We start from the raw sequence: 55749 nt of genomic DNA, 5'->3' as shown, positions 1-55749 counted from the left end.
GGGGCCGGGCGAACTGATCGAGAGCTGGGACGGCGGCGCCGCCAAGAAGAAGGACGGCAGCTTCGCCTATTGCGTGGCGGAGGGGGAATTCACCTCCGGCCATGTGCTGATGTTCGCCCGCAGCCCGAAGGGGGAGACCAACATCGGCATCGGCATTCCCGGTGCCGACCTGCCCAAGGGCGGCGAATGGCCGGTGACCATCGAGGTCGACAAGAAGCTGAAGCGGGAACGGGTCGCCATCGCTTCCCAGCCGGACATGCTGGTGGTCTCCAACGGCAAGGACGAGGAGCTGGTCAACGCCCTGATGGGCGGGAACGAACTGGTGGTTTCGTCGGCCTCGGACCGCATCGCCTTCAAGCTGGACGGCACGAAGAAGGTGCTGGGCGACCTGAAGACCTGCGTCGACAAGGGCGGCAACGTCCCGCCGATCAAGGTCGCCGCCGGCCGCCCGGCGGAGAAGAAGAACCGCCTGCCGGAAGGGCTGGACAGCCTGCTGACGGCGGCCGGGGTGCATGACGCCGAACTGGTGCCGATGGACAAGGTCCCGCAGGAGCGCCGCCCGGCCGATGTCGCCTGGCGCTTCGGGCCCATCGTCGGCGGCATCCGCGAGCGCGCGGTGGGCGAGGGGGCGAAGATCGACGAACTGTCGGACAGCTTCGCCGACGCCATGAAGCAGCGCTGCGAAGGCACGCCGACGGTCAGCCTGAACCCGTCCGAACAGGCCGGTGCCGTCTGGCTGCGCACGGGATCGGTCGATTGCGCGATGCCGCAGGGCAAGCTGCACGTCACGCTGAATTTCCTGCTGTCGCAGCGCCGGCTGTTCACCGTGATCTTCCACGAGGCCGGCGAACCCGACGTCGCGCTGGCCGACAAGGTGCGCGACAACCTCGCCCAGGTGCTGCGCCGCGCCGGAACCGCGCCGTCGCCCACCACCACCGACGCGGCTCCGGTTCAGCCTTCGCCCGTTCAGCTGGCACCTGCGGCGCAGGCCCCGGCAGCATCGCCCTCAGCATCCCCCGCACCGGCCCCATCCGCTCCGTCGGCGCCCGCGCCGGCGACAGTGAAGCCGCAATCAAAACCGCAGCAAGCCAAGCCCTGACGGATTCCCTGCTTGCTGATCATGCTGACGGTGCTTCGGCAGCTACACTTCGACATTTCTTTGGAATGGGCTTCCGAAACTCCGTCATAACCTGCGCATGGCTTCAAGACGAGTTATGTTCGAGTCTTGGGCGCATCGGCCGTGTGGAGCACTTTGCGGATTTCATTGATCACAGGCAGCGAAACTGTCCTTCTCGAAGGTTGGAGATTCCATGCGATTGTAACTTTTGATATGGATTGGTCCCGCCTTTTGCCGGTAGCCTTTATCAAGTCCTGCGGCATATGCGGCTAGTGGCGAATTCTTTGGCAGGGATGTTGACTCTCATTCTTATCGATCCTAAAAATGCGTCATTGGAATGGATGCTCATGGGGCTACTGGGTATGTCCTTTTTGGACCTCGTTGGATCGGACGACGCATTGGGGGAAATTGCATCCAACGTCGCGCATCGTGCCCTGAACATCGAATTTGCGCCGGTGACCAATAGTGGAGTCACTCCGGATCGATTGCTTCAGCGCATTCGCTCGTCGACGATTCCGCGCGTTGCTGAAGAGGCCGATATATCCGGGGATCTCACACACAGCTTGGTACAAGCAGTGGATGACCTGGGGCTTTAGCAGTCCAACTCAGAAATTTTGCGGATCATAACCGGGGAGTTTCCGCTCTCTCGGTGGAGATTTCATTGTGTCTGCTGAAAAAGATTTGCCGAGTTTCCTGACTGAGGAAATGCTCAAGGAACTCACGAAGCAATTTTATAAGACGGTGAAGCTCGTCGTCCGCCAGATACAGGCGTTTTCGGCCAAATCCGGTCGGACGACGGACCTCCATTTCGATCGCATATGGATATCGGAACCCGAATTGGAATCTGCCTTTCGGGAGGCTGAGAACGATCTCCGGTTTTTGATGCTGCGCCGCGGCTTCCGGGCGGAGGACGTTCGGACCAAAGGTATTGCCGAGGGCAAGATTGCCGGCATGATCGCCTTCCGCCTGCTGCGTCACCGGATTATACACATCGGACATACCGGCCCACGGATTACCGACAGATATTTCGGCCGTGTCCAGGAACTGGTGGTTCTGAGATTGGTGTCGGAGGCTATTCTGGATATCGATCTGGAAAAGGCGCCATTCGTTCAGCCGGGTCCAGGCGGTGCGACCAAGCCTTGGCTTCTGCATGAACTGCTTTTTCTGATCGCGCGCCGCCATTTCAATCAGGAAACGCTGGCATTAATCTTCGATACAGCCGTCCATCTGCATCGGGCGACAAGCTACGCCCGGTAGGAACACACCGTTTTCTCCAAGCTGTTTTGGGCGGCGGTCGTGTAGGATGCACCTCCCCGCCGTTTTGCGTCAGCGATCCGGCATCAAGCGCGCGGCTTCGTTCGGAGCGAGTGCTTACCACCAACAGCTTCCCCGCGTTCGAAGCGATGGGAACCTGACGACGTTGGCGGACGTATTCCAGTTGGATCGATTTCAATGTTCGCGTGATCATGCCTGACAACTCGGCCTCCCTCGACGGCGTGGGCGAAAACGCCCGCGCCGGCAACGATCCCTATGCGACGCTCGATGCGTCCGCGGCCACAACCGTGTCCGACCGCTGGAGCGTACGCAACAGCGCGCTGGCGGTGGTGGTGCTTGCCGCGCTGGTCGGCGGGGTGGTCGGGCTGGCGGTCGGGCTTCTGCACGAAGCGGTGTTGCTGGCGCAGGCGCTGGCCTTCGACCTGCCGGAAGGCGAACGGCTGGGGCAGGGCGTGCCCGACCTGCTGCGGACGCTGGGTGTGCCGGTGGCGGGCGGGCTGTTGCTGGGCATCCTGTCGACGCTGGTGCGGCGTTGGCGCCCCAACGCCATCGTCGATGCGGTGGAGGCGAACGCGCTCTACGGCGGCAAGATGTCGCTGATCGACAGCCTGCGTCTGACGGTGACGACCGCCCTGTCCAACATCTCCGGCGCGTCGGTCGGCATGGAGGCGGCCTATACCCAGGCCGGCGCCGGGATGGCCTCCTCGCTGGGCCAGCGGTTGCGGCTGCGCCGGGCCGATCTGCGCACCATGGTCGGCTGCGGGGCGGCGGCGGCCATCGCCGCGGCCTACCATGCGCCGCTGGCCGGCGCCTTCTATGCCTTCGAACTGGTGCTCGGCGGCTATACGCTGGCAGTGCTGGCCCCGGTCGGGGCGGCTGCGGCGATGGCGGTGGCGGTGTCGGCCCTGCTGACCGGCGGCGAGGCATCGCTGGCGCTCGGCCGGCCGGTCGAGATCGCCGGCTGGGATTACGCCGCCTGCGGCGTCGTCGGCTTCCTGGCCGGCTGGCTCAGCATCCTCGCCATGCAGGCGGTGACGGTGGCGGAGCGCGGATTCAACCGCCTGCCGGTCCCCCGCTGGACGCGGCCGGCCATCGGCGGGCTGACGGTGGGCGCGTTGGCGCTCGCCGTGCCGGCGGTGATGGGCAGTGGCCCCGGCGCCGTTCCGCCCGAACTGGCGGGCGGCGTGCTGGCGCTGGGGGTGACGTTGGTGGTGAAGATTTTGGCATCGGCATTGTCGCTGGGTTCGGGGTTCCGTGGTGGCCTGTTCAGCGCCTCGCTGTTCATCGGTGGGCTGTTCGGCGGCCTGCTGGGGCAGACGACCGCCGCCTTCCTGCCGGGGCTGGGGATCGACAGCGGCCTGCTGCTGCTGGTCGGCATGGGATCGGTCGCCGCCGGCATCGTCGGCGCTCCGGTTACCATGGTGCTGCTGGTGCTGGAGACGACGCAGGATCTGTGGGCGGCCTCGGGCGTGCTGATCGGGGTGGTGCTGTCGACCACGGTGGTGCGTCAGGCCTTCGGCTATTCCTTCGCCACCTGGCGCTTCCACCTGCGCGGCGTGCCGATCCGCGGCGCCTACGACATCGGCTGGCTGTCGGAACTGACGGCCTTCCGGCTGATGCGCCGCGATGCCAAGACGGTGCCCGCCACCCTGACGGTGGAGGCGCTACGCCGCCTCTACCCGCTGGGGTCGACCAAGGCGGTCTTCGCGGTGGACGAAATGGGGCGCTATGCCGGAATTGTCGACATGTCGATGATCCACGACCCGGACCAGGACGCGGCTGCGACCGAGACGCGGGTCGGATCGCTGGCCTGCAAGGCCGACGCGGTCCTGATGCCGGGGGACGACGCCCGCACCGTGCTGAACCGCTTCGGCAGCGAGGAGGTGGAGGCCTTGCCGGTGCTGTCCTCTCCCACCGACCGGCGGATCATCGGCTATGTGACGGAGTCCTTCGCGCTCCGCCGCTATTCCCAGGCGCTGGAACGGCAGCGCGGCGAGGATCTGGGCGAGCGGGGGCTTTGGGGGCGCGACTGACGGACCCTCAAGGCTCGCTGTAGCCGGTGGGGGCGATGCGAAGCTCGTATTGGGCCGGGTCGTGCTGGAAGATCAGGCCGCCGAAGCGTTCGGAATAGGGCGGCAGATAGTCGAACTGCGCCTCCGCCGTCTCCACCACCCGGTCGCCGGACCGCAGTTCACCGCGCACGATCAGCGTTGCGGCGGTCGCGGCGGTCCGGTTGCGGATCTGGAACCGCACGGTGTGGCCCAAGCCGCCGGTCCGCGTTTCCATCACGGTCACCTCCATCTCGCCGGGGACCGAACTGTGCTCCTTGAGAGCGTATTGCACCATGTAGACGATCATCGCGGCGATCAGCAGCGCGCCGAGCCCCGCCACCACCCATTCGAGGGGGGAGGTCGGCGGTGCATGCTCCGCTCCGTCGCCCGCCCGTGACCCGTCGTTCACCCGTGAATCGTCGTCGGTCGTCGCCATCGGGCTTTCTCCCCCTTCGCAGGATCAGGGTCACAGGATGAGTCGGGCCGCCGCCGCGCCGATGGCGCAGGGAAAGCCCAGGACCACGGTGGCGCTGATGATCTCGGCCAGCCCGGTGCCGTCGGTTCGGCCGAAGGTCCACAGCAGGTAGAGGCAGATCGCCAGCACGATCACATAGCCGACGACGGTGAAGCGCAGGAACAGGCTCCAGAACCCGACGCCGCCCGGCGGCTTCGACCCGCCGGGGAACTCCACGGCGTAGACGAAGGCGTGCATCAGCACCAGCGACAGCAGCAGCAACGCGATCTCCCGCCACGGATCCATCATGTAGGACAGCAGCACCATCTCCTCCGTCGGGGCGACGTTGAGGCCGAGGAACAGCGCCCCCACCCCCATCAGGAACAGCTCCTGCGGATAGGTCATCGCGGTCTGGCGCTGCATGCTCTCACTGCTCTTCTCGCCCAGCTGATCGCGGGCCAGCATGGCGCCGATGGCGGCGGGGAAGCTCTGCAGCGCGATCTTGCCGATCACCTCGCGCGCCGGCATGTCGACGGACAGCACCTTGAAGACGCCGAGGATGACGACCGACATCATCACCGCCACGGCGATGGCGACGAAGGCGTCGGCAATGTCGTCGCGCAGGCTGGCGGTGGATTTGAAGCCGCTGACGACCGACAGCCCGACCAGCAGTGGGATCAGCAGCACCAGCAGCAGGACCAGCCGCCAGGAGTCCATGGTGAAGCCGATCCACCACATCTCCATCGTCATCAGCATCGGCAGCGAGAAGATCAGCGCCCCGGCAAAGGCCCGCGCCAGTCCGATGAGGAAGGAGCGGTTGTCTTCATAAGCGGGCCTCCCCGGCAACGCCGCCTCCGTCCGGCCTGTGTCGGCGGTCATGCATCGTCTCCCCAAGCACCTTTTCCAACCCCGCCGCGATTGTCGGAGCCGTACTTCCACCTTCAACGCATACGGCCACGCACAGGTTTCGCGATTTCGCATGGGAACTTCGGATTGCCCACGAAACCGTCGAGCCTCGGCTGTGTTGACCCCGAGGGGGAAGATGGGCGTGGCCCGGCGAAGGGGAGGCGATCGACATGAACAGGGTGAGCCGGCGGTCTGCGCGAGCCTCTCTGCGGCCCGGCTTGCCCATTGCGGTGCTCGCCCTTTCAGGATGCGCCCTTCCCGGTGGTGGGGGGCGGCAGTCGGCGCTGGATGCCGCCGGGGTCAGTGCACAGGAAATCCTGGCCACCAGCTGGATCCTGTTCATCGGCGCCGGGGTGATCTTCCTGGCGGTGATGGCGCTGGCGCTCTACGCCGCGCTGGTCCGGCCGGAGCGGTTTCCCGGCCGCCGCGCCTGGGTGATCGGCGGCGGCATCCTGTTCCCGCTCGTCACCCTGACCGCACTCCAGCTCCATGAATTCGCCCTTGCCCGCCGGCTGGCGACCCTGACGCCTGAACCGGAGCTGGTGGTCGAGGTCACCGGCTACATGTGGTGGTGGGACGTCCGCTATCATGTGGAGGGACAGGAGCCGCTTCGCGGCGCCAACGAACTGGTGCTGCCGGCCGGGCGCCAGGTGGAGCTGCGGGTCGCCAGCGCCGACGTCATCCACAGCTTCTGGGCGCCGAGCCTCGCCGGCAAGATCGACATGATTCCCGGCCATGTGAACCGGCTGCCGATCGTGGCGCAGCGGCCTGGGCTCTATCGTGGCCAGTGCGCCGAATATTGCGGCGCGCAGCATGCCCTGATGGCCTTCGACATCCGGGTCCTGCCGGCGGACGAGTTCGACGCCTGGATGACGGCGCAGCGGCGCCCGCCCGCCGAACCGGAGACGCCGCAGCTCGTGCGCGGCCGGGACGCCTTCTTCGCCTTCGGCTGCCAGTCCTGCCACGCCGTGCGCGGGACGGAGGCGGCGGGGCTGGTCGGCCCCGATCTCAGCCGTGTCGGCGCCCGGCCGTCGCTCGCCGCCGGGACGATGCCGACGCGGGTGGAGACCATCGCCGCCTGGATCCAGGGCGCCCAGCACATCAAGCCCGAGAACCGCATGCCGTCCTTCGACGTGATGGACGGCGAGACCCTGGACGCCATGGCCGCCTGGCTGGAGAGCCTGAAATGACGCTGCGCACCGACGAGTCCCGCGACGAGTTCTCCGGCGGCAGGCCAACTCCCAGCCCCGTCCCCCGCCCGGAGGGGGAGGAGGAGAGGCTGCGCCGCCTCTGGCGGCTGCCGCGGGGGATCGCGCTGCTGACCGCGGTGAACAACACCAAGGTCGGCGTCTGGTACATCGGCACGGCGCTGCTGTTCTTCCTGATCGCCGGGCTGCTGGCGCTGGTGATGCGCCTGCAGCTGGCGGTGCCGGACAACGACCTGCTCGACCACAACACCTACAACCAGTTCTTCACCGTCCACGGCACCGGGATGATGTTCCTGTTCGCCGTGCCGATCGTGGAGGCCATCGGCGTCTATCTGCTGCCGTCCTTCCTGGCGGCGCGCGACCTGCCCTTTCCCCGGCTGTCGGCCTTTGCCTTCTGGGCCTATTTCTTCGGCGGCATCGCCTTTTTCTGCTCGCTGATCTTCGGTGCGGCGCCCGACGGCGGCTGGTTCATGTATCCGCCGCTGACCAGCTACGAGCATTCGCCGGGCATCAACGCCGATTTCTGGCTGCTCGGCATCGGCTTCATCGAGATCTCGGCCATCGCCGGCGCCATCGAGATCGTCGTCGGCATCCTGCGCACCCGCCCGCCCGGCATGACGCTGGACAAGCTGCCGGTCTATGCCTGGTCGATGCTGGTGATGGCGGGGATGATCATCTTCGCCTTTCCCGCCGTGATCGTCGCCACCGCCTTGCTGGAGATCGAGCGCGCCTTCCATTGGCCCTTCTTCATTGCGGACAAGGGCGGCGACCCGCTGCTGTGGCAGCACCTGTTCTGGTTCTTCGGCCATCCGGAGGTCTACATCATCTTCCTGCCGGCCGCCGGGCTGGTTTCGATGATGGTGCCGACCCTGGCCCGCCGTCCGCTGATCGGCCACGATTTCGTGGTGCTCGCGCTGGTCGGAACGGGATTCTTCAGTTTCGGGCTGTGGGTCCACCACATGTTCGCCACCGGCATTCCATCGCTGTCGCTCAGCTTCTTCTCCGCCGCCAGCATGGCGGTCGCGGTGCCGAGCGGCATCCAGGTCTTCGCCTGGATCGCCACGCTGGGGGCAGGGCGGGTGCAATGGACGGTGGCGACGCGCTTCCTGTTCGGCTTCCTGTTCATCTTCGTCCTGGGCGGGCTGACCGGCGTGATGGTGGCGGTGGTGCCCTTCGACTGGCAGGCCCATGACAGCTACTTCATCGTCGCGCACCTGCATTACGTGCTGATCGGCGGCATGGTGTTCCCGGTCTTCGCCGGGCTTTACCACTGGTGGCCGACGCTGAACGGCCGGCTGCTGTCGGAGCGCTTGGGAAACTGGGCCTTCTGGCTGATGTTCATCGGTTTCAACGTCGCCTTCTTCCCCATGCACATCAGCGGTCTGCTGGGCATGCCGCGGCGGGTCTACACCTATCCCGGCGATCTCGGCTGGAACCTGCTGAACATGGTGTCGACGGTGGGCGCCTTCGTGCTGGCGCTGGGCGTGCTGCTGGTTCTGGTCGACATGGCGCGCAGCGCGCTGGGATGGGGGGAGAAGGCGTCCGACAACCCGTGGAATGCCGGGACTCTGGAATGGCTGCCGAACGAGCTGTACGCCGTCCGCAGCATCCCGCATGTCACCAGCCTTTATCCCCTGTGGGACAATCCCGATTTGCCGCGCGAGGTGCGCGAGGGTGCCCATTTCCTGCCCGGCGCGCCGACCGACAGGCGGGAGACCATCGTCACCAGCCCGATCGAGGCGAAGCCGCAATATCTCATGCCGCTGCCCGGGCCGCATTGGGCGCCCTTCCTGGCCGGGCTGTTCACCGCCGCCCATTTCATCTGCCTGACGCTGAAGTTCTATTATTTCTCCATGGTCCCCGCGGTGCTGGCGGTCGGGCTGGTGATCTGGTGGCTGTGGGGTCTCGACAAGGGGGCGGACCACCCGCCGCAGGATGTCGGCGGCGGATGGCGCGTGCCGGTCTATCTGCAGGGGCCGAAGAACCATAGCTGGTGGGGCATGGTGGTGCTTCTGCTGGTGGACGGCACCGCCTTCGCCTGTCTGGTCTTCACCTATCTGTTCCTGTGGACGGTCAGCCCGGATGTCTGGCCGACGGATGGAGACGGGCTGCCGGGCCTGCCCTGGCTGGCCGGCGGGCTGGCGCTGTGGGGGCTGGCGGCGCTGGCCATCGGCTGGGCGCGCTCCGCCGTGGACCGCAACCGGCACGGCCGGGTCCGTCTCGGGCTGATCGTGGCCTGGGTGGCGATGGTCGGCGGCATCCTGCTGGACGCCACTGCGCAGATGCAGACCGGCCTCGTCGGCGCGGACAGCGCCTATGGCGCCATCGCCTACATGTTGGTGGCGTGGCAGGGCTTCCACGTCGCGGTGATGACGCTGATGCTGGGTTACACGCTGGCGCGCTCTGCCGCCGGGCTGCTGCATTCGGAGCGGCGGGTGACCTTCGACAACACCATGCTGATGGGCTGGTACAGCGCGGCGCAGGGTGGAACCGCCCTGCTGCTTCTGCACCTGTTCCCGCGTCTTGCGATATGAGGACCGCCATGGCGAGCCGCAGCTTTCCCGCCACCTTCGTCGGAATGCTGGCGCCCTTCCTGATCTGGGCGGCGCATTTCGGCGTGGTTTACGGCATCAACGGGATGGTCTGCGCCCGAAAGCCGGAGGGGGAGATGCTGTTCGGCCTGCCGCTGTCGATGGCGCTGGTCGGCATTGCGACTCTTCTCGCCATCGGCTGGGTGGCGATCCTGCTGGTGAAGGCGCTGCGTGGCGCCGGGCCGGCCGGGCATGTCGGCGCCGTCGATCCGCGCCGCTTCGCCCGCTGGTTCGTCGTCGCCGGATCGGGCAGCGCCCTGGTCGCGATCCTGTGGGTGGGCATGCCCGCCCTGATCGTCCCCGCCTGCGGCTGAGCGGTCGCCCCAAAAGAACTTCGCCGGTTCCCGGACGCCGCGACGGCCTGAGGTGCCGTCGCGATGCCCCGGAACCGGCGTAGAGGACCGGCATTCGGTTGGCTGTTAAGCCGGGGTTATTTGGTGCCGTTCTGGCCCATCGAGCCCTGCGGGGTGGTCTGGTTCTGCGGGGTGTCGCTGGGCATCGCGTTGCCCCGCGGGGTGCCGGTATTGCCCATGTTGTTGGTGTTGCTGGTCCCGCTGGTGCTGCCGGACGTGCCCGTGGTGTTGCCGCTCAGGTTCAGCGCGGCCATCGTCTGCTGGTCGGCGCGGCCGGTGGCGCGCAGACCGTTGTCGCGCTGGAACTTCATCAGGGCGCTGCGGGTGTTGGCACCCCAGACGCCGTCGACGGTGATGTCGCGGCCGTCGTTGCGATCGTTCAGCGCCTGCTGGATCTCGCGCACCTGCTCATGGCTCATGCTGGTGGTGGAGGCCATGCCGTGGCGGGAGGACGAGCGCTTGGAGGACGAATCGTCCGACACCTCCTCGCGGACTTCGCGGGTGGCGCGGTCGGTCGCGCGGTCGGTCTTCTTGCTCAGGCTTTCGTCCATGCTGTTGCCGGCCACGGCACCGCCGACGCCACCCACAACCGCGCCGACCGGACCGCCGACGACGGCGCCGGCCACGGCACCCGTGCCGGCGCCGGTCGCGGTCCGCGAGGTTTCCGTGCTGCCGCAGGCACTCAGCGCGAACAGGGCGCCGGCCGCGGTGGCGGTCATGACGATCTTCGAAATCCCACGCATGGTTGCCATCCTTCTCGATTACGATTCGATGTTGGCGACCCGCCGCCCGGTGCGGCCTGTACTGTCCTGCCGCACGGCAAGCGACAGCTGGGTCATGTAATGAACAATCAGCAGCGGGCCTTCTTGTTCCCTGACGTCCCTTCAGGATTTTCCATCATCGCCCTTCGCCGTGGCGCGTTCGGGGGCGCGGCGGGAGTAATACTCGGCCACGGCGTCGATCTGTTCGTCGGTCATGCGGCGGACGGCGGCCTCCATGATGCGGGACAGCGCCGTGTTGCCGCGCGCCCCGTCACGCCACAGCCGCAACTGGGCGGCGATGTAGGACGCATGTTGGCCGTCCAGGGTCGGGTACCGGGGATCGCGCGCATGCCGGGTGTCGGCCCCGGTTCCTCCATGACAGCCGGAACAGGCGGCGACGCCATCGTCCGGGGCACCGGACTCCGCGATCCGCCGGCCCAGATCGAGCTGCTCCGGTGCCGGATCGGCGGTCTTAACCGTTGCCGTTGCAGGCTTTTGCGCCGCGTAATGCTCGGCCAATCCGCGGATCGTCTCTTCGTCCAACCCGGCCGCCACCGGCTGCATGATGCCGCTGAAGCGGTTGCCGTCGGCGTAGGCCTGCAGCGTCTCGCGCAGATAATCCGCCGACTGTCCGGCGATCCGCGGGAAGGCGCCGATGCCGTCGCCGTTCCCGTCAAAGCCATGGCAGCGGGCGCAATCCTGCAGGGTCTCTCCCAAACCTCTGCCCGTCGGACCGCTGGCGGGGCCGGTCAGCTCGGCCACCCGCGCATGGTCGTCGGCCCGCGCCCGCCCGAAAGCGAGGCCGTGATATTCTTCCGCGCTCATCCCTTTGAGTTGCAGGAGAAAGGCGGTAACCGCCCAAGGTTCGTCCTTGCGCTGCTGGGCCGGCCAAGCCGGCATGCCGGCGTACTTGATGCCGTGCAGGGTGATCCAATACAGCTCCCGCGGCTTCCAGTCGGCCACCTTGTCGGGCAGATAGGGCGGCTCCGGCATCATGTGGCGGGAGATCGGGTTGCGCGGCGTGTCGGGGGCGCCGTGGCAGGGAGCGCAGCCATCCTCGTAATGGCCGGCACCGCGGCGGATCAACGCCGGGTCGTCCAGATCAGGCGGCTCGCCGACGGAAGCGGCATGCGTCTCCACCGAACGGCGCATCGCCATTTCGAAGAACATCTCGACCGGCGTCCAATGCGCCTTGCTCGCCGCCACGCTGTACAGGCCCGACCACGCGAACAGGAGCCCACCGATCCCGGCTGCCACGCCTGCGATGGCGAGTGTCTTCAGGGTCCGCCACATGCGCTCAACCAGCCTTTCCGCCGGAGAGCTGACCGTCTTCTCCCTGACCAATGTCCCCTTGGCGCAGCCAGCGGGCGGTGCCGGCCAGAACCAGCACCACATAGGCCAGCGACCCGACGACCCCCATGATGAGGCCACCCAGCTGCTGGTCGGCCAGCGGCGACAGGCCCCACGGCGCGGTGGTTGTCAGATGGTAGGGAAACAGCGGTGTCCCGGCGAAGATCAGCAGCGCCGCCAGCATCGCCAGATGGACCGAGGTGCCGAAGGCCGCCAGAAGGCCGCGCAGCCGCATCGCATGGTCGGTTGGGGCCAGGACCGTCCGCCATGCCGCCACCGCCCCGGCGAACAGCGTGCCGTGCATCAGCCACAGCACGGCGTCGTTCGCCAGCGCCGCCATGTAGGGGCCGGGCAAATGCCAGATCCACAGCGTGATGCCGAACAGACCCCAGGCCAGTTCCGGCTTGCCGAGCGGCCTTGCCATCCTGCGCAGCGGGTTCGGCCACCGCACCGCACCGCTCGGCAAGCCGAGCACGAACAGCGGCGCTGCGACCTGGATGGTCAGCAGATGCTGGGCCACGCGGGCGGAAAACAGGGCGGAGGTCAGGCTGCACAGCGGGGAGATGAAGGCGACGCCCAACACCAGCCAGCCGGCGGCCAAGCACATGGACCGATGGCCGGCATGTCCGCCGCGGCCGGCCGGACGGCGCGCCACCACCGTCAAGCCGATCGCGGCCAGAGCGAAGGCGGCCAGCAGCACCGGATCGCCGTTCCATGCGGTTGACAGCTCACCCGGCACCGGCGGAACACCGCAGTAGGGAACGAAGGGAAAGCTGTCTGTCGCCATGGCGCGGCCTCGCGGGTTCCGGGGACTCTGCATGCTGTCCAATAACCGGCGTGGCGGGATGTTCCCTGACAAGGCGACGTTTCCGGCGGCAAATGACCCGATGGGCAGGGAGCAGATCGGTCGCCGGGATGTTGATGCGCGCAAGGCCAATCGGAAACGCAGCCGGAGACCGCCATGTTCGCCGCCTCGCCCCGCCGCACCCGCGCCCTTTCCGCCGTCCGCGCGGCCGTGCTGTCGGGGCTGCTCGCCGCCGCGCCGGCGCAGGCGCAGGCGCAAGACCAGAAGGCGCCTCCTCCGGCCGTGACCACCGTACCGGTGCAGAGCCGCGACGTCGCCCCCGCGTCGGAGTTCATCGGCAGGATCGAGGCCATCCGCTCCTTCGAGGCGCGTCCCCGGATCGAAGGCACCGTCGAGCAGGTCGCCTTCCAGGAGGGGCAGGACGTCCACGAGGGCGATCTGCTCTATGTGATCGAGCCGGCGCCCTATCAGGCCGCGCTCGACAGCGCCAAGGCCCAGCTCGCCAGCGCCGAAGCCAAGCTGCGGGAGGCGGAGCGTGCCTACAACCGCGCCGAGGAGCTGCGCCAGCGCGGCAACGTCTCACAGGCGCAGCTGGATCAGGCGCTGGCCGACCGCGACGCCGCCCAGGCGGCGGTGATGATGAACCAGGCCCAGGTCCGCACGGCAGAGATCAATCTCGGCTACACCCGCATCACCAGCCCGGTGGACGGTCGTATCGGCGCCACGGCGGTGACTCAGGGGAACCTCGTCAATCCGTCGACCGGCGTGCTGGCGACGGTGGTGCAACTCGACCCCATCCGCGCCGTCTTCTCGGTCGCCGACCGCGACCTGCTGGCCTTCCAGCGCAAGTTCGACGTCCGCCAGCCGTCGCAGGCGGCGGAGAAGTTCGTGCCGACCCTGGTCCTGCCCGACGGCAGCGACTATGCCGAGGAGGGCCGGATCGAGTTCGCAAACAACCGCGTCGATCCACAGACCGGCACGGTCAGCATCCGCGCCACCTTCGCCAACCCGCAGCGCCTGCTTCTGCCCGGCCAGTATGTGACCGTGCGGGTCCGGCGCGACCAGCCGGAACAACGCCCGGTGGTGCCCGTCGCCTCGGTCCAGCAGGACCAGCAGGGGCATTACGTGCTGGTGCTGGACGACCAGAACCGGGTGCAGCGCCGTCCGGTCGAGACCGGCGCGCAGGTCGACCAGTCGCTGGTGGTGGAAAAGGGGCTGACAGCCGGGGAGACGGTGGTGGTCGGCGGCGTGCAGAAGGTGCGGCCGGGCATGGTCGTGCAGCCCACCCCGGCCGACGAGGTGGCCGAAGGAACCGCAGCAGGGGCCGGCGCCGGTTCGTCCGGTGGTGCGTCTGCGTCCGGTGGCGCCTCCGGTACGGCGAAGGAGTGAGGCGATGTTCTCCGCACTCTTCATCCGCCGGCCGAACCTGGCGATCGTCATCGCCGTCGTCACGCTGATCGCCGGCTTTCTGGCGCTGAACGCCATCCCGGTTGCGCAATATCCGTCGATCACCCCGCCGACCGTCCAGGTTTCGGCAACCTATCCCGGCGCCAACGCCCAGGTGGTGGCCGACAGCGTCGCCGCCCCGATCGAAGCCCAGGTGAACGGCGTGGAAGGCATGCTCTACATGTCGTCCACCAGCACCGACACCGGCAGCTATTCGCTGACCATCACCTTCGCCCCGGGCACTGATCCCGACATTGCCGCGGTCAATGTGCAGAACCGCATGTCGCTCGCCACCGCCAGCCTGCCGTCGGAGGTGACGCGCCAGGGCGTCACGGTGCGCCGGCAATCGTCCAACATGCTGATGGCGGTGAACGTCTATGCCCCCGACGGCAAGTTCGACCCGATCTTCATCTCCAACTACGCCAGCCTGAACCTGCGCGATTCCATCGCCCGCGTCCCCGGCGTCGGCGATGCGCAGGTGCTGGGTGCGCTCGACTACAGCATGCGCATCTGGATGAACCCGGATCGCATGACGGCGCTGGGCATCACCGCTTCGGATGTGATCGGCGCCATTCAGAAGCAGAATGTCCAGGCCCCCGCCGGCCAGATCGGCGCCCCGCCCATCGGCGGCGACCAGCAGCAGCAGTTGACCATCATCGCCCGCGGCCGGCTGAACGATCCGCAGGAATTCGCCAACATCATCATCCGCAGCAACGAGAATGGCGGCATCGTCCGCCTCAGCGACGTGGCGCGGGTGGAGCTGGGGGCCCAGTCCTACACCTCCTCCTCCAAGCTGAACGGGGCGCCGGCGGCGACGCTGGTCGTCTACCAGTCGCCGGGCGCCAACGCGCTGGACGTCGCCAATTCCGTGCGCGGCGAGCTGGAGCGGCTGTCGCAGCGCTTTCCCGAGGGGCTGAAATACGCGGTCGTCTTCAACACCACCAATTTCGTCACCGCCACCATCGAAGAGATCGTGCTGACGCTGGGCATCACCTTCCTGCTGGTGGTGGCGGTCATCTACGTCTTCCTGCAGGACTGGCGGGCGACGCTGATTCCGACGCTGGCGATCCCGGTGTCGATCATCGGCGTCTTCGCCGTGCTGCTGGTTCTCGGCTACAGCGCCAACACCATCACGCTGTTCGCGCTGATCCTCGCCATCGGCCTCGTCGTCGACGACGCCATCGTCGTGGTGGAGAATGTCCGGCGCGTGATGGAGGAGCATCCCGACCTGTCCTCGACCGAGGCGGCGGCCCGGGCGATGGGGCAGGTCAGCGGCGCCATCGTCGCCTCCACCCTGGTGCTGGCGGCGGTGTTCGTGCCGGTGGCCTTCCTGCCGGGCATCACCGGGCAGCTCTACCGGCAGTTCGCGGTGACGATCGCGACTTCCTTCATCATCTCCGGCATCAATTCCCTGACGCTCAGCCCGGCGCTGTGCGGCTTGCTGCTGCGCAAGCCGGGGGAGCCGTGGCGCCCGCTGGCGGCCTTCAACCGCGGGCTCGACCGGGTGCGCGACGGCTACGGACGGCTGGTGCATGGGTTGGGACGGCGGCTGATCGTCGGGCTGCTGCTGTTCGTCGCGATCACCGCCGGCGCCTTCGCCCTGCTGCGCAGTCTTCCCACCGCCTTCCTGCCGGCCGAGGACCAGGGCTATTTCTTCGTCAACGTCCAGCTTCCCAGCGCCGCGTCGGTCACCCGAACCCAGGCCGTGATGGACCGGGTGAGCGAAACCATTAAGGAGGAGCCGGGCGTCGCCGACGTCATCGCCATTTCCGGCTTCAGCATCCTCAGCGGCCAGGGCTCCAACGTCGGGCTCGTCATCGCCGCGCTGAAGCCCTGGGCGGAGCGGGGGAGCGACCAGACGGTGGACGCCATCCTGGGCAGCCTGCGCCCACGCTTCGGCGCGATGCCGCAGGCGACGGTCACCGCCTTCAACCCGCCCTCCATCCCCGGTCTGGGCGCCACCGGCGGCTTCGACATGCGGGTGCTCGCCACTGGCGGCCAAAGCCCGCAGGAGTTGGGATCGGTGCTGCGCGGCCTGCTGGTCGCCGCCAACCAGGATGCGAACCTGCAGGCGGTGTTCAGCACCTACAGCGCCGACGTGCCGCACCTGTATCTGGATGTCGACCGCACCCGCGCCTCCCTGCTGGGGGTGTCGCCGGCCGACATCTTCACCACGCTGCAGGCGCATCTGGGCGCCAGCTACGTCAACGACTTCAACCTGTATGGCCGCGTCTTCCAGGTGAAGGTGCAGGACGCCGCCGGCTTCCGCGATCAGGTGAAGGAGATCGACCAACTCTATGTCCGCAGCCGGTCGGGCGACATGGTGCCGCTGCGCAGCCTCGTGTCGGTGCGCACCACGCTCGCCCCCGACAGCATCACCCGCTACAACCAGTTCATGTCGGCGTCCGTCAACGGGCAGGCGGCGGCCGGCGTCAGCTCCGGCCAGGCGCTGACCGCCATGCAGGACGTGGCGCGGAACACCCTTCCGCAGGGCTATGCCACCGAGTGGAGCGGCCTGTCCTATCAGGAAAGCCAAGTCGGCAATCAGGGGCTGATGGTGTTCGGCCTCGCCCTGCTGTTCGGCTATCTGTTCCTGGTGGCGCAGTATGAGGACTGGCTGGTGCCCCTGGCGGTGCTGCTGTCGGTGGCCGTCGCCGTGCTGGGGGCCGGCGTCGGGCTGTGGGTCGCCGGGATTCCCAACGACATCTATGCGCAGATCGGTCTGGTGCTGCTGGTGGGTCTGGCCGCGAAGAACGCCATTCTGATCGTCGAGTTCGCGCGGGAGCAGCGGGCCGACGGCCGGTCGATCGTCGATGCCGCGGTGGCGGGCGCCCGCCAGCGCTTCCGCGCCGTGCTGATGACCGCGCTGGCCTTCATCCTGGGCACGGTGCCGCTGCTGATCTCCACCGGAGCCGGCGCGGCGAGCCGCCGGTCGATCGGCACCACCGTGTTCAGCGGCATGGTCGCGGCGACGGTGATCGGCATCGTCTTCGTCCCGGTCCTATTCGTCGCCTTCCAGCGCCTGACCGAACGGCTGCGCGGCCGTCCGCGCGCCGTCCAGGCGGAGGGGAAGCGTGCTTGACGCAGGACCGTCCGGCTGCGGCGCCCGCCCTTGCGGACGCGCGATAACGGGCTGGTTGCCACAGCCCCTATGAGAAGGGCTTAACGCTTTTCCCCTCCGGCGCCGCGTTGGAAGGGTTCCCCCATCGCGTTGGACACCCGGCCGGCGAAAATGTCCATGGTGGGCTACATCCGCCGTGGCGGTGCCGAACCTTCGGTGGTCCGGCGCCACCGCGATTCGTCTGCTGACCCCCCTCAGGGCGGCATCCGCCCCCGCCGGGGAGCCCGCCACAGCAGGAGAGGCACGGCTGTATGCAGCAACGTCAGGCACGCGACGCACGTCTCGATCTCTTCAAGGGCGTGGCCCTTCTGATCATCTTCGTCAACCATGTCGGCGGGAACCCGCTGGCAAAGCTGATGCCCGCCCGTTTCGGCCCCTCCGATTCGGCCGAGATCTTCGTCTTCATCTCCGGCTACGCCATCGCGCTGGCCTATGGTCCGGTGCTGGCGGAGCACGGGTTCGCCGCCTGCCAGCGCAAGGCGCTCGGCCGCTGCCGGCAGCTGTGGACGGCCAACATCGTGACCATGCTGGTCAGCGCGCTGGTCGTCGCGCTCGCCGTCCATGTCGGCGATCTGCCCATGGAGGCGTCGAACCGGCTGGAGAGCTTCGAGCCGCTGTTCGAGACCCCGGTGACCGCCATCGCGTGGCATCTGGTGCTGATGTATCTGCCCTTCGCCTTCGACATCCTGGCGCTTTACATCCTGCTGGTGGCGGTGGCGCCGCTGTTCCTGTGGACCTATGCCCGCTTCGGCTATGCGGCGGTGGCGTTGTCGCTCGTGCTCTATCTGGTCGCCCAGGCGGCGCCCGGACTGATTCCGCCCAACCTGTGGGACGAGGACTGGAACTTCAGCCCGCTGGCCTGGCAATGCGTGTTCTTTCTCGGCACCAGTCTGGCGCTGGTGGTGCGCAGCGGCCGGGTCAGGATGCCGCGGTCCCGCTGGCTGCTGGCCGGGTCGCTGGCTCTGCTGGTCGGCATGGCGCTGTGGAAGTTCGCGGCCTCCGACATCGGCCATGCGCTGACGCCTGCGGCACTGCAGAGCTGGCTGCCGGAGCAGACCATCCCCTGGGCCGACAAGGACACGCTGGGGCCGATGCGGCTTCTGCATTTCCTGGCGCTGGCCTGTGCGGCGGCGCTGCTGGTGCCGCGCGATGCGGGGTGGCTGCGCTCCGCCCCCGCCCGGCTGCTGGTCGCCTGCGGCCGGCATTCGCTGCCGGTCTTCTGCGTCGGCGTCGTGCTGTCCATCGCCGGCACCGCCGTTCTGCTGGCCGGGCGGAACTCCGTGACGGTGCTGGCGGTCAATCTGGCGGGGATCGCCGTGCTGCTGGCGATGGCGATGGTGCTGGAGCGGCGGCGGACCCGCCGGCAGCCGGCCAAGTCGGCGGTGCCGCAGGCGGCCGTGCCGGAGACTCCGTGAAAGGGTGGCAAGCCAGGGCTGGGCTTCTTGAATCCTGCGCCGGGTAGGCGCATATTTTGAGAATGCAATTCAACCCGGCCATACCGTCCTACCAGACGCTGAAGCCAACGCCGCAGCTGACGCCCGCGGCGCAGATCGCCATGTCCCCGGCGGTCCAGGCGGCGCAGCAGGTGGCGCCGCCGGTGCGTACCCAGACGGTGGCCGCGCCCCCGGCCATCGGGAAGTCCGACCAGTCCCGCGATACCCGCAGCGGCACCGAGGGCAATCAGGCCGTCGACACCAATGCCGGCGCGCTTGCCGCCCGGGTGAATGCCCAGGGATACCGCCAGCGCGGGTCGCTGCTGGACGTGTCGGTCTAGGAAAACATCGCACCGCCCATGGAAAAGGCGGCGGAGGGCTTTCCCTCCGCCGCCTTTTTTCCGTACGCGGTCTTAGTGGGACAGCTCGCTCAGCGGACCCTTGCCCTTCACGGTCTCATAGCGGCCCTTCTGCCACTTCTCCAGGCCCTGGAGCTGCTGCTCGGTCATGTCGAGGGTGATCTTGTCGCCCTTCATGTGCAGCTTGTTCAGCGGCAGAACGACGTCCTTGTCGCTGACGTCGACGGTGTGGTCGACGTCGATCACGGCATAGAGCTTGTTGTTGTAGCGGACGACGTCTTCGATCTCCGCCATGTTCTCGCCCTTGGCGCCATAGATGTCCTTACCCTTCAGTTGGTCGACATGCATCTTCATCAGCGCCGGGTCGGCGCTGTCGTCGACCGCTGCGACGGTGGGATTGTTGGACTTGGTCACGCTGTTGTCCGAAGACGCGGCCATGGCCGGCGTGGCGGCGAGAAGCGCGGCAGTGCAGCCCAGGACAAGATAGCGTTTCATCGGTTGGCTCCATCTTATTGGGATGTTGTGGCGGATCAACACCCCTGCCGGCCGATGGGTTTCCTGTTTCCCAAAAGAAATTGGGCCTTCCTCCCATTTGGAGAAAGGCCCAATTTCTTTGGTCTACCGTGGAACCGTTACTTCAGCTCGTCCATCGTGTTGATGACGTGGCTGACGATGCCGTAGTCCTTCGCCTCTTCGGCGAGCATCCAGTAGTTGCGGTCGGTGTCCTTGGCGACCTTTTCGTACGGCTGCCCGGTCTCACGCGCGATGATCTGATTCAGACGCTCGCGCATGCGGATGATTTCCTTCGCCTCGATGGCGATGTCCGTCGCCCGGCCGCCCGTTCCGCCCAGCGGCTGGTGGATCAGGAAGCGGGTGTTGGGCAGGCAGAAACGGTCTTCCTTCTTCGCCGCCAGATAGATGTGGCAGCCGGCGCTGGCGACCCAGCCCGTGCCCAGCATCTTCACCCGCGGCTTGATGAAGCGGATCATGTCGTGGATGGTGTCGCCCGCCTCGACATGGCCGCCCGGCGAGTTGACCACGACGGTGATGTCGTCGTCGTTCTCATGCGCGAGCGCCAGCAGCTGGGCCGACACGACCTGCGCCAGCTTCATGTCGATCTGGCCGAAGATCAGGACCGTACGCGCCTTGAACAGGCTCTGCTGCACGGCGGCGAACTGCGGCTGGGCGCTTTCCTTCGACTTCTCGTCCGGTTCCTTTTCAGGTTCGTCGTCGAACCGGGTGTATCCGACCTGCGCCATTGATGTTCTTCTCCCTGGTATCGGAAGCGGGGTATCGGGACCGGGATGCGCCGCCGGAGAAATCCCCCGGCTGCCGTCCCGCTGCCGCATGCGCCTTGCCTGCTTCACCACATAGCCCGTCCGGCCTTCATGTTCAACGTCCGGCCGGCCAAAATCGATGGGTAGGGCCATGGGTGGGGGTGGGGCCGAATGGAACGTTTGGAACAGCGTGAAACAGTTTTCCGGGGATGTTCCACTGTTCCATTCACCGAACACGCGGGTGTCCTTCCAGTTGGCGCGGCCCGGTTGGCGCGGCACGATGGTCTTTCCTACCACGAGGCGGCGGCACGGGTAAGGGGCGGCGGAAAACCGGTGGCGCGGCATTGACGCCGTTCGCCCGACGCGGCCAAACTCCGCCCGCCAATTGAACTGGGATGCGACGGAATGGCCGGGACCGGAATGGGGCAGGGTGCCTGCGACGATAGGTCGGCGGGCGTATCGGTCATCATCGCAGCCCACCGCGCCCACGGCACCATCGTCCGGGCGGTGCAAAGCTTGTTGGACCAGGATTGGACGGATTGGGAAGCGGTGATCGTCAGCGACGACGGCACCGATTACCGCCCGACGCTGCAGGCCGCCGGAATCGACGACCCGCGGCTGGTCTTCGCCAGCACCGGCAGGGTGGGGGCCGGGGCACCCGCCGCGCGCAATGCCGGGCTGGATGCTGCGCGGCTGGCGCTGGTGGCGCCGCTGGACGCCGACGACCGCTTCCGCCCCGGCCGGCTGTCCGCGCTGGCTCCGCTGGCTCTGGCCCATGGTGCGGCCTTCGACAATGTCGCCGTGGTGCGCGACGAGGACGATTCGCCGCTGCTGCACCTGTATGAGGAGCGGCAGGCCCCGGCGCTGCTGGACGGCGAGGGATTCGTGGCGACCTCCGTGCCGATGTTTCCAGTGGTGCGGCGCGATCTGGTGCCGGGCTGGGACGAGGACGTGAATTTCTGCGACGACGTGGTCTTCAATGTCCGGGTGCTCGACGCCACCGGCCCGGTGCCGCTGGTGGCGACGCCCTTCTATGAATATCGCCAGCGCGCCGGCTCCATCACCTTCTCCGCCGACAGCGGCGAGCGGGCGGAGCGCTGTTACCGCCATGTGCTGGACCGGCTGGCCGGCGACGGGCTGGGCATCCGCGACGACGGACTTCGGCATCGGTTCGCGCAGGCCATCGCCGCCAAGCGCGCCCGCAACGCCGCCTATGAGGCCGCCTTCAAGGCCGGCCGCTGCGCCAATTTCCAGGAGTTCCTGGCGCTGGGGGAGGGGTAAACCCGTAAAGGCCAAGCTCCCGCTGGCTTTGCTTTACCATTTTGTGTCAGCTTTGGTGCGTCGCACATAGCCGGACCGGACACGGGTAAATTCCATGAACGCCCCGACCTGCTGCCTCGCCCGCATTCCCGCCAATGGGAAGTTCTGGCTGAAGAACGCGCGGGTCCATGACGGATTTCGTGACATCCGGATCGAGAATGGCCGCGTCCGCGCGCTGGTGGCGGCCGGCGAGTCGCCCTGCTGCGCGCCGGGGCTCGATCTGGAGGGCGGAGAAGTCCGCCGGATGGACGGCGACCAACCGGTAACGGCCGGCGATCCCGCCGATCTGTGGGTGACGCTGTGCGGCGGCCGGACGGTGCCGATGCGGGCCGGCCGGCTGGAGAGCGGTGGGCCTCAGGACGTGGCCGTCACAAACGGACCGGCGGACGGTTCTGATTGCTGAACCTTCTCGACTCCGGATGTGAACTGAACGATATAGTTCAGTTTGCCCGGCGCCCTTTTCGGTTGCGCTGCGGCAAGGTGAAACCCGTCCGGATTCCGGTTCCATGCGCCACACGCTTCGCATCGCTGCACTTCTCGTCCTGGCGGCTCTCGCCGGCGGGGCTTACTGGTATTTCGTGAAGCAGGGCGGGACCGTCGCCGGGCTGACCGCGATGGTGACGGGTGCCGTGTCCGGCGGTGCGCCCGCTCCCGGAGGCGCCTCGGGGGGAGCCTCGGGTGGCGCCAAGCCGCCGGGCGGCGCGCCGCCGATGCCGGTGGAGGCCGTTCCGGTCCGCGTCGGGGTGGTGGAGCGGACGGTGACCGCTGTCGGGTCGCTGCTGTCCAACGAATCGGTGGTGATCCGGCCGGAGATCGCCGGCCGCATCAGCGAGGTCGCCTTCAAGGAGGGGCAGCGCGTCGCCAAGGGCACCGTGCTGGTCCGGCTGGACGACGCCATCGCCCGCGCCACGCTGGCCCAGGCGCAGGCGAGCATCGCCTTTTCCCGCGCCGAGCTGTCGCGCGCCGACCAGCTGGTGCGCCAGAACTCCGGTCCCCTGCGCAACCGCGAACAGGCCTCCGCCAAGCTGCTGGCCGACGAGGCGGCGGTGCAGCTGGCTAAGGCGCAGCTCGACAAGCAGGTCATCACCGCGCCCTTCGACGGCGTGCTGGGCCTGCGCAAGGTGTCGGTCGGCGATTTCGTCCAGGCCGGCAAGGACATCGTCAACCTGGAGGACATCGACACGCTGAAGCTGGACTTTCGCGTGCCGGAGATGTTCCTGCCGGCGGTGAAGGTCGGGCAGACGGTGAAGGTGGCGGTGGATGCCTTCGGCGGACGCAGCTTCGACGGCACCGTCTATGCCATCGACCCGCTGGTGGACGTGAACGGCCGCGCGCTGGCGATCCGCGCCCGCGTGCCCAACCCGGACGGTTCGCTGCGCCCCGGCCTGTTCGCGCGCGTGTCGTTGACGCTGACTACGGTGCCCGACGCGGTGCTGGTGCCGGAACAGGCCATCGTCGCCTTCGGCAAGGACCAGTATGTCTTCAAGGTGGTGGACGGCAAGGTGGCGCAGACCCGCGTCACGCTGGGCGAACGCCGCAATGCGGAGGTGGAGATTTCCAAGGGTCTCGCCCCCGGCGACATGGTGGTCACCGCCGGCCAGCTGAAGATCCGCGACGGCGCGCCGGTGGCGGTGGTTCCGAACAAGCCGGCCGGGAGCTGAATCCATGGTCCTGTCCGAGATTTCGGTCCGCCGTCCCGTCCTGGCGACGGTGATGAGTCTCGCCCTGATGCTGATCGGCATCGTGTCGTACCAGCGTCTGTCGGTGCGCGAATATCCCAAGATCGACGAGCCGGTCGTCACGGTGGAGACGACCTATAAGGGCGCTTCCGCCCAGATCATCGAAAGCCAGGTGACCCAGACGCTGGAGGACAGCCTCGCCGGCATCGAGGGCATCGACGTGATGTCCTCGATCAGCAGGGCGGAGAAGTCGCAGATCACCCTGCGATTCCGTCTGGACCGCAACGTCGATGTCGCCGCCAGCGATGTGCGCGACCGGGTGGGCCGCGTCCGCGCCGCCCTGCCGTCGGAAATCGACGAGCCGGTCATCGCCAAGGTGGAGGCCGACGCCCAGCCGATCATCTATCTCGCCTTTTCCTCCGACAGGCATTCGCCGCTGGAGGTGACGGACTTCGCCGACCGCTACGTCAAGGACCGGCTGCAGAACCTGCCCGGCGTGGCGCAGGTGCGCATTTTCGGCGAGCGCCGCTTCGCCATGCGGCTTTGGCTCGACCCACAGCGGATGGCCGCCTACCGGGTGACGCCGCAGGATGTCGAGAACGCGCTGCGCCGGCAGAATGTCGAGATCCCGGCGGGGCGCGTCGAAAGCGTGGCGCGCGAGTTCACCGTGGTCTCGGAAACCGACCTGCGCAGTCCGGCCGAGTTCGAGAACATCATCCTGCGCGACGATGCGGGCTATCTGGTCCGGCTGCGCGACATCGGCCGGGCGGAGCTGGGCGCGCTGGACGAGCGGGTCAGCGCCCGCTTCAACGGCCGCGGCGCCGTCGCCATCGGCGTGGTGAAGCAATCCACCGCCAACCCGCTGGACGTGTCGAAGGCGGTCAACGAGGCGCTGCCGAAGATCACCGCCGCCCTGCCGGAGGGCATGGGGGTGGATGTCGCCTATGACAGCTCGGTCTTCATCGCCAAGTCGATCGATGCGGTGTTCCACACGATCTTCGAAGCGATCATCCTGGTCGTGCTGGTGATCTTCTTCTTCCTGCGCTCGCTGCGGGCGACGCTGGTGCCGCTGGTGACCATCCCGGTGTCGCTGATCGGCGGCTTCGCCCTGATGTACGCCTTCGGCTTCTCCATCAACACGCTGACCCTGCTGTCGATGGTGCTGGCCATCGGCCTCGTCGTCGACGACGCCATCGTCATGCTGGAGAACATCTTCCGCTATGTGGAAGAGGGGATGAACCCGTTCCAGGCGGCGCTGAAGGGATCGCGCGAGATCGGTTTTGCCGTCATCGCCATGACCATCACGCTGGCGGCGGTGTACGCGCCCATCGGTTTCATGACGGGGCGCACCGGGCGGCTGTTCACCGAATTCGCGCTGACGCTGGCCGGCGCGGTGATCGTGTCGGGCTTCGTGGCGCTGACGCTGTCGCCGATGATGTGCTCCAAGCTGCTGAAGCATGAGACGAAGCACGGTCTGCTCTACCGCGCCATCGAGCGGTTCCTGGAGGGGATGACCAACGGCTACCGAGGGCTGCTGCGCCTGTCCCTGCGGGCCCGGCCGCTGGTGCTGCTGATCGGGCTGGGCGTCGCGGCGGCCAGCTATGTGCTGTTCACCGGGCTGAAATCGGAACTGGCACCAGTCGAGGACCGCGGCACCATCGTCGGCATCGCCATCGCGCCGGAAGGCTCAACGCTCGACTACACCATGGGTTACGCCCAGCGGATGGAGGCGCTGTTCCGCCAGATCCCGGTGCTGGAGAAGTTCTTCGTCGTCGTCGGCTTCCCCGTGGTGAACCAGGGCATCGCCTTCGTCCGCCTGATCGACTGGGACCAGCGCGACGTGAAGCAGCAGGCGATCACCGCCCAGCTGTTCCCCAAGATGTTCGGCATCCCCGGCATCCTGGGCTTCGTCACCAACCCGCCGTCGCTGGGGCAGAGCCCGATCGACAAGCCGGTCAATTTCGTTATCCAGACTTCGCTGCCCTTCGAGGAACTGCAGACGATGGTCAACGCCATGATGGCGGAGGCGCGCAACTTCCCCGGCCTGACCAACATCGACACCGACCTGAAGCTGAACAAGCCGGAATTGCGGGTGTCGCTGGATCGCGACAAGTCGGCCGATCTGGGGGTGGATGTCGACACTGTCGGCCGCACCCTGGAAACGCTGTTGGGCGGACGGCAGGTCACGCGCTTCAAGAAGGACGGCAAGCAGTATGACGTGATCGTCCAGGTCGCCAATGTCGACCGCCGGAATCCGGACGACATCGCCGGCATCTATGTGCGCGGCGGCACCAGCGCGACGGGCGGTGCAGGGCAGATGATCTCGCTCGCCAATCTGGTGAAGGTCGAGGAGCGGGTGGCGCCGAAGGAGTTGAACCACTTCAACAAGCTGCGCTCCGCCACCATCACCGCGACGCTGGCGCCGGGAACCTCGCTGGGCGAAGCGCTGGCGGTGATGCAGGCGGCGGCGAACAAGGTGCTGCCGGCGACCGCCCAGACCGACTATGCCGGGCAGAGCCGCGAATTCCGCGAATCGGCGACCGGGCTCTATTTCGTCTTCGTGCTGGCGCTGGCCTTCATCTATCTGGTGCTGGCGGCGCAGTTCGAGAGCTTCATCGATCCCTTCGTCATCATGCTGACGGTGCCGCTGTCGATGACCGGCGCGCTGGCCGCCTTGCAGATGAGCGGCGGGACGATGAACGTCTACAGCCAGATCGGTCTCGTCACCCTGGTCGGCCTCATCACCAAGCACGGCATCCTGATCGTGGAGTTCGCCAACCAGCTCCAGCGCGCCGGGACCGACATCCGCAAGGCGGTGGAGGAGGCGGCCGTGCTGCGCCTGCGTCCGATCCTGATGACCACCGGCGCCATGGTGCTGGGCGCGGTGCCGCTGGCCTACGCCAAGGGGGCGGGTGCCGAAAGCCGGCAGGCCATCGGCGCCGTCATCGTCGGCGGCATGACGCTTGGCACGCTGCTGACGCTGTTCGTCGTGCCGACGGTCTACAGCTATCTCGCCCGCAAGAAGCCGATGCGGGACGAGGCTGCGGAGCAGGGCGCCGATGGGGGCGCCGCCCACGGCGTGCCCCATCCGGCAGAGTGAGGAGGGGACCGGCGCCATGGCCAGCGTGCTGATCGTCGACGACGACGACGTGGCCCGCGCGGTGCTGCTGCGCACGTTGACGATGGCCGGCCATGAGGCGGTCGGCGCCCGCGACGGGGTGGAGGGGATGTTGCGGTTCCGCGACCGCCCGGCCGGCCATCCCGTCGATCTGGTCATCACCGACATCTTCATGCCGAACCAGGAGGGGCTGGCGACGATCATGGAGCTGCGGCGCGGCGCGCCGGCGCTGAAGATCATCGCGATTTCCGGCGGCGGCGCCCGCGCCTCGCTGGACGTGCTGCCGGTGGCGGAGGCGCTGGGCGCGCACCGCACCCTGCGCAAGCCCTTCACCCCGGCCGAGGTGATGGCGGTCGTGGGCGAGGTTCTGGAGGGGTGAGGCACCTTTCCCCGAAGCGCTAAGCGCCGCCCTCCGGTGGGAGGCGGCGCTTCGTTTTGAGGTGTTCCAGCCGATTGCCTGACCGGGCCTTATTCAATGCCTATCCGGAGTCTATCCGGGAGCGTCTCAGACGCTCGGGTCAGGGTGCCCGCAGGTCAGGCGGCGAGCCGTTCTTCCTGTACTCGTCGGCTCCGGCGGAGGCGTTCGAAGAGCTGCTGGACGCTGTCGGGGCTGATCCCATCGCGCGCCATCACGGCGATCACGATCGGATCTTCGAGCAGTTCGGAAAGGGTCGGCGTCGTGCTGCGGTCCATGCGTCCCTCCCTTAGAGTCCGGCTTCCGGGGGCCGTTGCCGTCCCGGAAGGGGGATCGGCGGACGGTCGAAGCCGGCAATGGCGATTGGCCTAATCCCTGCTGCGCGCTCGTCTCGGCTTTCGGTATCCGGATCGCCGCCGGGGATATACCCCGTCCGGCCCGGATTGTGGGTCTAAAATACAATATGGCGACCATAACTCAGATGGGGTGGTAATGTCACCCGTCCTTTTGTCAACAGCTGCTATATCTTTGTTCCATGCAGTAATGATCAGCCGCGCGGCGGTGGCGGGCACGGTTACGGCCGTACCGGCCGGCCGCGCGTCAGGCTGGTGCCGGCCGCCGAATCGCCCGAGTCGGCCGCGGGAATGGTGACGTCGACCTGGACCAGGCGCACTTTGGCATGGGACAGGCAGAGGTCCGCGGCGCGATCGGCCAAGTATTCGGCACCCGATACGTTGGATTCGGCACAAAGACGGCGCAAGTCTTCGACGATGTCCTCGTAAGACATCACCGCGGCGATGTCGTCGGGAAAACCGGGGCCGGGATGGGTGACGGTCAGCGTCAGGTCGAAGCGGACGTCCGGCCGGTCGGTGCGGCCGGCAAGCGCCACGGCGGCGGAGAAGCCGCGCACCAGAATGGTGTAGGTGAGCGGCGCGCCGCCCGGCTGGACCAGCATGGTCCGTTTCACGCTATCGTCCGACAACACACTCTCCCGGCCGGCGGGCGGGCGCCGGCGTTGCGTTCAGGCCGGCACTATAAGCGGTGCGGCCGCCGCATGCCACCGCACTTGGGCCGCCGCACTCGGCGAGGCGTTCGTCAAAGCTTGTCGGCGATGCGGACGACGGTCTCGCGGCCGGGAACCTCGTCGCGCAGGGCGTCGATCCGCCGGTTCAGCACCGGGTGGACGATGTCGGCGGCGATATCGGCCAGCGGGCAGAGCACGAAGGCGCGCTCCGCCATGCGGGGGTGGGGGATTTCCAGATCAGGCTCCGCCACCACGCGGTCGGCGTAGAGCAGGATGTCGATGTCGATGGGGCGCGGACCGAAGCGCAGGCCGCCGAGATCGCGGCCCAGCGTCGCCTCGATCTCCTTCATGAAGCGCAGCAGCTCCGCCGGGCCGAGGCGGGTGGTGCCGCGCACCGCCATGTTCAGGAAGGCCGGCTGGTCGGTCACATACATCGGCGCCGTCTCGTACAGGGCCGACTGGGCGTCGATCTCCACCGCCTCGCCCAGCCGCCGGATCGCCTCGGCGAGGTTGGCGGCGCGGTCGCCCATGTTGCCGCCGAGCGCGAGATACACAGTCACGGCGGAGGCGGAGGGAGAAGGGGAGGGCGTAAGCTCGGCCATGGCGTCGGCGGTTCCGATATGCTGGTATGGACAGGGGACGGAACTCCTAGCAAATCCGGGCCCGTCCGTCACTTCCGGGCCGCAAAGACCCTTCCGGGAACGGACGGGCGGCGGCGGGGTTTCAGCACTGTATCAACCGGTTGAGAAGAACCCGGCGATGACACGATATTCTGGTGGAGGACGAGACATGGGCCAAGGGATGGGTAAGGCCATGGGTAAGGCAAGGACCGTGGGCGCTGCGATGATCCTTCTCGGCGGCACGGCCGTCCTCCTTGCCGGCTGCGCCACCGGTCCCGATCCGGAGATTGCGCGCCGCGCCCAGACCGCTATGGTCGGCATGCCCAAGGCCGACCTGCTGGCCTGCGCCGGCGTTCCGGACCGTCAGGCGACGGCGGCGGGGCGCGAATACTACACCTACGTCGCCCGCCCGGCGGTGGCCTACAGCCCCGGCAGCAGCATCGGCATCGGCGCCGGCAGCTTCGGCGGCAGCGGCGGGGTTGGGCTCGGCCTCGGCTTCGGGGTGCCGGTCGGCGGCAGCACCTCCACCGGCTGCGAGGCGACGGTGGTGATCGGCCCGCGCGGCACGGTGGAGCAGGTCAGCTACCCGGCCGGGGCCACGCTGTCGGCCTGCACGCCGATCGTCAGCAACTGCATGGCGCCGCGCGGGTGAGGACGTTCACGCGTAAGACTTTGAGATGAGGCGGCCGGGGCTGTCGCAGCGCCCGGTAATGCCATATTCTCGACCGTAACCCCGGCCGCAGCCGGGGCGAGAGACGCCCGCAAAGGGCCGCATCAGGGTTGGCAATTGGGTTGGAGGAACCACGAACCATGGATATGAGCGGAAGCCACCGGATCGAGGCCAGCCGCGACGCGGTGTGGGCGGCGCTGAACGATCCGGAGATCCTGCGGCAGTGCATCCCCGGCTGCGAGGAGGTCGTCCGGCAGTCCGACACCGAGATGACGGCCAAGGTCGTCGCCAAGGTCGGCCCGGTCAGCGCCAAATTCGCTGGCAAGGTCACCCTGTCTGACCTGGACCCGCCCAACGGCTACACCATCACCGGCGAAGGGTCGGGCGGTGCCGCCGGCTTCGGCAAGGGCGGCGCCACCGTGACGCTGGCCGACGATGGCGGCGCCACGCTGCTGACCTACACCGCCAAGGCCCAGGTCGGCGGCAAGCTGGCGCAGATCGGCTCCCGGCTGGTCGACGCCACCGCCCGCAAGATGGCGGAGGAGTTCTTCGCCCGCTTCACCCAGATCGTCGGTCCCGCCCCGGCCGAGGCGGCGCCCGTGGCTGAACCGGTGGGGGCAACCGAAGCGGCCACCGCCCCCCAGCCTGCCGTCCGTCCCGCCGTCTATTCCGAACCGGCGACGGCCGCGGCCTCCAAGCCCGCCACCCGCATGGCGGAACCGCCGCCGGAGATCCCGCTGCCGCTGCCGGTCGGCCGTGGCAAGGGGGGCGGAACGGGCAATTTCTACGTGCCGTGGGCGGCGCTCCTTGTGGTTGTGGTTCTGTTCGCGGCGCTTGCCTGGATGAATTAGCGCGGCAAATTGTTCATTGGTCGTACGGCGGCATCAAAGGGGGTTTGAGCCCCTTACGGAATGTGTATGCTGCCGCGCGATTCCGGCCGGCGCCGTCGGCCGGTGGATCCATCGGAAGGGAAGCCGAAGAATGAAGAAGCTGTTGATGGGCGTTGCCGCCATCGCCGCGGTCGTGATGGGTGCCGGTGCCGCCCAGGCGGCCGACGCCGCCGCCGGCAAGGAAGTCTTCAAGGTCTGCATGGCCTGCCACACCGCCGAGCAGGGCAAGAACAAGGTCGGTCCGTCGCTGTTCGGCGTCGTCGGCCGTCCGGCCGGTTCGATCGAGGGCTTCAAGTACTCGGCCCCGATGAAGGAAAAGGGCGCCGGCGGTCTGGTCTGGACCCCGGAGAACCTGGACGCCTACATCAAGGCGCCGAAGGAAATCGTCCCGGGCGGCACGATGGCCTTCGCCGGCCTGAAGGACGACGCCAAGCGCGCCGACCTGATCGCCTTCCTGTCCGAACAGAAGTAAGACCGCTTTCCCCCGGTCGGGCGCCCGAGGGCATCATGGCCGGGGGATCACGGACGGCGAAAGGGCCGGTGGCGATGCCACCGGCCCTTCGTTTTTAGGCCTCTCTGCTTTTGGGCCTAGTCCTTTGGTCCCGAGTCTCAGCCGGCAGCCTCCAGGCTCTTGCTGGCGACCTCGTAAACGTCGGGCGACAGGCCCGGCGTGGCGACGATCCGCTGCAATTCGGCCTTCATCAGCCCCTGACGGGCCGCGTCATACCGCCGCAGACGGGAGAAGGGTCCCATCAGCCGGGCTGCAACCTGTGGGTTCATCGGGTCCAGACGCAGGACCTGATCGGCCAGGAAGCGATAGCCGGCGCCGCTGGCGTCATGGAAGCGGACCGGGTTGCCATTGGCGAAGCCGCCGATCAGCGCATATACCTTGTTCGGGTTCCGGATCTCGAAGGCCGGATGGCCGAGCAGGGCGGTGACGTGGGCCAGCGTGTCGGCGCGGTGCGACATCGCCTGCACGCTGAACCACTTGTCGACCACCAGCGCCTCGCCCTTCGAGCGCTCGTAGAAGTCGGCCAGCGCCTTCTCCCCTTCCGGCGAGGCGGCGTTGGACAGGAACTGCAGCGCCGCGATCTCGTCGGTCATGCCCTGGGCGGTGCGATACTGGGTCAGGCAAAGGTCCAGCGCCTCCGCGTCCTCCAGCGCCATCAGATAGGCAAGGCACAGGTTCTTCAGCGCCCGCTTGCCGATGGCCTCGGCATCGACGGAGAAGGGCTCCTGGCTGCTGTTGCGGCGGTAGAGGTCGAGGAACTTGGCCCGCAGGCGCCCGGCCAGCGTCTTGCGGGCGAATTCCCGCACCGCGTGGATGGCGTCGGGATCGACCACCGGCATCTGGGTGCCGAGATAGGCCTCCGTCGGCAGCACCAGCGCCTGGGCGGCGAAGGCGGGGTCGCGCTGCGCATCGTCCAGGATCTTGGCGAAGGCGTCGGCATAGCCCTCCGGCAGCACCAGATCGCGCCCGGCCTGCTGGTCGGCGACGAGGTTCAGCAGGATGCGGGTGCCGAGAATCTGCCCGGCCTCCCACCGGTTGAAGGCGTCGCTGTCATGCGCCATCAGGAATGTGAGGTCGGCGTCGGTCAGGTCGGTCTTCAGCTTCACCGGGGCCGAGAAGCCGCGCAGCAGCGACGGCACCGGCCGGGCCGGGATGTCGCGGAAGGTGAAGCTCTGGTTTTCCGCCGTCACATGCAGGATGCGGCTGGTGCCGGCGCCCGTCACTTCGCCCTTGTCCTCACCGTCCAGGCGCAGCGGCAGGTCCTGCCCGTCGGGACCGAGCAGGCCGACCACCAGCGGGATGTGCATCGGCTGCTTGGTCGGCTGGCCCGGCGTCGGCGGCACCGTCTGCTTCACCGTCAGGGTGAAGGTTTTGGCGGCCGAATCGTAGTTGCCGGCAATGTCCAGTTCCGGCGTGCCGGACTGGCGGTACCACAGCTGGAAATGGGTCAGGTCGACGCCGCTGGCATCGGCCATGGCGGCGACGAAATCGTCGCAGGTCACCGCCTGTCCGTCATGACGCTGGAAGTAGAGATCGGTGCCCTTGCGGTACTTCTCCGGCCCCAGCAGGGTGTGGATCATGCGGATGACTTCCGCACCCTTGTTGTAGACGGTGGGGGTGTAGAAGTTGTTGATCTCGACATAGCTGTCCGGACGCACCGGATGGGCCATGGCGCCGGCATCCTCCTGGAACTGCACGGTGCGCAGCCCCTGGACGTCGGCGATGCGCTTCACCGCGCGGGAATGCATGTCGGACGAGAATTCCTGGTCGCGGAAGACGGTCAGTCCTTCCTTCAGCGACAGCTGGAACCAGTCGCGGCAGGTGACGCGGTTGCCGGTCCAGTTGTGGAAATACTCGTGCGCGACCACCGCCTCGATGTTGAGGAAATCGGTGTCTGTCGCGGTTTCCGGCTTGGCCAGGATGTATTTGGTGTTGAAGACGTTGAGCGACTTGTTTTCCATCGCCCCCATGTTGAAATCGCCGACCGCGACGATGTTGAAGATGTCGAGGTCGTATTCCAGACCATAGACCTCCTCATCCCAGCGCATCGACTTGATCAGCGAGCGCATGGCGTGGTCGATCTTGTCCTCGTTCCCCGGCTCCACATAGATGCGCAGGGTGACGTCACGGCCGGAGGCCGTGCGGAAATGGTCCTCGCCATGGACGAGCTTGCCGGCGACCAGCGCGAACAGGTAGCAGGGCTTGGGGAAGGGGTCCTCCCAGCGCGCCCAGTGGCGCCCGCCCTCAAGCTCCCCCGACGCGGCGAGGTTGCCGTTGGAAAGCAGCACCGGATAGCGCGCCTTGTCGGCGGTGATGGTGGTGCTGTAGCGCGCCATCACGTCCGGCCGGTCCATGAAGTACGTGATCTTGCGGAATCCTTCCGCCTCGCACTGGGTGCAGAAGTTGCCGGAGGACTTGTAGAGCCCTTCCAGCGCCGTGTTCTCCTGCGGCTTGATGCGGACGATGGTTTCCAGGGTGAAGCTGTCCGGTACCTCCAGCACGATCAGGTGATCGGGGGTGACGGTGAATTCGTCCGGCCCCAGCGTCCGTCCGTCCAGCGCCACCGACACCAGATCCAGCCTCTGCCCGTCGAGCGACAGCGGCTCCGTCGCGGCATCGGGGCGGGCCGGGTTGCGGCGGATCGCCAGCACCGCGCGGACGGTGGTGACATCCTCGCCCAAATCGACGAACAGGTCGACCGTGTCGATCAGATGCGCCGGCGGGCGATAGTCCTGAAGCCGGATGGCCTTCGGCGTGCCTTTGTCCATGTGCCTTGTCTCTGGTCTGTGTCTGTCTTGCGGATCAAGCCGGTCGGGACAGGTCCGAGGGACAAGGACTGTAGCAAGGCGGGAACGGACTGTCTTGAGTGGGAATGGGGGAGGGGCGCGGCGCGCGCCCGGGAATGCCCTACCTCTTGACCTGGGCGACCTTCAGCAGGGTGAAGGCGCCCATCTGGTCGATGTATTGCTGATAGAAGAAGCGCCATTTCTTGCCGTTGCGCACGCCCACCAGCGTGACCTTGACCGCGTCGGTGCCCGGCACGTTCATGTATTGCGACTTGTGCAGGGTGGTGCCATGCATGCGCATGCCCTGGCGCAGCCCGGCCTCATCGATCCGTCCCTGGGCGGTTTGGAGATTGCCGTGGGAGGCGGAGTAGGTGCCGCCGCCATGATCGCTGAAACCGAAGGAGCAGCCGTCCATCGTCGGCGTGAACATCACGTCGGCCTCATCCTCCAGCACGACGAGATGCTTGAAATCCTGATCGTAGGGCAACCAGTAGGCGTTCCAGCTGCCCGGCCGGTTGCCCTGGTCGTAGCGCACCGACCAGACATCGACGTTCTTGGTCGAGAATTGCGAGACGATGCCGGTGCCCTTGCGGGTGCAGGTCATGCCGTCGTCGCTGAGGCTGAAGCTCTTGACGCCGCCGACGCGGTAGTTGGGCTGGTAGGATTGATACTGGATCCAGATCAGGTTGTTCTTGAGGAAGCTTTCCGGGTTCGCGACCAGATCGGCGATGTTCGGCATGTGCGCGACTTTCCTGCGGAATGGATCAGAGGACGCCGAAGACGGGGCGCTTGTATCCGGCCTCCGTCTCGTTGCCGGACAGGAACCAGTAGGCCTTCATCAGCGCGAACTGCTGGTTGTCGTCGCGCAGCAGCACATAGGCGCAATAGACGGTGCCGTCGTCCGGCCGCAGGAAGGCGGCGATCCACGGATTCTGCCGGGTGCCGATGTGGGCGGCGTGGCCCAGTTTGCGCGTGATGTCGTTGCGGTAGCCGACCAGCGTCGCCGCATGCCCCTGACGGAAGGGCAGAGCCGCAAGTTCCTGATAATTCTGCAGGATGCGCGGGTTGCCGTCGCCTTCCTCGGCATACCACTGCGCCACCTCCATGTACTCGTTGGCCCGTGCATTCGCACGGTCGTACCGCGCCTGCTTCTGCCGGTCGGTATGACCGGCGGCGGTCTTTTTCAGAAAGCTGATGAGTCCCATGGTCCGCGCCCCTTCCGTAACCCGGATTGGACGCTAGCAGAGCAATCGGGGAGGCGCAAAAGGGTGGGGGTCATATGATGGTATGCGGTTTGGGGTGGGAGCGGGAGAGCTGAGAGAATTGGAGTCCAAACGATCCGCCACGCTTTTCCCAAACTTCAGTCCGGCCAACGCGACGCCGGAGTATTGACTGTGTCGCCCCGGACCACCGCGCCACAGTCTCTGCGCCGCTCCCGCATGTTTTAATGTGTACATTGCGGCGGGAGTGGTGACTTGGGGGCATAGAGAAGCAGATCCACCCCACCGCGTCGTTCGAGAATTTCCTTTAAGGCTTCTATCAAGCTCATCGCCCCGTCGGGTTCGCGCCTCGCTTGTCGCGGGAAGATTGCATGTTCCAAGATTGATGGTCCACCAGATTGAGCTGTTTGGCACCTTGCAGCGCCTTTCGATAGACAGCCTCATATTGCGGCCTCATTATCGAACGGTTGCACTGAACGATAGGCGTTCAAACTCCGGTAAGGGACGGAGTCATTGCGCATTGATTGGGGGTATTTGTGAGAAATACGGTTTTTGCGGCATTATGTGGGGCTTTGGCTGTCACCGGCTGTGCGTCTATCACTGCGGGGACGACGCAATCCGTGGCGGTGAATACGCCGTCCAAGGATGGGGCCGAATGCAAACTATCGAACGAGAAGGGCAGTTGGACAATTCCAAAGACTCCGGGGGCGACGACCGTTACGAAGGCCTATGGTGATTTGACCGTGGCCTGCGAACATGTCGATGGATCGAAGGGCTCCACCTCGGTCACGTCGAGCACTGCAGGGGCTGCTTTTGGCAACATCATTGCCGGAGGCATCATCGGCGCAGCTGTCGATATGGGCTCCGGTGCTGCTTATGTGTATCCGTCCAGCGTATCAGTGGTTTTGGCGCCTTACGCCGGGAACGTCCCAACCGGCGGCGCTTCGCAAGGCGGTCCGCTGGTCATGAGCCCGGCGGTAGCGCCTCGCCTGAGCAAGGAAGATGCGGAGGCCAAATTGAAGGATTTGGCCTCGCTTAAAAAGCAGAAGCTTATCACGGAAGCGGAATATCGCGACCGGTCGCGTGAAATTATAGGTCAGATGTGAGTGCGTGGAGCGCATCCCTTTTTGGGGTGCGCTTCCGACTGCGGCGGAATTGGAGCATCGCAATCTTGGCGGATGGGGTGGGATTCGAACCCACGGTAGGCTCACACCTACGGCGGTTTTCAAGACCGCTGCCTTAAACCACTCGGCCACCCATCCTTCGGCCCACGGGAGTAGCGAATAGGTCGCGGTGGGTCAAGTGTCGCGCGAAGGCTGCAGCAATTTGCCCCTCAATTCCGGATCGGGCGGCCCAGGGTGCGCAGGCGGCGGGTTGGTTTGGGTGGGCTGGGGCTGTCGGAGAAGTCGGGCAGGCTGGGGGCGCGGGCTATCGTCTTGCGGATCAACTCCGCCGTGGCGTCCAGATCGTCCAGAATCTCCGGCGCCACGCGGTCGGCATAACGGGGACTCAGCAGGCGGGTGCGGGTCTGGTCGATGCTGCGCAGTTCCGGCTCGAACAGTTCGCGGGCGCCGATGGGTAGGACCTGATCCTCGCGCATGCCGGAGAAGTAATTGCGCATCGCCCGCACCAGCATGCGGGTCAGAAGAAGGTCCATCCGCTCGAACTCGGCGCGCAGGTCGCTGAGACGCGACTCGTCGACGCCCTGCAGATGCCCTTCGGTCAGGGCGAAGAGGGCGCGGATCTCCTCCACCTTGCGGCGGAAGTCGAGGAAGGAGGCGAAGCGGTCGTCGCCCATGTCGCGCTGGGCGCGCTCGGCAAGCTGGGAGGCTTCGGTCGCCTGACGTTCCAATGCCGCCAGCAACGCCTTCACCCGTTCCCGGCCGTTGTCGCGCCTCCACGCCATGCCAAGCCCTTCGCTTCCCGATGACCGCGCCGGCCCGGCTGGCGTCCGGGTCGCGCGGTCATCCTAAAAGCGGAGGTTTTAACAAAATGCTGTTTGTCACGCTGATTCCACGGCCGCGGTCAGGCGTCGCGCAGATCCAGGATGACGGGGGTGTGGTCGGACGCCTTTTCCAGGCCGCGCGGGCCGCGGTCGATGGTGCAGCCGGCCAGACGGTCGGCGGCCTGCGGTGACAGCAGGAAATGGTCGATACGCAGGCCGTTGTCGCGCGGCCAGCTGCCGGCCTGATAATCCCAGAAGGTATAGGCGCGGTCGTCGTCATGCAGGGCGCGGTACGCCTCGGTCAGGCCGAGATTCAGCAGGGCGCGGAACTTGGCGCGCGATTCCGGGCGGAACAGCGCGTCGCCGGCGAAGGCCTGCGGCGAGAAGACGTCGCGCGCCTCGGGAATGATGTTGTAGTCGCCGCCCAGAACCACCGGGATTTCCTGCGCCAGGAGGGTCCGGGCATGGTCGTACAGCCGGTCCATCCAGCGCAGCTTGTAGGCGAATTTCTCGCCCGGCACCGGGTTGCCGTTGGGCAGGTAGAGCGAGGCGATGCGCACGCCCGACACAGTGGCCTCGACATAGCGGGCCTGTTCGTCCTCCGGCTCTCCCGGCAGGCGGGTCAGCAGGTCTTCCGCCGGGGCCTTCGACAGCAATGCCACGCCGTTGTAGGCTTTCTGCCCGACGGCATTGACGTGATAGCCGAGATCCTCGAAGGCCGAGGCCGGGAAGGCGGCGGTCTCGCATTTGATTTCCTGGAAGAGCACGACGTCCGGGGACACCGTGCGCAGCCAGTCGGTGATCAGCGGAAGGCGGGCCTTCGCCGAGTTGACGTTCCAAGTGGCGATCTTCACGAAACAGGCCTGCCTTTTCTTTTCGTTATCCGGCTTCAGACCGCGGCCTTAGACCGCGAACGAGTTGCCGCAGCCGCAGGACGCCGTGGCGTTCGGGTTCTTGATCTGGAAGGCGGCGCCCATCAGGTCTTCGACATAATCCAGCGTCGCGCCGGCCAGCAGGTCGAGCGAGGCGTCGTCGGTGACCACCTTGGTGCCGTCCTTCTCGAAGACATGGTCCTCGTCGGTCGCGGTCTCGTCGAAGGTGAAGCCGTACTGGAAGCCGGAGCAGCCGCCGCCGGAGACGGTCAGGCGCAGCATCAGGTTGGGATTGCCCTCCTGCTCGATCAGGAAGGCGACGCGCTTGGCGGCGCTTTCGCTGACGCCAAGAACGCGGGTTTCGGTGGGAAGTGCGGTGTCGGGCATGGGATGGCCCCTCTGGTGCGGTGCGGGAGTTGCGACAAATGTAAGGGGGATCGGGGGCTTCGTCAAAGTATGGGCACCCTTGCGCCAAACCGTTGCGCTTCTGGCACGCTTGTCCGCCGGCAGCGCCGGGGGGCGGGGCATAGCACGCCTTCGCCGTTGCGCCTGCGTTTTCCCGCCGGTAGTGTCCGCCCCATGACGGCGGACTGTTCCCACGATCGGCTGGCTCCTTTTGCCTGCAACCCGGCGGACACGCGCGGGCGGCTGACGGCGGAGCCTGAAAGCCCGACGCGCTCGTGCTTTCAGCGCGACCGCGACCGCATCGTGCATTCCGGGGCCTTCCGCCGGCTGAAGCACAAGACGCAGGTCTTCGTCTATCACGAGGGCGACTATTACCGCACCCGGCTGACCCACAGTCTGGAGGTGGCGCAGATCGCCCGCTCCATCAGCCGCACGCTCGGCCTGAACGAGGATCTGGCGGAGGCGGTGGCGCTGGCCCACGACCTTGGCCACACCCCCTTCGGCCATGCCGGCGAAGACGCGCTGAACGCCTGCATGGAGCCGTTCGGCGGCTTTGCCCACAACGACCAGACCTTGCGCATCCTGACGCGGCTGGAACGGCGCTATGCCGAGTTCGACGGGCTGAACCTGACCTGGGAAGCGGTGGAGGGTGTGGTCAAGCACAACGGCCCGCTGCTGCCGCTGCTGCCCGGACAGCGGCTGCCGACGACGATCGCCGCCTTTCAGGGCGAGTGGGATCTGGAGCTGCATACCAACCCGGGGGCCGAGGCGCAGGTGGCGGCGCTGGCCGACGACATCGCCTACAACAACCACGACATCGACGACGGCCTGCGCGCCGGCCTGTTCACGGTCGAGGAGGTGGCGGAACTGCCGCTGGTCGGCCCGATTATTCGCGAAGTGTGCGACCGCTATCCGGGGCTGGAACGCTCGCGCCTGATCCACGAGACGGTGCGGCGGATGATCAACGCCATGGTGGTCGATCTGGTGACGGAGACGCGGCGGCGGCTGGCGGAGCACAAGCCGGGAAGCGCCGCCGAGCTGCGCGCCCTGCCGCTGGCGATGGTCAGCTTCTCCGACGGGATGCTGGAGGCGCAGCGGCCGTTGCGCGCCTTCCTGCGCCAGCGCATGTACCGGCACTATCGCGTGAACCGCGAGATGAGCAAGTGCAAGCGCGTGGTGCGCGCCCTGTTCGAGCTGTTCATGGACGAGCCCAACACCCTGCCGACCGAATGGCAGCGCGACATCGCCAAGGCAGGCGGCGACGCCGACCTTGCGGTGCGTGCCCGCCATGTGGCCGACTATATCGCCGGCATGACCGACCGCTACGCGCTGGCCGAACATGACCGGCTGTTTGATCTGCATGTGAAGACCTGACGTGAAGACCTGAGCCGCGAGGCTCCTGTGACCTCCTGAAAAGACGACCTGAGACGATGAATATTTTCAAGGCCTTCGAGACCGATATTCGCAAGCTGCTGGAGGAACTTGCCGCGGAGGGTGCCATCCCCGCCGGGCTGGACAGCAGCCGTCTGACGGTCGAGCCGCCGCGCGAGGCCTCGCATGGCGACCTGTCCACCAACGCCGCCATGATCCTGGCGAAGCCGGCGAAGATGGCGCCGCGTGCCCTGGCGGAGCTGCTGGTCGCCAAGCTGAAGAGCCGCGCCGACGTGGAGTCGGTGGAGATCGCCGGTCCGGGCTTCGTCAACCTGCGCCTGACGCCGGACGTCTGGCGCGACCGCATCCGCGACGTGCTGACCGCCGGCACCGCCTATGGCGACAGCGACCTGGGTGGGAAGACGCCGGTCAATGTGGAGTATGTGTCGGCCAACCCGACAGGCCCGCTGCATGCCGCCCATGGCCGCGGCGCCGTGTTCGGCGACGCGCTGGCCTCGCTGCTGGAAAAGGCCGGCTACGCCGTCAGCCGGGAATATTACATCAACGATGCCGGCGCCCAGGTCGACGTGCTGGGGCGGTCCACCTTCATCCGCTACCGCGAGGCGCTGGGCGAGGAGGTGGGCGAGATCCCGGCCGGCCTCTATCCCGGCGAGTATCTGAAGGAGGTCGGTCAGGCGCTGGCGGAGCGTGACGGCAACCGCTGGGTCGGCACCGACGAGTCCGAATGGCTGCCGGCCTGCCGCGACTTCGCGATTTCCATGATCATGGGCTGGATCAAGGAGGATCTCGGCGTGCTGGGCGTCACCATGGACGTCTACAGCAGCGAGCGCGCGCTGGTGACGGCCGGGGCCGTCGACAAGGCGCTGACGGCGCTGGAGGAACGCGGCCTGATCTACACCGGCGTGCTGGAGCCGCCGAAGGGCAAGAAGCCCGACGATTGGGAGCCGCGCCCGCAGACCCTGTTCAAGTCCACCGATTTCGGCGACGACGTCGACCGGCCGCTGAAGAAGTCGGACGGGTCCTTCACCTATTTCTCGAACGACATCGCCTATCACTTCGACAAGTACAAGCGCGGCTTCGGCAGCCTGATCGACGTGTGGGGCGCCGACCATGGCGGCTACGTCAAGCGGATGCAGTCGGCGACCACCGCGGTGACCGAGGGCAAGGCCTCGCTGGACGTGAAGCTCTGCCAGCTGGTCCATCTGATGCAGAACGGCCAGCCGGTGAAGATGTCCAAGCGCGCCGGCACCTTCGTGACGCTGCGCGACGTCATCGATCAGGTCGGCAAGGACGTGGTCCGCTTCATCATGCTGACCCGCCGCAACGACCAGACGCTGGATTTCGACTTCGCCAAGGTGACGGAGCAGTCGAAGGACAACCCGGTCTTCTACGTGCAGTACGCCCACGCCCGCTGCCGCTCTGTCCTGCGCCATGCCGCGACGGCGCTGCCGCAGCTTGACCAGACGCCGGCGGCTCTGGCGGCTTCGGCGAACCTCGCCCGGCTCGATGCCGAGGAGGAGATGGCGCTGGCCAAGCGCATGGCCACCTGGCCGCGCGTGGTCGAGGCGGCGGCGGAGGCGCATGAGCCGCACCGCATCGCCTTCTTCCTCTATGATCTTGCCAGCGACTTCCACGCTCTGTGGAACCGGGGCCGCGACGATGCCTCGCTGCGCTTCCTGATCGAGGGCGATGCGGAGCTGACGACGGCCCGTCTGGCGCTGATCGCCGCGGTCGCGACGGTCATCGCGTCGGGTCTCAAGGTGATGGGTGTCGAACCTGTGGAGGAACTGCGTTCATGAGGTACGACGGCGACGTCAACTACGCGGCCAATCCCTATGGGATGCCGCCCCGACAGTCCGCGAACAAGCGCGGGCTGCTGGCGCTCGGCTTCGCGGTGGTCGGCGTCGTTGCCTTCGCCGGTGCGGCGGTCGTCGGGCTTCGCGGGCATGACCGGCTGTCCGGCGACGGTCCGCCGCTGCTGGCCGCCGACCCCACCCCGCCCAAGTCGCGTCCCGACCAGCCGGGCGGGATGGAGGTGCCGCACCAGGACATCCTGGCCTATGAGCGGCTGCGCGACCATGACGGCGGGCGCGGCAATCAGGTGGAACGGCTGCTGCCGCCGCCGGAGGTGCCGCTGCCGCGCCCGGTGGTGACGCCGCAGATGCCGGCCGTGGTGCCGCTGCCGTCGGTCCCGTCGGTTGCCCAGCTGCCGCCGGGCTCCACCGCCACCGTGCTGCGCGACAGCGTCGCCGCGGCGGTCGCTGCGGCGGCTCCGCTGGCCGCTCCGGAGCCGGCACCCGGCCTGTCCGCCGCGGATCCGGCCGCCGCGCCGCCGGTTCAGACGCAAGCCACCCAGGCGCCGCCCAGCGTGGCCGCCAAGCCGCAGCAGCCGCCCCCCGCTCCGGCCAAGCCGGTTGTCCAGCAGCAGGCCTCCACGGCGAAGCCGCCTGCTCCGCCGCCGGTCCAGCAGAATGCCGCTCCGTCGATGGGACAGCTGATCGCCAAGCTGGAGGCCGCCTCGCTGCCCGCCGCCCCGGCCAAGGCGGCGCCTCAGCCGGCGAAGGCCGCGCCCGCCGCCATGCCCGCCCCCACGCCCGCTGTTGTCGGCGGCAGCGGCGGCTGGCGGGTCCAACTGGCGTCGGTGCGTAGCGAAGGAGAGGCTGCCGCCGAATGGCGCCGTCTGGCCGGGCGCCATTCCGATGCGCTGGGCGGCCTGTCCATGCATGTCGCGAAGGTCGATCTCGGTCCGAAGGGCGTCTTCTATCGGGTGCAGGGCGCCGGTGCCGACGAGGCGCGGGCCAAGTCCGTCTGCGCCCAGCTGCGCGCACAGAATGTGGGGTGTGTGGTTGTCCGTCCCTGATTCGGTGGGTCGTAACCTAGTGGACCCCGCCACCCCGGTTGCCCGTCCGCGCGCGGTCGTCTTCGGCTGCGCCGGGTTGGAGGTGACGCCCGACGAGGCCGCCTTCTTCCACGAGGCCGATCCGCTCGGCTTCATCCTGTTCCGCCGCAACTGCGACAGCCGCGACCAGATGCGCCGGCTGGTGGACGATCTGCGCGCCAGCGTCGGCCGGCCCGACGCCCCGGTGCTGATCGACCAGGAGGGCGGCCGGGTCGCGCGCATGCGCCCGCCGCATTGGCCGGCCCACCCGCCGATGGGCGTGTTCGGCGCGCTCGCCGCGCGCGACGCCGAAGCCGGGCGCGAGGCCGCCCAAGAGGCTGCCTGGATCAACGGCCGGCTGCTCGCCCACATGCTGGCGGAGGTCGGCATCACGGTGGATTGCGCGCCGGTCTGCGACGTGCCGGTGGAGGGCGCGCACGACATCATCGGCGACCGCGCCTTCTCGCGCGACCCCGCCCTGGTGATCGCGCTGGCCCGCGCCACCGCCGACGGGCTGCTGGCCGGTGGCGTGCTGCCGGTGGTCAAGCACATCCCCGGCCACGGACGCGCCTTCGCCGACAGCCATGCCGAGCTGCCGGTGGTGGAGGCCGATCGCGCGACGCTGGAAGCCACCGACTTCGCCCCCTTCCGCGCACTGGCCGACCTGCCGCTGGCGATGGTGGCCCATGTGGTGCTGAAGGCCATCGACCCGACCGCCCCGGCCAGCACCTCCGCCATCGTGGTGCGCGAGGTGGTGCGGGGGCCGTCCATCGGCTTCGGCGGGCTGCTGTTCAGCGACGATCTGTCGATGAACGCGCTGCAGGGCGACCCGAGGGCACGGGCGGAAGCGGTGCTGGCGGCCGGCATGGATGTCGTGCTCCACTGCAACGGCGACTTGGCCGAGATGCGGTCTCTGGTCGACGCCGTTCCGGTGCTGAGCGGCGCGGCGGCCGAGCGCTGGGCGCGGGCGGAGGCGATGCGCCACGCGCCGGAACCGGCGGACATCGCGGCATTGACGACCCGGCTGGCCGAGCTTCTCGGCACGGCCCAAGCCTGACGGACGGGAGCGGACGATGGAGGAATGGATCTTCCAGGTGACGGCCGTGGCCCTGCCGGCCATCCTCGCCATCACCATGCACGAGGCGGCGCACGGCTTCGTCGCCTGGAGGCTGGGTGACGACACCGCCTATCGGCTGGGGCGCGTCACCTTCAACCCGATCCGCCACATCGACCCGTTCGGGACGGTGCTGCTGCCGGCGCTGATGTATTTCACCACCGGTTTCGTCTTCGGCTGGGCCAAGCCGGTGCCGGTCAATTTCGCCCGGCTGGACCATCCGCGCCGCGACATGGTCTGGGTGGCGCTGGCCGGTCCGGGGACCAACTTCCTGCTGGCGGTGGCGTCGGCGGTGCTCTGGCGGCTGGTCAATCCGGAAAACAGCTATATCGAACTGTGGATCCGCTCCGCCGCCGAGGTTTCGGTGCTCGTCAACGTCATCCTGATGGTGTTCAACCTGATCCCGCTGCCGCCGCTGGACGGCGGACGGGTCGCGGTCGGCATCCTGCCGGATTTTCTGGCGGTTCCGCTGGCGAAGCTGGAGCGCTTCGGGCTGCTGATCCTGATGGCGGCCTTCTTCCTGCTGCCGATGCTGGGGCGGCAGATCGGCATGGACCTCAGCGTCATGCATTGGGTGCTGGGTCCGCCCGTGGACGCGGTGATCGACTTCATCCGCATCCTGACCGGCAACGACTGAATGCGATCATATGGCTGATCTGGTGGCCGAGCGTCTGGGCGACGCCCCCGCTGCCGCGGAGGCGTCGCCGTCCGAGCAGCTTTTGCTGGTGCTGGACGGCTTCGAAGGACCGCTCGACATGCTGCTGGCGTTGGGGCGTGACCAGAAGGTCGACCTGACGCGCATCTCCATCCTGGAACTGGCCGACCAGTATCTCGCCTTCGTGGCGGAGGCGCGGAAGGTGCGGCTGGAGCTGGCTGCCGACTATCTGGTGATGGCGGCGTGGCTGGCCTATTTGAAGTCGCGCCTGCTGCTGCCCGAACCGGAGGGGGAGGAGCCGTCCGGCGAGGATATGGCGGCGGCGCTCGCCTTCCAGCTCCAGCGGCTGGAGGCGATGAAGGGCGTGGCCGAAAAGCTGTTCGCCCGTCCGCGCCTGGGCATCGACGTTCACCCGCGCGGCGCGCCGGAGGACTTGGACCTGCAGCGCAAGTCGGTTTACGAGGTCACGCTGTTCGACCTGCTGCGCGCCTATGGCCAGCAGCGCGCCCGCAAGGACTCCTCGGTCCTGCACATCGCCCCGGTCCGCCTCTATTCGATGGAGGAGGCGGTGCAGCGCCTGTCGTCGCTGCTGGGCCGCATGCCGGACTGGGCGACGCTGGCGAGCTTCCTGCCGGGCGGGGAGGGCGGCGGGTTGCTGACCCGCTCCGCCCTGGCCGCCCATTTCGCGGCGACTCTGGAACTGGCGAAGGCCGGCCGGGTGGAACTGCGCCAGGAGGGCGCCTTCGCCCCGCTTTATGTCCGCGGGCGCTCCGGCGATTCCCAGGGCGGCGACAATTCGGAAGAAGCACAGTCCCATGATTAAGGAAGTCACCGACGCCCACGAGGCGGAGGCCCGCATCGGCAGGCTGCGCCTGCTGGAGGCGCTGCTGTTTGCCTCGGCCGAGCCGCTGGACGAGGAGACGCTGGCCGGACGGATCGGGACGGAGATCGGCCCGCTGCTGGAGGAGTTGCGCGCCCATTACGCCCCGCGCGGCGTCAATCTGGTGCGCACAGGCGGCGGCTGGGCCTTCCGCACCGCGGTCGATCTGGCACCCGAGCTGCGGCGCGAGGAGGAAGTGTCGCGCAAGCTCTCGCGCGCCGCCATCGAAACGCTGGCGATCATCGCCTATCACCAGCCGGTGACCAGGGCCGAGATCGAATCGATCCGCGGCGTCGCCACCAGCAAGGGCACGCTGGATCTGCTGATGGAACATGGCTGGATCCGGCCGGGCAAGCGGCGGGAGACGCCGGGCCGGCCGTTGACCTGGATCACCACCGACCATTTCCTCGATCATTTCGGGCTGGAAAGCCTGCGCGACCTGCCCAACGTCGATGATCTGCGCGCCGCCGGCCTGCTGGACAGTCGCCCGGTGCTGCTTGGACTGGGGACCACCGGCGACGACAGCGCGTTGGGGACCGACGACGATGCGTGACTTCCGCGCGGGACCGCGTTTTTAGGGGCGCTCGCGCGAATTCCCGTGAAAGCTCAATGACAACCGTTTAAGGATGGTGGGGCGAACGTTGCGGCCCTACGGCCTTTCTGCCATAGTGCCGCCCCGCCGCTAAGGCCGTTCAAACGTGATAGGCGCGCCATGGGTTCTTTCAGCATCTGGCACTGGATCATCGTTCTTCTGATCGTTCTTCTGCTGTTCGGCGCCGGCAAGCTGCCGAAGGTGATGGGCGACCTCGCCAAGGGCGTGAAGTCCTTCAAGGCTGGCCTGCAGGACGACAGCGACGATGCAGCCCCGGGCAGCAACGCCAAGACCATCCCGAACCAGCCGGCCAACACGGCCGAAACCGCGGCCAAGAAGGACGAGGCGGTCCGCAGCTGACCGGCGGGCGCGCGGGCGCCCTTTCGGAACGCCGCGCGCCGACCCTGCCCACCGCATTCGTGAAGCCGGAAGAACATGTTCGACATCGCTTGGTCCGAACTGATGGTGATCGCCGTGATCGCCCTTGTGGTCATCGGACCCAAGGATCTGCCGAAGGCGATCTTCACGCTCGGCAAATGGGTGCGTAAGGCCAGAGGCGTCGCGCGCGAATTCCAGACCCACATCGACGACATGATGCGGGAAACCGAGTTGGACGAGCTTCGCAAGGAAGCGCTGAAGACCCGCGATCTGAACATCAAGAAGATGATGGAAGACACCATCGACCCGAAGGGGGAGATGGGCAAGGCCTTCGATCCCAAGAGCTTCGATGTCGGGCTGAACGGCCATCAGGGCAGTACCCCGGAGCCGGACCTGCCCCAGGCGCCGCCGCCCTCCGCTCCGGCGGTCACCGACAGCGTGGCGCCGTCGGCGGCCCCCTCTCCGATCACCGTTACGCCTAGCACCACCGAACCGCCGCAACCGGTTCCGGCCCCCGCGCCGCAGCCCGCTCCGGCCCCGCGGCCGGATGCCGTGGCCTCCGCCCAGCCGACCGACAAGCAGACCTGAAGATAAAGACGGGCCATGACCGGCGAAACGCAGCAGGACGAACTCGAAGACAGCAAGATGCCGCTGATCGATCACCTGATCGAGCTGCGGAACCGGCTGATGTGGTCGATCGGTGCGATCCTGATCGCCTTCCTGCTGTGTTATGCGGTGTCGGACAAGATCTATAACTTCCTGGTGCAGCCGCTGGCCGACCTGCTGGCGGGGCAGGGGCGGCGGATGATCTACACCGGCCTGACCGAAGCCTTCTTCACCTATGTGAAGGTGGCGTTCTGGGCCGGCTGCTTCATCTCCTTCCCGATCATCGCCAGCCAGATCTGGATGTTCGTTGCGCCGGGGCTGTACAAGCACGAGCGCAAGGCCTTCCTGCCCTTCCTGGTGGCGACGCCGGTGATGTTCCTGACCGGCGCCGGCATCGTCTATTACTTCATCTTCCCGATGGCCTGGCGCTTCTTCCTGGGATTCGAGTTCCATCCCGGCGGCGACGGCAACGCCCTGCCCATCGAGTTCGAGGCGCGTGTCGGCGAATACCTGCATCTGGTGATGTCGCTGATCTTCGCCTTCGGCATCGCCTTCCAGTTGCCGGTCCTGCTGACCCTGCTGGTCCGCGTCGGCATCATTAGCACCGATGCGCTGGCGTCGAAGCGGCGCTATGCCATCGTCGGCGCCTTCATTGCCGCCGCGGTGCTGACCCCGCCGGACGTCATCAGCCAGGTCAGTCTGGCGTTGCCGCTGATCGCGCTCTACGAAATCGCGATCATCATCGGCCGCCGGATCGAAAAGGCGCGGGCCGAGACGGAAGCTCAATAGTCAGACAGGCTTTTTGTCTGCCGTGACGCAGGGTAATAATCCGTCCGTCGTGGACATGCCGCCATTCTCGCGCTAAAAGCACGGTTCGGCCAATGGAAGGCCGCAGCCGCGCACCCGGAGCCTTGACCGTATGCAGACCGCCAACGACATCCGTCGCACGTTCCTGGATTTCTTCGCCAAGCAGGGCCATCAGAAAGTCGATTCGTCGCCGCTCGTGCCGCGCAACGACCCGACGCTGATGTTCACCAACGCCGGCATGGTCCAGTTCAAGAACGTCTTCACCGGTGCCGAGACGCGGCCGTACAAGCGCGCCGTCACCTCGCAGAAATGCGTGCGCGCCGGCGGCAAGCACAACGACCTGGACAATGTCGGCTATACCGCGCGGCACCACACCTTCTTCGAGATGCTGGGGAACTTCTCCTTCGGCGATTATTTCAAGGACGACGCCATCGCGTTCGCCTGGAACCTGATCACCAAGGAATATGGTCTGCCGGCCGACAAGCTGCTGGTGACGGTCCACACCTCCGACGAGGATGCCGCGGCGATCTGGCGCAAGGTCGCCGGCCTGTCGGACGACCGCATCATCCGCATCCCGACCGACGACAATTTCTGGCGCATGGGCGACACCGGCCCCTGCGGCCCGTGCTCCGAGATTTTCTTCGATCACGGCCCGTCGATCGCCGGCGGCCCGCCGGGCAGCCCGGATGAGGATGGCGACCGCTTCATCGAGATCTGGAACCTCGTGTTCATGCAGTATGAACAGCTGGGTCCGGACAATCTGGTGCCGCTGCCCAAGCCGTCGATCGACACCGGCATGGGGCTGGAGCGTCTGGCCGCTGTCCTGCAGGGCAAGCACGACAACTACGACATCGACCTGATGCGGGCGCTGATCATGGCGTCGGCCGAGGCGACCAAGACCTCGCCGGACGGCGCGCATGCCGTGTCGCACCGCGTCATCGCCGACCATCTGCGCTCCACCTCCTTCCTGATCGCCGATGGCGTGCTGCCGTCGAACGAGGGCCGCGGCTATGTGCTGCGCCGCATCATGCGCCGCGCCATGCGCCACGCCCACATGATCGGCGCGCGCGAGCCGCTGATGCACCGTCTGGTCCCGGCGCTGATCCAGCAGATGGGCGATGCCTATCCGGAGCTGAACCGCGCCCGCGCCCTGATCGTCGAGACGCTGAAGCTGGAGGAAACCCGCTTCAAGCAGACGCTGGAGCGCGGCCTGCGCCTGCTGGAGGACGAGGTCGGCCATCTGGGCGAAGGCCAGCCGCTGGCCGGCGACGTCGCCTTCAAGCTGTACGACACCTACGGCTTCCCGCTCGACCTGACCCAGGACGTGCTGCGCGGCCAGGGCCGCGGCGTCGACGAGGCCGGCTTCAAGGCGGCGATGGACGAGCAGCGCCGCAAGGCCCGCGAATCCTGGGCCGGCTCGGGCGAGGTCGGCACCGAGAAGCTGTGGTACGAGATCAAGGACGAGTTGGGCGCCACCGAGTTCTTCGGTTACGACACCGAAGTGGCCGAGGGCAAGGTGACGGCCATCGTCAAGGGCGACGCCCGCGTCGAGGCCGCCGCCATCGGCGATCAGGTGCTGGTCGTCGTCAACCAGACGCCCTTCTACGGTGAATCGGGCGGTCAGGTCGGCGATGCCGGCGTGATCTTCTCCGCCGGTGGGGCCGAGGTCGCGGTGTCCGACACGCTGAAGAAGCTGGGCGCCGTGTGGGCCCATGTCGGGACGGTGACCAAGGGCACGCTCAAGGTCGGCGACGTGGTCGAGCTGCGCGTGGACACCGAGCGCCGCGCCGCCATCCGCGCCAACCACTCCGCCACCCACCTGCTGCACGAGGCGCTGCGCCATCGCCTGGGCGACCATGTCACCCAGAAGGGCTCGCTGGTGGCGCCGGAGCGTCTGCGCTTCGACATCAGCCAGCCGACCGGCCTGTCCGCCGCCGACATCGCCGCCATCGAGGACGAGGTGAACCGCCGCGTCCTCGCCAACAGCGAGGTCATCACCCGCCTGATGTCCCCGGACGAGGCCCGCGCCCAGGGCGCCATGGCCCTGTTCGGTGAGAAGTACGGCGACGAGGTCCGCGTCGTTTCCATGGGCGGCCCGCACGGCGAGATCGACCGCGATTACTCCATCGAGCTGTGCGGCGGCACCCATGTCCGCCGCACCGGCGACATCGGCGTGTTCAAGATCGTCTCCGAGGGCGCCGTCGCCGCCGGCGTCCGCCGCATCGAGGCGCTGACCGGCACCGGCGCCAAGGCGTGGCTGTCCGAGCGCGACCATCTGCTGACCGAGGCGGCGAGCGTTCTGAAGGTGAAGCCCGACGAGGTTCCGTCCCGTGTGGCGGTCCTGGTCGAGGAACGCCGCAAGATGGAGCGCGAACTGGCCGATCTGCGCCGTCAGGTCGCCATGGGCGGCGGTGCCAAGGCCGACGGCGGCAATGAGGCCAAGGACGTTGCCGGCGTGAAGTTCGCCGCGCGCGTGGTCGAAGGCCTGCCGGCCAAGGACCTGAAGCCGATGGCCGACGAGTTGAAGAAGCAGGTCGGCTCCGGCGTCGTGGTGCTGATCGCCTCGAACGAGGGCAAGGCCTCCATCGTCATCGGCGTGACCGACGACCTGACCGGCACCCTCAGCGCCGTCGATCTGGTCCGCGTCGGCGCCGAGGCGCTGGGCGGCAAGGGCGGCGGCGGCCGGCCGGACATGGCCCAGGCCGGCGGTCCCGACGCCTCGCTGGCCCATGCTGCGATCGAGGCCATTGAAAAGGCGATCGCGGCCAAGAAGGCCTCCTGATCGCACTGAAACCCGGCCCTCGGATCCCTCCGGGGGCCGTTTTTCTGTTCGTGCCGTCTTCAAAGGTCCGGCGATGGAACTGCCCACTCTTCCCTTCACCGTGACCGACTGGGCCGCTGTCCCTGCCACCGAACATCCGGGCGAAGCCGGCAAGGCGCTGTGGCGCAGCTTCCATGCCGGGGAACTGCGGGTGCGGCTGGTCGAATACACGCCGGGCTATCTGGCCGACCATTGGTGCGACCGCGGCCATGTGCTGTTCGTGGTCAGCGGCGAGCTGATCACCGAGTTGAAGGACGGCCGTCGTTTCGTCCTGACCGCCGGCATGAGCTATCAGGTGTCGGATTTCGGCGACGAACCGCATCGGTCCTCGACCGAAACCGGTGCCACCCTGTTTATCGTGGACTGAAACCTTCTCGCTTGAGGGAGCCCACCCATGCGCTTCACCGGAACCGACCGCTATGTCGCCACCGACGACCTGATGGTGGCGGTCAACGCCGCCATCACGCTGGAGCGGCCGCTTCTGGTGAAGGGGGAACCCGGCACCGGCAAGACCGTGCTGGCGGTGGAGATTGCCCGCGCGTTGAACAAGCCGCTGCTGTCCTGGCATGTGAAGTCGACCACCGAGGCGCAGCAGGGCCTCTACGAATACGACGCGGTCAGCCGCCTGCGCGACAGCCAGTTGGGCGAGGCGAAGGTCCACGACATCGCCAACTACATCGTCCGCGGCAAGCTGTGGGAGGCCTTCGAGGCGCCGGAGTCTCCGGTCCTGCTGATCGACGAGATCGACAAGGCCGACATCGAGTTCCCCAACGACCTGCTGCTGGAACTCGACCGTATGGAGTTCCACGTTTACGAAACCCGCCAGACGATCAAGGCGGGCAAGCGCCCCATCGTCATCATCACGTCGAACAACGAGAAGGAACTGCCGGACGCCTTCCTGCGCCGCTGCTTCTTCCACTACATCCGCTTTCCCGAGCGCGAGACGATGGAGCGCATCGTCGAGGTCCATTACCCCGGCCTGAAATCCGCGCTGCTGCGCGAGGCGCTGAACCTGTTCTACGACCTGCGCGAGGTTCCGGGGCTGAAGAAGAAGCCCTCGACCTCCGAGCTGTTGGACTGGATCAAGTTGCTGATGGTCGAGGACGTCGATCCCGAGACCCTGCGCGCCAAGGATGCCCGTACGCTGATCCCGCCGCTGTGCGGCGCGCTGCTGAAGAACGAGCAGGACGTCCACACGCTGGAACGGCTGGCGTTCCTGGCGAAGCGGGGGCGGTGAGGGGTGGGCAGCACTTGCCCCCACCCTAACCCTCCCCCGCTGGGCGGGGGAGGGGATTGGACCCTTGTCGGCGTTCAACGGCAGTCCCTCCCCCGCCCAGCTCTCGCACAAAGCTTCGCTTTGTGCTGACGCGGCAGGCGGACCGCAGGTCCGCTGAGAGCGGGGGAGGTTAGGTGGGGGTCTAACTTTGGCCCCTTCAAACCCCCTCGACTTCCTCCATCGCCACGCCCAGCGCCGTCCCCGCCACCGACTGCACCGTCACCCGGCTGCGCCCGCCGCCCAGCGGCATCACGCGGATCTGCGTGCCGACGCGTTCGACCATCGCCGGAACGTGGCTGATGACGCCGACCTGACGGCCGCCGGCCTGCAGAGCCTCCAGGCAGGACAGCGCTACGTCCAGGCTGTCGGGGTCGAGCGTGCCGAACCCCTCGTCGATGAACAGCGTGCCGATCCCGCCGGAGGTCCCCGCCGCCATTGCCGACAGGCCGAGCGCCAGGGCCAGCGACACCAGGAACAGTTCGCCGCCGGACAGGCTGTGCACGCCGCGCCGCTCGTCGCCCATCTCGCGGTCGACCACCTGGATTTCCAGATCGGCCCCCGCCACCCGCTCCAGCCGATAGCGGCGGGCGAGATCCTCCAGATGCCGATTTGCGTGGGTCAGCAGCAGGTCCAGGCTCAAGCTCTGGGCGAAGTTGCGCATCTTCTGACCGTTCGCCGAGCCGATCAGCTGTGCCATCTTGCCCCACAGCGCACAGCGCGCCTGCTGCGCCTCGATCGCCACCCGCAGCCCTGCCAGCCGTTGCCGGTTGCCATCATCGGCCTCCAGCCGTCCACGCGCCGAGCCCAGCCGGTCGCGGTCCTGTTCCAGAACCGCGCGGGTGCTCTCGGCCACGGCGGCAGCGTCTTCGGCGCTCAGCGCCGGCCCGCCCGCGGCATGGTGATCGGCGCGCTGCCGCCGGCGCTCGGCCACCACCAGCGCCGCGTCGCCGCGCGCCCGCTCCAGCACCGCCAATGTCAGCTCTTCCGCCTCCAGCTCGCTTTCGGCCGCCGCCAGCAATCGGCGAACCTCGTCCAACCCGGCGCCACGCTCCGCCGCCGCGCGCTCCAGCCGCTCGCCGGCCGCCCGTGCCTTGTCGGCACACTGCCGCGCCGCCTCGCCCCGGGTCTCGCGCTCACGCTCCGCCGCCGACAGCCGTGCGACGGCGTCCTGCCGTGCGAACGTGGCTTTTTCCACCAGGGCTTCGGCCTCGTGCCGCTCCCCGGCCAATGCCCGTCGCACCACCGCCACCGGCCGGCCACCCAGAAGAGCACTTCGCGTTGCCCGCGCCTCCGCCAGCCGGCCGGTGAGATCGTTAGCCCGCTTGCGCGCCTCCTCCTCGGCCCGCAGCGCCGCGTCCAACTCTGCCGTCTGCACCGCGAGTTCGCCGGTGGACCGTTCCACCTCGCGTGTGGCGCGGGCCAGCGCGCCGGTCTTTTCGCGGCACTCGGCAACCCGCGACGCCAATCCGACCCGATACCCGTCCGCTTCCCGTTCCAGCCGTGCCCGCCAGTCGGCTTCCCCCGCCAGGCCTTCGTCCAACTCCGCCAGGGCGGCATCCCGATCTGCCTTTGCCCAATCCAGCGCCGCCACCGCCAGCGCCAAAGCCTGCCGTCCGTCGGCCAGCCGATGCCGGTTCGCCTCGCACTCCGCCGCCAGCCCAGCCGCCGCGGTCTCGAGCCGCCGATGGTCCTGTTGAGCGGCATCCACCCGCCTGCGGTGGTCGAGCGCCCGTTCCTCCTCGGCTGCAATGGCCGCCAGCCGCCGGTCGGCCTCCTCGACCGCGTTGCGGATGTCGGCCAGCGTTCCGCCCTCTGCCTCCCAACCGGCAGCCGTCGCCTGTTCCGCCCAGCGCAGTTCCAGCCCCTCGGCTTCCCGCACCATGGCGGCCAGCCGGGCCGTCAGTCCCTCGGCGCCCTTGCGCGCAGCCCCTTCCGCCGCCTCCAGCGCAGCATGGCGGGCGACTGTCGCGGCAAGCGCCTCGCGCAATTCGGCAAGGCGCTTTTCCTGATCCCGCGTCACCCGGCCGAGCGGCGTCGCCCCGGCCTCCGCCCAGGGATGCTCCGCCGATCCGCAGACCGGGCAGGGCTCTCCCTCCAACAGCCGCCCGCGCAGGCTTTCCACATCCTCGCGCTGGGCCAGCATCAGCCGCTGTAGCGTGTGCTCAGCCTCCTCGACCGCCGCCTGCTGCCCGGTTTGATGGTCGGCAAGCTCCCGCGCCGCCGTCCCGTCGCGCTCCGCCTCAGCCAGCAGCCGCAGCCGCTCACCCTCCGCCACTTCGCGCTCGACGGCCAGCCGCTGCCGAGCTTCGCCGGTGGCGAGCAGCGCCAACAGCCCGTCCCGCCGCAGCCCCGCCGTTGTCCGCGCCTGCCGCGCCTCCTCCAGCGACGGAACCGCTTCACCCCGAAGGCTTTCCAGCGCCCGCTCCGCCGCCTGACAGCGCGCGCGCGCCTCCGCCAGCCGGGCGTCCGCCGCCTCGGCGGTGGCGGCGGACGCCGCAAGCTCCCGCTCCAGCCGCCCGCGCTCCCGCGCCGCCGTCTCGCCGGTGCGGGTGTCGGTGATGGCGCGAGCCAGCAGCCGGTCCCACCGCTCCCACTGCGCGGCCACCGCGGCGATGCCGGCCTGTTCCCGCAGCCAGACCTCCAGCCGCGCCACGTCGTTCCGTGCCGCCGACAGCATGGTTTCGATGTCGCGTACCGCCTTCCCTGCCGCCCCGACGCGCTGCGTCGCCACCTTCGCCGCGGCCTCGGCAGTTTCCTGCTCGCCGGACAGCATCGCGATCCGTCCATCCAGATCGGCCGCGCGCTCAAGATCGGGCTCGGCCTTCATCTCGGCCGTGCGGGCGTCCTCGAACCGCCGGCGTGCCTCGCCATGGCGGGTGGTGGCTTCCTCCACCGCAAGCCGCGCCTGTTCCAAGGTCGCCGCCGCCCGGTCGACCGCCGCTGCGGCCTCCGCCGCGTCGCCGTTCGCCCGGTCGGCATCGGCCAACAGCGGCCGAAGCGGTTGCAGGCCGCGCAGCCGGGCCGCCGCCTCGCGCCGCTCCTCAGCCTCGACCCAGGCCCGCTCCGCCGTGTCCGCCGCCTCGACCGCCTTGCTCTCGGCCGCCGCGAGCTGCCCGTCGCGCTCATGCCAGGCCAATGCCGCCTGGGCGAGCGCCAGTGCCTGCTCGCCGCACCGCACCGCCTTCGCCGCCTCTTCGGCTTCCGTCTGCAAGGCCGCGCGGTCGTCGTCGCTCAGCACGCCAATGCCGCCGCCTTCCGCCAGTAGCGTGTCGAGCCGCTGCGTCTCCGCTTTCGCTCGTTCATGGGCCGCAAACGACAGGCGAGAATAGATCTCGGTTCCGGTCAGCAGTTCCAGCAATTCGGAGCGGTCCCGCGCCGGCGCCTTCAGAAAGGTGGCGAAATCACCCTGCGCCAGCAGCACGGCACGGCGGAATTGCTCGAAGCTCAGGCCGAGCCGTCGTTCGATCTCCTCCTGCACGCTCTTCTTGCCGTCGCCGAACCGCTGTTCGCCATCCAGGCTGCTCAGCGACATGCTCTGCTGCTGCAAGGCCCCCTGCGCCTTCTGCCGGGCCCGCCGCACTTCCCAGCGCGCGCGATAAGCCTCGCCGTCGATCCCGACGAAATCCACCTCGGCCCAGCCGAATCCGGCTCCCCGCCGCAAGACCGTGCGCACGTCGGTGGTGCGGATGCTGTTGGGATCGCCCTCCAGCCCCAGCATCTCGCCGCGTCCTTCCGGCAGCCGCGGCATGCGGTCGAACAGGGCAAGACACAGGGCGTCGAGAATCGTGCTCTTGCCGGCGCCGGTCGGTCCGGTGATGGCGAACAGCCCGGCCCGCTGCAGCGGCTCGCGGTCGAAATCGATGGAGAAGGTGCCGTCCAGGCTGGTCAGGTTGGCGCCGCGTACTGCGAGAATGCGCATCACATCGTCTCCTGCACGCCGGTCAGCAACTCGTGGAAGGCCGCCATCAGGTCCGGTTCGGGGTCGCCTTCGTGGCTTCGGCGGTAGAGGCGCCGGAACACCTCCTCCGGCTCAAGCGAGGCCAGATCGACCGGCGGCGCGCTGTCTGCCAACGTCTGGCCGCTGCCGGTCAGCCGCACCCCCAGCTTCAGCAGACGCACCGGCCGGCCGGCCAGCACAGCTTCGACCTCGTCGCGCAGGGCGGGGCGCGGCTCCGGCAGGGTGACCGTCACCTCCAGGAAGGGCCAGGCATCGCGCGGCAGGGCATTGTCCAGTTCCAGCCGCTTCAGCTTGTCCAATGCCGCGTCCGGGCTGGGCTCGCTGATGCGGTGGATCGGCACATGGCGTGGCACGCGCAGGGCCTCATGGTCCACCAACTGGCCGCTCGCGAACTCGGCCAGCATCACCTG

General features: G+C 67.7%; 51 protein-coding genes and 1 tRNA gene (2 of these 52 running past the window's edge). 33 read left to right on the top strand and 19 right to left on the bottom strand.

Annotated elements, in window-relative coordinates; translation table 11 throughout:
* The 4 genes from ACCD06_RS25840 to ACCD06_RS25825 form a co-directional block, all read left to right on the top strand.
* On the top strand, positions 1 to 1099 hold the 3' portion of the coding sequence (locus ACCD06_RS25840; RefSeq protein ID WP_413344508.1) for a hypothetical protein. The gene continues 242 nt to the left of window position 1, outside the view; only the last 1099 of its 1341 coding nucleotides appear in the window; its start codon lies off the left edge, out of view; the stop codon is at positions 1097 to 1099.
* A 311-nt stretch (positions 1100 to 1410) separates the two neighbouring features.
* Positions 1411 to 1713, top strand: a complete 303-nt coding sequence (locus ACCD06_RS25835; RefSeq protein ID WP_146205342.1) for a hypothetical protein — start codon at positions 1411 to 1413, stop codon at positions 1711 to 1713.
* Between the two features lie 67 nt (positions 1714 to 1780).
* Positions 1781 to 2374: a hypothetical protein gene (locus ACCD06_RS25830; protein WP_146205341.1), complete on the top strand. Its 594-nt coding sequence runs from the start codon at positions 1781 to 1783 to the stop codon at positions 2372 to 2374.
* 209 nt (positions 2375 to 2583) lie between these two features.
* A complete protein-coding gene (locus tag ACCD06_RS25825; RefSeq protein WP_136703910.1) occupies positions 2584 to 4425 on the top strand; it encodes a chloride channel protein in 1842 nt (613 codons plus the stop codon).
* A gap of 7 nt (positions 4426 to 4432) precedes the next feature.
* Here ACCD06_RS25825 and ACCD06_RS25820 read toward each other — a convergent pair whose 3' ends face one another.
* Together ACCD06_RS25820 and ACCD06_RS25815 are read right to left on the bottom strand one after the other, a co-directional pair.
* Positions 4433 to 4879 carry a TIGR02588 family protein gene (locus ACCD06_RS25820; RefSeq protein ID WP_413344505.1) on the bottom strand — a complete coding sequence of 149 codons (447 nt, stop codon included), beginning with the start codon at positions 4877 to 4879 and terminating at the stop codon, positions 4433 to 4435.
* Between the two features lie 30 nt (positions 4880 to 4909).
* Entirely contained in the window at positions 4910 to 5776 is an 867-nt protein-coding gene (locus ACCD06_RS25815) for a TIGR02587 family membrane protein (protein WP_413344503.1), read from the bottom strand.
* A 197-nt stretch (positions 5777 to 5973) separates the two neighbouring features.
* Between ACCD06_RS25815 and coxB the strand changes: the two genes are divergently transcribed.
* The 3 genes from coxB to ACCD06_RS25800 are packed head-to-tail and all read left to right on the top strand — an operon-like array spanning position 5974 to position 9916.
* Complete coding sequence (coxB, locus tag ACCD06_RS25810) at positions 5974 to 6993, top strand: cytochrome c oxidase subunit II (protein WP_413344501.1); 1020 nt, start codon at positions 5974 to 5976, stop codon at positions 6991 to 6993.
* Positions 6990 to 9545 carry a cytochrome c oxidase subunit I gene (gene ctaD, locus ACCD06_RS25805; protein WP_413344499.1) on the top strand — a complete coding sequence of 852 codons (2556 nt, stop codon included), beginning with the start codon at positions 6990 to 6992 and terminating at the stop codon, positions 9543 to 9545. The genes coxB and ctaD overlap by 4 nt, the downstream gene beginning before the upstream one ends.
* An 8-nt stretch (positions 9546 to 9553) precedes the next feature.
* The gene (locus ACCD06_RS25800; protein WP_413344497.1) at positions 9554 to 9916 is read left to right on the top strand and encodes a hypothetical protein; all 363 of its coding nucleotides are present in this window, start codon (positions 9554 to 9556) and stop codon (positions 9914 to 9916) included.
* A gap of 116 nt (positions 9917 to 10032) precedes the next feature.
* Here the strand turns inward: ACCD06_RS25800 and ACCD06_RS25795 are convergent, their stop codons facing one another.
* The 3 genes from ACCD06_RS25795 to ACCD06_RS25785 all read right to left on the bottom strand — a co-directional run bounded on the left by ACCD06_RS25795 (position 10033) and on the right by ACCD06_RS25785 (position 12853).
* Positions 10033 to 10698: a peptidoglycan-binding domain-containing protein gene (locus ACCD06_RS25795; RefSeq protein ID WP_413344495.1), complete on the bottom strand. Its 666-nt coding sequence runs from the start codon at positions 10696 to 10698 to the stop codon at positions 10033 to 10035.
* Between the two features lie 141 nt (positions 10699 to 10839).
* Positions 10840 to 12009 carry a c-type cytochrome gene (locus tag ACCD06_RS25790; protein WP_413344493.1) on the bottom strand — a complete coding sequence of 390 codons (1170 nt, stop codon included), beginning with the start codon at positions 12007 to 12009 and terminating at the stop codon, positions 10840 to 10842.
* Between the two features lie 4 nt (positions 12010 to 12013).
* The gene (locus ACCD06_RS25785) at positions 12014 to 12853 is read right to left on the bottom strand and encodes a cytochrome c oxidase assembly protein (protein WP_413344491.1); all 840 of its coding nucleotides are present in this window, start codon (positions 12851 to 12853) and stop codon (positions 12014 to 12016) included.
* Positions 12854 to 13027: 174 nt separating this feature from the next.
* Here ACCD06_RS25785 and ACCD06_RS25780 point away from each other — a divergent pair, with 174 nt between their 5' ends.
* From ACCD06_RS25780 to ACCD06_RS25765, 4 genes are all read left to right on the top strand, one after another.
* The gene (locus ACCD06_RS25780; RefSeq protein WP_413344489.1) at positions 13028 to 14260 is read left to right on the top strand and encodes an efflux RND transporter periplasmic adaptor subunit; all 1233 of its coding nucleotides are present in this window, start codon (positions 13028 to 13030) and stop codon (positions 14258 to 14260) included.
* A gap of 4 nt (positions 14261 to 14264) precedes the next feature.
* Positions 14265 to 17399 carry an efflux RND transporter permease subunit gene (locus ACCD06_RS25775; RefSeq protein ID WP_413344487.1) on the top strand — a complete coding sequence of 1045 codons (3135 nt, stop codon included), beginning with the start codon at positions 14265 to 14267 and terminating at the stop codon, positions 17397 to 17399.
* Between the two features lie 290 nt (positions 17400 to 17689).
* Positions 17690 to 18853, top strand: a complete 1164-nt coding sequence (locus tag ACCD06_RS25770) for an OpgC family protein (RefSeq protein ID WP_109073000.1) — start codon at positions 17690 to 17692, stop codon at positions 18851 to 18853.
* 62 nt (positions 18854 to 18915) lie between these two features.
* The gene (locus ACCD06_RS25765) at positions 18916 to 19212 is read left to right on the top strand and encodes a hypothetical protein (RefSeq protein WP_109073001.1); all 297 of its coding nucleotides are present in this window, start codon (positions 18916 to 18918) and stop codon (positions 19210 to 19212) included.
* A gap of 72 nt (positions 19213 to 19284) precedes the next feature.
* Here ACCD06_RS25765 and ACCD06_RS25760 read toward each other — a convergent pair whose 3' ends face one another.
* Together ACCD06_RS25760 and ACCD06_RS25755 are read right to left on the bottom strand one after the other, a co-directional pair.
* A complete protein-coding gene (locus tag ACCD06_RS25760; RefSeq protein WP_136703898.1) occupies positions 19285 to 19725 on the bottom strand; it encodes a PRC-barrel domain-containing protein in 441 nt (146 codons plus the stop codon).
* 137 nt (positions 19726 to 19862) lie between these two features.
* Positions 19863 to 20489 (bottom strand): ATP-dependent Clp protease proteolytic subunit, encoded by a 627-nt coding sequence (locus tag ACCD06_RS25755; protein WP_109073003.1) that lies wholly within the window; start codon positions 20487 to 20489, stop codon positions 19863 to 19865.
* Between the two features lie 423 nt (positions 20490 to 20912).
* Here ACCD06_RS25755 and ACCD06_RS25750 point away from each other — a divergent pair, with 423 nt between their 5' ends.
* From ACCD06_RS25750 to ACCD06_RS25730, 5 genes are all read left to right on the top strand, one after another.
* The gene (locus ACCD06_RS25750) at positions 20913 to 21788 is read left to right on the top strand and encodes a glycosyltransferase family 2 protein (protein WP_413344484.1); all 876 of its coding nucleotides are present in this window, start codon (positions 20913 to 20915) and stop codon (positions 21786 to 21788) included.
* A gap of 94 nt (positions 21789 to 21882) precedes the next feature.
* Positions 21883 to 22230: a hypothetical protein gene (locus ACCD06_RS25745; protein ID WP_413344482.1), complete on the top strand. Its 348-nt coding sequence runs from the start codon at positions 21883 to 21885 to the stop codon at positions 22228 to 22230.
* A gap of 103 nt (positions 22231 to 22333) precedes the next feature.
* Complete coding sequence (locus ACCD06_RS25740) at positions 22334 to 23488, top strand: efflux RND transporter periplasmic adaptor subunit (RefSeq protein WP_136703896.1); 1155 nt, start codon at positions 22334 to 22336, stop codon at positions 23486 to 23488.
* A gap of 4 nt (positions 23489 to 23492) precedes the next feature.
* Positions 23493 to 26606, top strand: coding sequence for an efflux RND transporter permease subunit (locus tag ACCD06_RS25735; RefSeq protein ID WP_413344479.1), 3114 nt, complete (start codon positions 23493 to 23495; stop codon positions 26604 to 26606).
* Between the two features lie 16 nt (positions 26607 to 26622).
* Positions 26623 to 27003 (top strand): response regulator, encoded by a 381-nt coding sequence (locus tag ACCD06_RS25730; protein WP_413344477.1) that lies wholly within the window; start codon positions 26623 to 26625, stop codon positions 27001 to 27003.
* 155 nt (positions 27004 to 27158) lie between these two features.
* Here ACCD06_RS25730 and ACCD06_RS25725 read toward each other — a convergent pair whose 3' ends face one another.
* The 3 genes from ACCD06_RS25725 to folK all read right to left on the bottom strand — a co-directional run bounded on the left by ACCD06_RS25725 (position 27159) and on the right by folK (position 28665).
* Positions 27159 to 27317 (bottom strand): hypothetical protein, encoded by a 159-nt coding sequence (locus ACCD06_RS25725; protein ID WP_167393189.1) that lies wholly within the window; start codon positions 27315 to 27317, stop codon positions 27159 to 27161.
* 296 nt (positions 27318 to 27613) lie between these two features.
* Positions 27614 to 28021, bottom strand: coding sequence for a dihydroneopterin aldolase (locus ACCD06_RS25720; protein ID WP_413344475.1), 408 nt, complete (start codon positions 28019 to 28021; stop codon positions 27614 to 27616).
* Positions 28022 to 28134: 113 nt separating this feature from the next.
* A complete protein-coding gene (gene folK / locus ACCD06_RS25715; protein ID WP_413344473.1) occupies positions 28135 to 28665 on the bottom strand; it encodes a 2-amino-4-hydroxy-6-hydroxymethyldihydropteridine diphosphokinase in 531 nt (176 codons plus the stop codon).
* 211 nt (positions 28666 to 28876) lie between these two features.
* Here folK and ACCD06_RS25710 point away from each other — a divergent pair, with 211 nt between their 5' ends.
* From ACCD06_RS25710 to ACCD06_RS25700, 3 genes are all read left to right on the top strand, one after another.
* Positions 28877 to 29335 (top strand): hypothetical protein, encoded by a 459-nt coding sequence (locus tag ACCD06_RS25710; protein WP_109073011.1) that lies wholly within the window; start codon positions 28877 to 28879, stop codon positions 29333 to 29335.
* 158 nt (positions 29336 to 29493) lie between these two features.
* Positions 29494 to 30204 carry an SRPBCC family protein gene (locus ACCD06_RS25705; protein ID WP_136703892.1) on the top strand — a complete coding sequence of 237 codons (711 nt, stop codon included), beginning with the start codon at positions 29494 to 29496 and terminating at the stop codon, positions 30202 to 30204.
* A gap of 130 nt (positions 30205 to 30334) precedes the next feature.
* Positions 30335 to 30715 carry a c-type cytochrome gene (locus tag ACCD06_RS25700; RefSeq protein ID WP_109073013.1) on the top strand — a complete coding sequence of 127 codons (381 nt, stop codon included), beginning with the start codon at positions 30335 to 30337 and terminating at the stop codon, positions 30713 to 30715.
* Between the two features lie 137 nt (positions 30716 to 30852).
* Here the strand turns inward: ACCD06_RS25700 and pepN are convergent, their stop codons facing one another.
* From pepN to ACCD06_RS25685, 3 genes are all read right to left on the bottom strand, one after another.
* Positions 30853 to 33522, bottom strand: coding sequence for an aminopeptidase N (gene pepN, locus ACCD06_RS25695; RefSeq protein ID WP_413344470.1), 2670 nt, complete (start codon positions 33520 to 33522; stop codon positions 30853 to 30855).
* A 139-nt stretch (positions 33523 to 33661) separates the two neighbouring features.
* Positions 33662 to 34279 carry a hypothetical protein gene (locus ACCD06_RS25690; RefSeq protein WP_109073015.1) on the bottom strand — a complete coding sequence of 206 codons (618 nt, stop codon included), beginning with the start codon at positions 34277 to 34279 and terminating at the stop codon, positions 33662 to 33664.
* A gap of 25 nt (positions 34280 to 34304) precedes the next feature.
* Positions 34305 to 34745: a hypothetical protein gene (locus ACCD06_RS25685; RefSeq protein WP_109073016.1), complete on the bottom strand. Its 441-nt coding sequence runs from the start codon at positions 34743 to 34745 to the stop codon at positions 34305 to 34307.
* A 635-nt stretch (positions 34746 to 35380) separates the two neighbouring features.
* Between ACCD06_RS25685 and ACCD06_RS25680 the strand changes: the two genes are divergently transcribed.
* On the top strand, positions 35381 to 35866 hold the full coding sequence (locus ACCD06_RS25680; protein ID WP_413344468.1) for a hypothetical protein: 486 nt from the start codon (positions 35381 to 35383) through the stop codon (positions 35864 to 35866).
* A gap of 66 nt (positions 35867 to 35932) precedes the next feature.
* On the opposite strand, the gene ACCD06_RS25675 is transcribed toward ACCD06_RS25680, so the two are convergent.
* The 4 genes from ACCD06_RS25675 to erpA all read right to left on the bottom strand — a co-directional run bounded on the left by ACCD06_RS25675 (position 35933) and on the right by erpA (position 37964).
* Positions 35933 to 36022: transfer RNA gene (locus ACCD06_RS25675), tRNA-Ser, on the bottom strand.
* A 71-nt stretch (positions 36023 to 36093) separates the two neighbouring features.
* Positions 36094 to 36666, bottom strand: coding sequence for a hypothetical protein (locus ACCD06_RS25670; RefSeq protein ID WP_413344466.1), 573 nt, complete (start codon positions 36664 to 36666; stop codon positions 36094 to 36096).
* 119 nt (positions 36667 to 36785) lie between these two features.
* On the bottom strand, positions 36786 to 37559 hold the full coding sequence (gene xth / locus ACCD06_RS25665; protein ID WP_109073019.1) for an exodeoxyribonuclease III: 774 nt from the start codon (positions 37557 to 37559) through the stop codon (positions 36786 to 36788).
* A gap of 48 nt (positions 37560 to 37607) precedes the next feature.
* The gene (gene erpA / locus ACCD06_RS25660; RefSeq protein ID WP_085083769.1) at positions 37608 to 37964 is read right to left on the bottom strand and encodes an iron-sulfur cluster insertion protein ErpA; all 357 of its coding nucleotides are present in this window, start codon (positions 37962 to 37964) and stop codon (positions 37608 to 37610) included.
* Between the two features lie 192 nt (positions 37965 to 38156).
* Here erpA and ACCD06_RS25655 point away from each other — a divergent pair, with 192 nt between their 5' ends.
* The 13 genes from ACCD06_RS25655 (at position 38157) to ACCD06_RS25595 (ending at position 51342) form a co-directional block, all read left to right on the top strand.
* Positions 38157 to 39356, top strand: coding sequence for a deoxyguanosinetriphosphate triphosphohydrolase (locus tag ACCD06_RS25655; RefSeq protein ID WP_413344463.1), 1200 nt, complete (start codon positions 38157 to 38159; stop codon positions 39354 to 39356).
* Between the two features lie 56 nt (positions 39357 to 39412).
* Positions 39413 to 41173 (top strand): arginine--tRNA ligase, encoded by a 1761-nt coding sequence (gene argS / locus ACCD06_RS25650; protein WP_413344461.1) that lies wholly within the window; start codon positions 39413 to 39415, stop codon positions 41171 to 41173.
* Positions 41170 to 42234: an SPOR domain-containing protein gene (locus ACCD06_RS25645; RefSeq protein ID WP_413344459.1), complete on the top strand. Its 1065-nt coding sequence runs from the start codon at positions 41170 to 41172 to the stop codon at positions 42232 to 42234. The genes argS and ACCD06_RS25645 overlap by 4 nt, the downstream gene beginning before the upstream one ends.
* On the top strand, positions 42206 to 43309 hold the full coding sequence (gene nagZ / locus ACCD06_RS25640) for a beta-N-acetylhexosaminidase (protein ID WP_413344457.1): 1104 nt from the start codon (positions 42206 to 42208) through the stop codon (positions 43307 to 43309). Before ACCD06_RS25645 ends, nagZ begins: the two co-directional genes overlap by 29 nt.
* A gap of 16 nt (positions 43310 to 43325) precedes the next feature.
* The gene (locus ACCD06_RS25635) at positions 43326 to 44003 is read left to right on the top strand and encodes a site-2 protease family protein (protein ID WP_109073025.1); all 678 of its coding nucleotides are present in this window, start codon (positions 43326 to 43328) and stop codon (positions 44001 to 44003) included.
* Positions 44004 to 44013: 10 nt separating this feature from the next.
* Positions 44014 to 44844, top strand: a complete 831-nt coding sequence (locus ACCD06_RS25630; protein WP_413344455.1) for a segregation and condensation protein A — start codon at positions 44014 to 44016, stop codon at positions 44842 to 44844.
* Positions 44837 to 45454 (top strand): SMC-Scp complex subunit ScpB, encoded by a 618-nt coding sequence (gene scpB / locus ACCD06_RS25625; RefSeq protein WP_413344453.1) that lies wholly within the window; start codon positions 44837 to 44839, stop codon positions 45452 to 45454. The genes ACCD06_RS25630 and scpB overlap by 8 nt, the downstream gene beginning before the upstream one ends.
* Before the next feature lie 159 nt (positions 45455 to 45613).
* Positions 45614 to 45853, top strand: a complete 240-nt coding sequence (locus ACCD06_RS25620; protein ID WP_042704372.1) for a twin-arginine translocase TatA/TatE family subunit — start codon at positions 45614 to 45616, stop codon at positions 45851 to 45853.
* A gap of 75 nt (positions 45854 to 45928) precedes the next feature.
* Positions 45929 to 46459, top strand: coding sequence for a Sec-independent protein translocase protein TatB (gene tatB, locus ACCD06_RS25615; protein WP_109073028.1), 531 nt, complete (start codon positions 45929 to 45931; stop codon positions 46457 to 46459).
* Positions 46460 to 46474: 15 nt separating this feature from the next.
* The gene (gene tatC / locus ACCD06_RS25610) at positions 46475 to 47266 is read left to right on the top strand and encodes a twin-arginine translocase subunit TatC (protein ID WP_109073029.1); all 792 of its coding nucleotides are present in this window, start codon (positions 46475 to 46477) and stop codon (positions 47264 to 47266) included.
* A 130-nt stretch (positions 47267 to 47396) separates the two neighbouring features.
* Complete coding sequence (gene alaS, locus ACCD06_RS25605; protein ID WP_413344450.1) at positions 47397 to 50066, top strand: alanine--tRNA ligase; 2670 nt, start codon at positions 47397 to 47399, stop codon at positions 50064 to 50066.
* A gap of 73 nt (positions 50067 to 50139) precedes the next feature.
* On the top strand, positions 50140 to 50472 hold the full coding sequence (locus tag ACCD06_RS25600) for a DHCW motif cupin fold protein (protein ID WP_413344448.1): 333 nt from the start codon (positions 50140 to 50142) through the stop codon (positions 50470 to 50472).
* A gap of 27 nt (positions 50473 to 50499) precedes the next feature.
* Entirely contained in the window at positions 50500 to 51342 is an 843-nt protein-coding gene (locus ACCD06_RS25595; protein WP_413344446.1) for an AAA family ATPase, read from the top strand.
* Positions 51343 to 51538: 196 nt separating this feature from the next.
* Here ACCD06_RS25595 and ACCD06_RS25590 read toward each other — a convergent pair whose 3' ends face one another.
* Positions 51539 to 55300: an AAA family ATPase gene (locus ACCD06_RS25590; RefSeq protein ID WP_413344444.1), complete on the bottom strand. Its 3762-nt coding sequence runs from the start codon at positions 55298 to 55300 to the stop codon at positions 51539 to 51541.
* Positions 55300 to 55749 carry the 3' end of an exonuclease SbcCD subunit D C-terminal domain-containing protein gene (locus tag ACCD06_RS25585; protein WP_413344442.1) on the bottom strand. 795 nt of this gene lie beyond the right edge of the window, so only the last 450 of its 1245 coding nucleotides appear in the window; the start codon falls outside the window, past its right edge; the stop codon is at positions 55300 to 55302. Before ACCD06_RS25585 ends, ACCD06_RS25590 begins: the two co-directional genes overlap by 1 nt.

The organism is Azospirillum sp. CT11-132, from assembly GCF_047302835.1.
Classification (GTDB): domain Bacteria; phylum Pseudomonadota; class Alphaproteobacteria; order Azospirillales; family Azospirillaceae; genus Azospirillum.
Note: the sequence above shows the minus strand (reverse complement) of the source record. Positions and strands in the feature narration are given on the sequence as shown.

What these genes read in the sequence shown, in the direction of transcription:
- ACCD06_RS25800 (WP_413344497.1), top strand. Translation starts at nt 9,554, where the DNA reads ATGGCGAGCCGCAGCTTTCCCGCCACCTTCGTCGGAATGCTGGCGCCC.
- ACCD06_RS25780 (WP_413344489.1), top strand. Translation starts at nt 13,028, where the DNA reads ATGTTCGCCGCCTCGCCCCGCCGCACCCGCGCCCTTTCCGCCGTCCGC.
- ACCD06_RS25735 (WP_413344479.1), top strand. Translation starts at nt 23,493, where the DNA reads ATGGTCCTGTCCGAGATTTCGGTCCGCCGTCCCGTCCTGGCGACGGTG.
- ACCD06_RS25725 (WP_167393189.1), bottom strand. Translation starts at nt 27,317, where the DNA reads ATGGACCGCAGCACGACGCCGACCCTTTCCGAACTGCTCGAAGATCCG.
- alaS (WP_413344450.1), top strand. Translation starts at nt 47,397, where the DNA reads ATGCAGACCGCCAACGACATCCGTCGCACGTTCCTGGATTTCTTCGCC.
- ACCD06_RS25590 (WP_413344444.1), bottom strand. Translation starts at nt 55,300, where the DNA reads ATGCGCATTCTCGCAGTACGCGGCGCCAACCTGACCAGCCTGGACGGC.
- ACCD06_RS25705 (WP_136703892.1), top strand. Translation starts at nt 29,494, where the DNA reads ATGGATATGAGCGGAAGCCACCGGATCGAGGCCAGCCGCGACGCGGTG.
- ACCD06_RS25710 (WP_109073011.1), top strand. Translation starts at nt 28,877, where the DNA reads ATGGGTAAGGCAAGGACCGTGGGCGCTGCGATGATCCTTCTCGGCGGC.
- ACCD06_RS25750 (WP_413344484.1), top strand. Translation starts at nt 20,913, where the DNA reads ATGGCCGGGACCGGAATGGGGCAGGGTGCCTGCGACGATAGGTCGGCG.
- erpA (WP_085083769.1), bottom strand. Translation starts at nt 37,964, where the DNA reads ATGCCCGACACCGCACTTCCCACCGAAACCCGCGTTCTTGGCGTCAGC.
- ACCD06_RS25730 (WP_413344477.1), top strand. Translation starts at nt 26,623, where the DNA reads ATGGCCAGCGTGCTGATCGTCGACGACGACGACGTGGCCCGCGCGGTG.
- ACCD06_RS25770 (WP_109073000.1), top strand. Translation starts at nt 17,690, where the DNA reads ATGCAGCAACGTCAGGCACGCGACGCACGTCTCGATCTCTTCAAGGGC.
- ACCD06_RS25740 (WP_136703896.1), top strand. Translation starts at nt 22,334, where the DNA reads ATGCGCCACACGCTTCGCATCGCTGCACTTCTCGTCCTGGCGGCTCTC.
- ACCD06_RS25670 (WP_413344466.1), bottom strand. Translation starts at nt 36,666, where the DNA reads ATGGCGTGGAGGCGCGACAACGGCCGGGAACGGGTGAAGGCGTTGCTG.
- ACCD06_RS25700 (WP_109073013.1), top strand. Translation starts at nt 30,335, where the DNA reads ATGAAGAAGCTGTTGATGGGCGTTGCCGCCATCGCCGCGGTCGTGATG.
- ACCD06_RS25765 (WP_109073001.1), top strand. Translation starts at nt 18,916, where the DNA reads ATGCAATTCAACCCGGCCATACCGTCCTACCAGACGCTGAAGCCAACG.
- ACCD06_RS25620 (WP_042704372.1), top strand. Translation starts at nt 45,614, where the DNA reads ATGGGTTCTTTCAGCATCTGGCACTGGATCATCGTTCTTCTGATCGTT.
- coxB (WP_413344501.1), top strand. Translation starts at nt 5,974, where the DNA reads ATGAACAGGGTGAGCCGGCGGTCTGCGCGAGCCTCTCTGCGGCCCGGC.
- scpB (WP_413344453.1), top strand. Translation starts at nt 44,837, where the DNA reads ATGATTAAGGAAGTCACCGACGCCCACGAGGCGGAGGCCCGCATCGGC.
- tatC (WP_109073029.1), top strand. Translation starts at nt 46,475, where the DNA reads ATGACCGGCGAAACGCAGCAGGACGAACTCGAAGACAGCAAGATGCCG.
- ACCD06_RS25600 (WP_413344448.1), top strand. Translation starts at nt 50,140, where the DNA reads ATGGAACTGCCCACTCTTCCCTTCACCGTGACCGACTGGGCCGCTGTC.
- ACCD06_RS25775 (WP_413344487.1), top strand. Translation starts at nt 14,265, where the DNA reads ATGTTCTCCGCACTCTTCATCCGCCGGCCGAACCTGGCGATCGTCATC.
- ACCD06_RS25795 (WP_413344495.1), bottom strand. Translation starts at nt 10,698, where the DNA reads ATGCGTGGGATTTCGAAGATCGTCATGACCGCCACCGCGGCCGGCGCC.
- ACCD06_RS25635 (WP_109073025.1), top strand. Translation starts at nt 43,326, where the DNA reads ATGGAGGAATGGATCTTCCAGGTGACGGCCGTGGCCCTGCCGGCCATC.
- ACCD06_RS25760 (WP_136703898.1), bottom strand. Translation starts at nt 19,725, where the DNA reads ATGAAACGCTATCTTGTCCTGGGCTGCACTGCCGCGCTTCTCGCCGCC.
- ACCD06_RS25835 (WP_146205342.1), top strand. Translation starts at nt 1,411, where the DNA reads ATGTTGACTCTCATTCTTATCGATCCTAAAAATGCGTCATTGGAATGG.
- ACCD06_RS25755 (WP_109073003.1), bottom strand. Translation starts at nt 20,489, where the DNA reads ATGGCGCAGGTCGGATACACCCGGTTCGACGACGAACCTGAAAAGGAA.
- ACCD06_RS25685 (WP_109073016.1), bottom strand. Translation starts at nt 34,745, where the DNA reads ATGGGACTCATCAGCTTTCTGAAAAAGACCGCCGCCGGTCATACCGAC.
- tatB (WP_109073028.1), top strand. Translation starts at nt 45,929, where the DNA reads ATGTTCGACATCGCTTGGTCCGAACTGATGGTGATCGCCGTGATCGCC.
- folK (WP_413344473.1), bottom strand. Translation starts at nt 28,665, where the DNA reads ATGGCCGAGCTTACGCCCTCCCCTTCTCCCTCCGCCTCCGCCGTGACT.
- ACCD06_RS25655 (WP_413344463.1), top strand. Translation starts at nt 38,157, where the DNA reads ATGACGGCGGACTGTTCCCACGATCGGCTGGCTCCTTTTGCCTGCAAC.
- ACCD06_RS25790 (WP_413344493.1), bottom strand. Translation starts at nt 12,009, where the DNA reads ATGTGGCGGACCCTGAAGACACTCGCCATCGCAGGCGTGGCAGCCGGG.
- ACCD06_RS25645 (WP_413344459.1), top strand. Translation starts at nt 41,170, where the DNA reads ATGAGGTACGACGGCGACGTCAACTACGCGGCCAATCCCTATGGGATG.
- ACCD06_RS25820 (WP_413344505.1), bottom strand. Translation starts at nt 4,879, where the DNA reads ATGGCGACGACCGACGACGATTCACGGGTGAACGACGGGTCACGGGCG.
- ctaD (WP_413344499.1), top strand. Translation starts at nt 6,990, where the DNA reads ATGACGCTGCGCACCGACGAGTCCCGCGACGAGTTCTCCGGCGGCAGG.
- ACCD06_RS25595 (WP_413344446.1), top strand. Translation starts at nt 50,500, where the DNA reads ATGCGCTTCACCGGAACCGACCGCTATGTCGCCACCGACGACCTGATG.
- ACCD06_RS25815 (WP_413344503.1), bottom strand. Translation starts at nt 5,776, where the DNA reads ATGACCGCCGACACAGGCCGGACGGAGGCGGCGTTGCCGGGGAGGCCC.
- ACCD06_RS25785 (WP_413344491.1), bottom strand. Translation starts at nt 12,853, where the DNA reads ATGGCGACAGACAGCTTTCCCTTCGTTCCCTACTGCGGTGTTCCGCCG.
- argS (WP_413344461.1), top strand. Translation starts at nt 39,413, where the DNA reads ATGAATATTTTCAAGGCCTTCGAGACCGATATTCGCAAGCTGCTGGAG.
- ACCD06_RS25825 (WP_136703910.1), top strand. Translation starts at nt 2,584, where the DNA reads ATGCCTGACAACTCGGCCTCCCTCGACGGCGTGGGCGAAAACGCCCGC.
- ACCD06_RS25745 (WP_413344482.1), top strand. Translation starts at nt 21,883, where the DNA reads ATGAACGCCCCGACCTGCTGCCTCGCCCGCATTCCCGCCAATGGGAAG.
- nagZ (WP_413344457.1), top strand. Translation starts at nt 42,206, where the DNA reads ATGTGGGGTGTGTGGTTGTCCGTCCCTGATTCGGTGGGTCGTAACCTA.
- pepN (WP_413344470.1), bottom strand. Translation starts at nt 33,522, where the DNA reads ATGGACAAAGGCACGCCGAAGGCCATCCGGCTTCAGGACTATCGCCCG.
- ACCD06_RS25690 (WP_109073015.1), bottom strand. Translation starts at nt 34,279, where the DNA reads ATGCCGAACATCGCCGATCTGGTCGCGAACCCGGAAAGCTTCCTCAAG.
- ACCD06_RS25630 (WP_413344455.1), top strand. Translation starts at nt 44,014, where the DNA reads ATGGCTGATCTGGTGGCCGAGCGTCTGGGCGACGCCCCCGCTGCCGCG.